The 55,731-nt window shown below is 72.1% G+C and carries 56 protein-coding genes (1 of these 56 only partly in view); 33 read left to right on the forward strand and 23 right to left on the reverse strand.

What is annotated here, in order from left to right; all coding sequences use genetic code 11:
* Nucleotides 1-2,174, forward strand: a 2,174-nt coding sequence (locus tag H295_RS0140235; RefSeq protein ID WP_020141025.1) for a tetratricopeptide repeat protein, incomplete at its 5' end; no start/stop codon positions are given.
* 107 nt (nucleotides 2,175-2,281) lie between these two features.
* On the opposite strand, the gene H295_RS0140240 is transcribed toward H295_RS0140235, so the two are convergent.
* Both H295_RS0140240 and H295_RS0140245 read right to left on the reverse strand, forming a co-directional pair.
* A complete protein-coding gene (locus tag H295_RS0140240; protein WP_020141026.1) occupies nucleotides 2,282-3,973 on the reverse strand; it encodes a bifunctional 3'-5' exonuclease/DNA polymerase in 1,692 nt (563 codons plus the stop codon).
* Nucleotides 3,974-4,119: 146 nt separating this feature from the next.
* Nucleotides 4,120-4,872: a Clp protease N-terminal domain-containing protein gene (locus tag H295_RS0140245; protein ID WP_020141027.1), complete on the reverse strand. Its 753-nt coding sequence runs from the start codon at nucleotides 4,870-4,872 to the stop codon at nucleotides 4,120-4,122.
* Nucleotides 4,873-4,952: 80 nt separating this feature from the next.
* Between H295_RS0140245 and H295_RS0140250 the strand changes: the two genes are divergently transcribed.
* Nucleotides 4,953-6,068, forward strand: a complete 1,116-nt coding sequence (locus tag H295_RS0140250) for a DUF2786 domain-containing protein (protein ID WP_020141028.1) — start codon at nucleotides 4,953-4,955, stop codon at nucleotides 6,066-6,068.
* A 64-nt stretch (nucleotides 6,069-6,132) separates the two neighbouring features.
* Here the strand turns inward: H295_RS0140250 and H295_RS0140255 are convergent, their stop codons facing one another.
* The 4 genes from H295_RS0140255 to rpmB all read right to left on the reverse strand — a co-directional run bounded on the left by H295_RS0140255 (nucleotide 6,133) and on the right by rpmB (nucleotide 7,874).
* Nucleotides 6,133-6,666 (reverse strand): DUF4232 domain-containing protein, encoded by a 534-nt coding sequence (locus tag H295_RS0140255; RefSeq protein ID WP_020141029.1) that lies wholly within the window; start codon nucleotides 6,664-6,666, stop codon nucleotides 6,133-6,135.
* A 95-nt stretch (nucleotides 6,667-6,761) separates the two neighbouring features.
* On the reverse strand, nucleotides 6,762-7,268 hold the full coding sequence (locus H295_RS0140260; RefSeq protein ID WP_028810192.1) for a hypothetical protein: 507 nt from the start codon (nucleotides 7,266-7,268) through the stop codon (nucleotides 6,762-6,764).
* Nucleotides 7,269-7,332: 64 nt separating this feature from the next.
* Nucleotides 7,333-7,638, reverse strand: a complete 306-nt coding sequence (rpsN, locus tag H295_RS0140265) for a 30S ribosomal protein S14 (protein ID WP_020141031.1) — start codon at nucleotides 7,636-7,638, stop codon at nucleotides 7,333-7,335.
* Nucleotides 7,638-7,874: a 50S ribosomal protein L28 gene (rpmB, locus tag H295_RS0140270; RefSeq protein ID WP_028810193.1), complete on the reverse strand. Its 237-nt coding sequence runs from the start codon at nucleotides 7,872-7,874 to the stop codon at nucleotides 7,638-7,640. Before rpmB ends, rpsN begins: the two co-directional genes overlap by 1 nt.
* 63 nt (nucleotides 7,875-7,937) lie before the next feature.
* On the opposite strand from rpmB, the gene rpmG reads away from it, so the two are divergent.
* The 5 genes from rpmG to H295_RS0140295 all read left to right on the forward strand — a co-directional run bounded on the left by rpmG (nucleotide 7,938) and on the right by H295_RS0140295 (nucleotide 10,548).
* Nucleotides 7,938-8,102 carry a 50S ribosomal protein L33 gene (gene rpmG, locus H295_RS0140275; protein WP_020141033.1) on the forward strand — a complete coding sequence of 55 codons (165 nt, stop codon included), beginning with the start codon at nucleotides 7,938-7,940 and terminating at the stop codon, nucleotides 8,100-8,102.
* A gap of 5 nt (nucleotides 8,103-8,107) precedes the next feature.
* The gene (locus tag H295_RS0140280) at nucleotides 8,108-8,356 is read left to right on the forward strand and encodes a type B 50S ribosomal protein L31 (RefSeq protein ID WP_020141034.1); all 249 of its coding nucleotides are present in this window, start codon (nucleotides 8,108-8,110) and stop codon (nucleotides 8,354-8,356) included.
* Entirely contained in the window at nucleotides 8,356-9,741 is a 1,386-nt protein-coding gene (locus H295_RS0140285; protein ID WP_020141035.1) for a GTP-binding protein, read from the forward strand. The genes H295_RS0140280 and H295_RS0140285 overlap by 1 nt, the downstream gene beginning before the upstream one ends.
* A 5-nt stretch (nucleotides 9,742-9,746) precedes the next feature.
* Nucleotides 9,747-9,989, forward strand: coding sequence for a 30S ribosomal protein S18 (rpsR, locus tag H295_RS0140290; protein ID WP_020141036.1), 243 nt, complete (start codon nucleotides 9,747-9,749; stop codon nucleotides 9,987-9,989).
* Between the two features lie 316 nt (nucleotides 9,990-10,305).
* Nucleotides 10,306-10,548: a DUF397 domain-containing protein gene (locus H295_RS0140295; protein ID WP_020141037.1), complete on the forward strand. Its 243-nt coding sequence runs from the start codon at nucleotides 10,306-10,308 to the stop codon at nucleotides 10,546-10,548.
* A 100-nt stretch (nucleotides 10,549-10,648) separates the two neighbouring features.
* Here the strand turns inward: H295_RS0140295 and H295_RS0140300 are convergent, their stop codons facing one another.
* Nucleotides 10,649-11,146 (reverse strand): ATP-binding protein, encoded by a 498-nt coding sequence (locus tag H295_RS0140300; protein WP_020141038.1) that lies wholly within the window; start codon nucleotides 11,144-11,146, stop codon nucleotides 10,649-10,651.
* A 365-nt stretch (nucleotides 11,147-11,511) separates the two neighbouring features.
* On the opposite strand from H295_RS0140300, the gene H295_RS0140305 reads away from it, so the two are divergent.
* From H295_RS0140305 to H295_RS0140330, 6 genes are all read left to right on the forward strand, one after another.
* The gene (locus H295_RS0140305; protein WP_020141039.1) at nucleotides 11,512-12,336 is read left to right on the forward strand and encodes a helix-turn-helix domain-containing protein; all 825 of its coding nucleotides are present in this window, start codon (nucleotides 11,512-11,514) and stop codon (nucleotides 12,334-12,336) included.
* 112 nt (nucleotides 12,337-12,448) lie between these two features.
* A complete protein-coding gene (locus tag H295_RS0140310; RefSeq protein ID WP_020141040.1) occupies nucleotides 12,449-13,909 on the forward strand; it encodes an aldehyde dehydrogenase family protein in 1,461 nt (486 codons plus the stop codon).
* Nucleotides 13,910-14,037: 128 nt separating this feature from the next.
* The gene (locus H295_RS0140315; RefSeq protein ID WP_020141041.1) at nucleotides 14,038-14,574 is read left to right on the forward strand and encodes a DinB family protein; all 537 of its coding nucleotides are present in this window, start codon (nucleotides 14,038-14,040) and stop codon (nucleotides 14,572-14,574) included.
* Between the two features lie 18 nt (nucleotides 14,575-14,592).
* Nucleotides 14,593-15,234: a PadR family transcriptional regulator gene (locus tag H295_RS0140320; protein WP_020141042.1), complete on the forward strand. Its 642-nt coding sequence runs from the start codon at nucleotides 14,593-14,595 to the stop codon at nucleotides 15,232-15,234.
* Nucleotides 15,235-15,316: 82 nt separating this feature from the next.
* Nucleotides 15,317-16,279 carry a daunorubicin resistance protein DrrA family ABC transporter ATP-binding protein gene (locus H295_RS0140325; protein WP_020141043.1) on the forward strand — a complete coding sequence of 321 codons (963 nt, stop codon included), beginning with the start codon at nucleotides 15,317-15,319 and terminating at the stop codon, nucleotides 16,277-16,279.
* Entirely contained in the window at nucleotides 16,276-17,037 is a 762-nt protein-coding gene (locus H295_RS0140330) for an ABC transporter permease (RefSeq protein ID WP_020141044.1), read from the forward strand. The genes H295_RS0140325 and H295_RS0140330 overlap by 4 nt, the downstream gene beginning before the upstream one ends.
* A gap of 336 nt (nucleotides 17,038-17,373) precedes the next feature.
* Here H295_RS0140330 and H295_RS0140335 read toward each other — a convergent pair whose 3' ends face one another.
* Nucleotides 17,374-18,783 (reverse strand): glutamate decarboxylase, encoded by a 1,410-nt coding sequence (locus H295_RS0140335; RefSeq protein WP_020141045.1) that lies wholly within the window; start codon nucleotides 18,781-18,783, stop codon nucleotides 17,374-17,376.
* A gap of 31 nt (nucleotides 18,784-18,814) precedes the next feature.
* On the reverse strand, nucleotides 18,815-20,098 hold the full coding sequence (locus H295_RS0140340) for an ion channel protein (protein WP_020141046.1): 1,284 nt from the start codon (nucleotides 20,096-20,098) through the stop codon (nucleotides 18,815-18,817).
* Nucleotides 20,099-20,215: 117 nt separating this feature from the next.
* Here H295_RS0140340 and H295_RS0140345 point away from each other — a divergent pair, with 117 nt between their 5' ends.
* A complete protein-coding gene (locus H295_RS0140345; protein ID WP_020141047.1) occupies nucleotides 20,216-20,977 on the forward strand; it encodes a MerR family transcriptional regulator in 762 nt (253 codons plus the stop codon).
* A 16-nt stretch (nucleotides 20,978-20,993) separates the two neighbouring features.
* On the opposite strand, the gene H295_RS0140350 is transcribed toward H295_RS0140345, so the two are convergent.
* Entirely contained in the window at nucleotides 20,994-21,359 is a 366-nt protein-coding gene (locus H295_RS0140350) for a YbjQ family protein (RefSeq protein WP_028810195.1), read from the reverse strand.
* 130 nt (nucleotides 21,360-21,489) lie between these two features.
* Between H295_RS0140350 and H295_RS0140355 the strand changes: the two genes are divergently transcribed.
* The gene (locus H295_RS0140355) at nucleotides 21,490-22,407 is read left to right on the forward strand and encodes a DedA family protein (RefSeq protein WP_020141049.1); all 918 of its coding nucleotides are present in this window, start codon (nucleotides 21,490-21,492) and stop codon (nucleotides 22,405-22,407) included.
* 8 nt (nucleotides 22,408-22,415) lie between these two features.
* Here H295_RS0140355 and H295_RS0140360 read toward each other — a convergent pair whose 3' ends face one another.
* Together H295_RS0140360 and H295_RS0140365 are read right to left on the reverse strand one after the other, a co-directional pair.
* Nucleotides 22,416-24,083, reverse strand: coding sequence for a threonine/serine ThrE exporter family protein (locus H295_RS0140360; protein ID WP_020141050.1), 1,668 nt, complete (start codon nucleotides 24,081-24,083; stop codon nucleotides 22,416-22,418).
* Nucleotides 24,084-24,184: 101 nt separating this feature from the next.
* The gene (locus tag H295_RS0140365) at nucleotides 24,185-24,676 is read right to left on the reverse strand and encodes an inorganic diphosphatase (RefSeq protein ID WP_007383738.1); all 492 of its coding nucleotides are present in this window, start codon (nucleotides 24,674-24,676) and stop codon (nucleotides 24,185-24,187) included.
* Between the two features lie 79 nt (nucleotides 24,677-24,755).
* Between H295_RS0140365 and dacB the strand changes: the two genes are divergently transcribed.
* The 6 genes from dacB (at nucleotide 24,756) to folE (ending at nucleotide 32,607) form a co-directional block, all read left to right on the forward strand.
* Nucleotides 24,756-26,396: a D-alanyl-D-alanine carboxypeptidase/D-alanyl-D-alanine-endopeptidase gene (gene dacB / locus H295_RS0140370; protein WP_199788682.1), complete on the forward strand. Its 1,641-nt coding sequence runs from the start codon at nucleotides 24,756-24,758 to the stop codon at nucleotides 26,394-26,396.
* A 293-nt stretch (nucleotides 26,397-26,689) separates the two neighbouring features.
* Nucleotides 26,690-27,817, forward strand: coding sequence for a zinc-dependent metalloprotease (locus H295_RS0140375; RefSeq protein ID WP_020141052.1), 1,128 nt, complete (start codon nucleotides 26,690-26,692; stop codon nucleotides 27,815-27,817).
* A gap of 192 nt (nucleotides 27,818-28,009) precedes the next feature.
* Nucleotides 28,010-29,047, forward strand: coding sequence for a tRNA lysidine(34) synthetase TilS (gene tilS / locus H295_RS0140380; RefSeq protein WP_020141053.1), 1,038 nt, complete (start codon nucleotides 28,010-28,012; stop codon nucleotides 29,045-29,047).
* A 54-nt stretch (nucleotides 29,048-29,101) separates the two neighbouring features.
* Nucleotides 29,102-29,662: a hypoxanthine phosphoribosyltransferase gene (gene hpt / locus H295_RS0140385; RefSeq protein ID WP_020122574.1), complete on the forward strand. Its 561-nt coding sequence runs from the start codon at nucleotides 29,102-29,104 to the stop codon at nucleotides 29,660-29,662.
* 194 nt (nucleotides 29,663-29,856) lie between these two features.
* Nucleotides 29,857-31,890 carry an ATP-dependent zinc metalloprotease FtsH gene (gene ftsH, locus H295_RS0140390; RefSeq protein ID WP_020141054.1) on the forward strand — a complete coding sequence of 678 codons (2,034 nt, stop codon included), beginning with the start codon at nucleotides 29,857-29,859 and terminating at the stop codon, nucleotides 31,888-31,890.
* A gap of 111 nt (nucleotides 31,891-32,001) precedes the next feature.
* Nucleotides 32,002-32,607, forward strand: coding sequence for a GTP cyclohydrolase I FolE (folE, locus tag H295_RS0140395; protein ID WP_020141055.1), 606 nt, complete (start codon nucleotides 32,002-32,004; stop codon nucleotides 32,605-32,607).
* Between the two features lie 40 nt (nucleotides 32,608-32,647).
* Here folE and H295_RS0140400 read toward each other — a convergent pair whose 3' ends face one another.
* From H295_RS0140400 to H295_RS0140425, 6 genes are all read right to left on the reverse strand, one after another.
* Complete coding sequence (locus H295_RS0140400; RefSeq protein ID WP_020141056.1) at nucleotides 32,648-33,133, reverse strand: DUF3180 domain-containing protein; 486 nt, start codon at nucleotides 33,131-33,133, stop codon at nucleotides 32,648-32,650.
* A 57-nt stretch (nucleotides 33,134-33,190) separates the two neighbouring features.
* A complete protein-coding gene (folK, locus tag H295_RS0140405) occupies nucleotides 33,191-33,802 on the reverse strand; it encodes a 2-amino-4-hydroxy-6-hydroxymethyldihydropteridine diphosphokinase (RefSeq protein ID WP_020141057.1) in 612 nt (203 codons plus the stop codon).
* On the reverse strand, nucleotides 33,799-34,158 hold the full coding sequence (gene folB, locus H295_RS0140410; RefSeq protein ID WP_020141058.1) for a dihydroneopterin aldolase: 360 nt from the start codon (nucleotides 34,156-34,158) through the stop codon (nucleotides 33,799-33,801). Before folB ends, folK begins: the two co-directional genes overlap by 4 nt.
* A 237-nt stretch (nucleotides 34,159-34,395) precedes the next feature.
* On the reverse strand, nucleotides 34,396-34,899 hold the full coding sequence (locus tag H295_RS0140415) for a nuclear transport factor 2 family protein (RefSeq protein ID WP_020141059.1): 504 nt from the start codon (nucleotides 34,897-34,899) through the stop codon (nucleotides 34,396-34,398).
* Complete coding sequence (folP, locus tag H295_RS0140420; protein ID WP_020141060.1) at nucleotides 34,896-35,801, reverse strand: dihydropteroate synthase; 906 nt, start codon at nucleotides 35,799-35,801, stop codon at nucleotides 34,896-34,898. Before folP ends, H295_RS0140415 begins: the two co-directional genes overlap by 4 nt.
* A 111-nt stretch (nucleotides 35,802-35,912) precedes the next feature.
* The gene (locus H295_RS0140425; RefSeq protein ID WP_020141061.1) at nucleotides 35,913-37,724 is read right to left on the reverse strand and encodes a phosphatidylglycerol lysyltransferase domain-containing protein; all 1,812 of its coding nucleotides are present in this window, start codon (nucleotides 37,722-37,724) and stop codon (nucleotides 35,913-35,915) included.
* Nucleotides 37,725-37,898: 174 nt separating this feature from the next.
* Here H295_RS0140425 and H295_RS0140430 point away from each other — a divergent pair, with 174 nt between their 5' ends.
* Together H295_RS0140430 and H295_RS0140435 are read left to right on the forward strand one after the other, a co-directional pair.
* The gene (locus H295_RS0140430; protein WP_020141062.1) at nucleotides 37,899-39,026 is read left to right on the forward strand and encodes an alpha/beta hydrolase; all 1,128 of its coding nucleotides are present in this window, start codon (nucleotides 37,899-37,901) and stop codon (nucleotides 39,024-39,026) included.
* A 110-nt stretch (nucleotides 39,027-39,136) separates the two neighbouring features.
* Nucleotides 39,137-40,474, forward strand: coding sequence for a hypothetical protein (locus H295_RS0140435; protein WP_199788683.1), 1,338 nt, complete (start codon nucleotides 39,137-39,139; stop codon nucleotides 40,472-40,474).
* A gap of 30 nt (nucleotides 40,475-40,504) precedes the next feature.
* Here H295_RS0140435 and H295_RS0140440 read toward each other — a convergent pair whose 3' ends face one another.
* Together H295_RS0140440 and H295_RS0140445 are read right to left on the reverse strand one after the other, a co-directional pair.
* Nucleotides 40,505-41,839 carry a PH domain-containing protein gene (locus H295_RS0140440; RefSeq protein ID WP_020141064.1) on the reverse strand — a complete coding sequence of 445 codons (1,335 nt, stop codon included), beginning with the start codon at nucleotides 41,837-41,839 and terminating at the stop codon, nucleotides 40,505-40,507.
* On the reverse strand, nucleotides 41,836-42,339 hold the full coding sequence (locus H295_RS0140445; protein WP_020141065.1) for a PH domain-containing protein: 504 nt from the start codon (nucleotides 42,337-42,339) through the stop codon (nucleotides 41,836-41,838). The genes H295_RS0140440 and H295_RS0140445 overlap by 4 nt, the downstream gene beginning before the upstream one ends.
* Nucleotides 42,340-42,370: 31 nt before the next feature.
* Here H295_RS0140445 and H295_RS0140450 point away from each other — a divergent pair, with 31 nt between their 5' ends.
* Nucleotides 42,371-43,522: an NADH-quinone oxidoreductase subunit D gene (locus tag H295_RS0140450; RefSeq protein WP_028810197.1), complete on the forward strand. Its 1,152-nt coding sequence runs from the start codon at nucleotides 42,371-42,373 to the stop codon at nucleotides 43,520-43,522.
* Here H295_RS0140450 and H295_RS0140455 read toward each other — a convergent pair.
* Nucleotides 43,487-44,533 carry an SAM-dependent methyltransferase gene (locus tag H295_RS0140455; RefSeq protein WP_020141067.1) on the reverse strand — a complete coding sequence of 349 codons (1,047 nt, stop codon included), beginning with the start codon at nucleotides 44,531-44,533 and terminating at the stop codon, nucleotides 43,487-43,489. The two genes, H295_RS0140450 and H295_RS0140455, sit on opposite strands and share 36 nt — an antisense overlap.
* A gap of 130 nt (nucleotides 44,534-44,663) precedes the next feature.
* Between H295_RS0140455 and H295_RS0140460 the strand changes: the two genes are divergently transcribed.
* On the forward strand, nucleotides 44,664-45,866 hold the full coding sequence (locus tag H295_RS0140460) for a sensor histidine kinase (protein ID WP_020141068.1): 1,203 nt from the start codon (nucleotides 44,664-44,666) through the stop codon (nucleotides 45,864-45,866).
* Between the two features lie 102 nt (nucleotides 45,867-45,968).
* A complete protein-coding gene (locus H295_RS0140465) occupies nucleotides 45,969-46,643 on the forward strand; it encodes a response regulator transcription factor (protein WP_020141069.1) in 675 nt (224 codons plus the stop codon).
* Between the two features lie 22 nt (nucleotides 46,644-46,665).
* Here the strand turns inward: H295_RS0140465 and H295_RS0140470 are convergent, their stop codons facing one another.
* Nucleotides 46,666-47,772 (reverse strand): DUF5937 family protein, encoded by a 1,107-nt coding sequence (locus H295_RS0140470; RefSeq protein ID WP_020141070.1) that lies wholly within the window; start codon nucleotides 47,770-47,772, stop codon nucleotides 46,666-46,668.
* A gap of 118 nt (nucleotides 47,773-47,890) precedes the next feature.
* A complete protein-coding gene (locus H295_RS0140475; protein ID WP_020141071.1) occupies nucleotides 47,891-49,102 on the reverse strand; it encodes a threonine aldolase family protein in 1,212 nt (403 codons plus the stop codon).
* A gap of 197 nt (nucleotides 49,103-49,299) precedes the next feature.
* On the opposite strand from H295_RS0140475, the gene H295_RS0140480 reads away from it, so the two are divergent.
* The 7 genes from H295_RS0140480 to H295_RS47705 form a co-directional block, all read left to right on the forward strand.
* Nucleotides 49,300-50,247, forward strand: a complete 948-nt coding sequence (locus H295_RS0140480; protein WP_028810198.1) for a Rossmann-like and DUF2520 domain-containing protein — start codon at nucleotides 49,300-49,302, stop codon at nucleotides 50,245-50,247.
* Complete coding sequence (gene panC, locus H295_RS0140485) at nucleotides 50,244-51,236, forward strand: pantoate--beta-alanine ligase (RefSeq protein ID WP_020141073.1); 993 nt, start codon at nucleotides 50,244-50,246, stop codon at nucleotides 51,234-51,236. The genes H295_RS0140480 and panC overlap by 4 nt, the downstream gene beginning before the upstream one ends.
* Nucleotides 51,233-52,948 carry an L-aspartate oxidase gene (locus H295_RS0140490; protein ID WP_020141074.1) on the forward strand — a complete coding sequence of 572 codons (1,716 nt, stop codon included), beginning with the start codon at nucleotides 51,233-51,235 and terminating at the stop codon, nucleotides 52,946-52,948. Before panC ends, H295_RS0140490 begins: the two co-directional genes overlap by 4 nt.
* 5 nt (nucleotides 52,949-52,953) lie before the next feature.
* Nucleotides 52,954-53,931, forward strand: coding sequence for a carboxylating nicotinate-nucleotide diphosphorylase (gene nadC, locus H295_RS0140495; RefSeq protein ID WP_020141075.1), 978 nt, complete (start codon nucleotides 52,954-52,956; stop codon nucleotides 53,929-53,931).
* Between the two features lie 5 nt (nucleotides 53,932-53,936).
* Nucleotides 53,937-54,734, forward strand: a complete 798-nt coding sequence (locus tag H295_RS0140500; protein ID WP_020141076.1) for a type III pantothenate kinase — start codon at nucleotides 53,937-53,939, stop codon at nucleotides 54,732-54,734.
* Between the two features lie 133 nt (nucleotides 54,735-54,867).
* Nucleotides 54,868-55,581, forward strand: coding sequence for a hypothetical protein (locus H295_RS0140505; RefSeq protein ID WP_020141077.1), 714 nt, complete (start codon nucleotides 54,868-54,870; stop codon nucleotides 55,579-55,581).
* 82 nt (nucleotides 55,582-55,663) lie between these two features.
* Nucleotides 55,664-55,731, forward strand: the 5' end (the start) of a protein-coding gene (locus H295_RS47705; RefSeq protein WP_020141078.1) for a hypothetical protein. 97 nt of this gene lie beyond the right edge of the window; the window shows 68 of its 165 coding nt (coding positions 1-68); the start codon lies at nucleotides 55,664-55,666; its stop codon lies off the right edge, out of view.

Below are 55,731 nucleotides of genomic sequence, written 5' to 3' on the forward strand. Positions count from 1 at the left end.
CCGGCCGGCTCGCCACCCGCCGTGACCTGCACCGCGCCCTCACCTCCGGCACCCGGCCCTCGCTGGGCGTCATCAGCGGCATGGCCGGCGTCGGCAAGAGCGCGCTCGCACTGCACGTGGCCCACGGCCTCCGGGACCGCTTCCCCGACGGGCAGCTCTACGTCAATCTCCAGGGCGCGACTCCGGGCATGACCCCCCTCACCCCGGCCCAGGCCCTCACCGCCCTGCTCCGCGATCTCGGTGCCGACCCGCGCAGCATCCCCGAACACCCGGACGCGGCAGCCGCGTTGCTGCGGTCGCTGCTCGCACCGACCCGCACGCTCATGGTCCTGGACGACGCCGCGAGCGCCGCGCAGGTACGCCCCCTGCTCCCGGCCGGCCACGGCTGCGCGGTCCTCGTCACCAGCCGTTCGCCCCTGACCGCCCTCGACGACGCCCACCGCTTCCCCCTCACGCCCCTCTCGGCCGAGGAGAGCGCCGAGCTGCTGCGCGCGGTATCGGGCAGGGACGGCCGCGACACGACCACCAGTCCCAGGACCACCACCACTGACGGCACCCCCTCACCCCCCATCGACGCCACCCACCCCCTCATAGAACTCACCGGCCGCCTCCCCCTGGCCCTCCGCGTCGTCGCCGCCCGTCTCGCCGCCCGGCACGCCCTCACCCCCGACGTCCTCGCCGACCAGCTCGCCGCCACCGAGGACCGGTTGCGGCACCTGGAGTACGACGACCTCTCCGTCCGCCGCTCCCTCGCCGTCGCCCACGACGCCCTCGCCGCCTCCGGACGACGGTCGGACCGCGACGCCGCTCTCGCCCTGTGCCGCATCGGCGCCCTCGACCTGCCCACCTACGGCGTCCCCCTGGTCGCCCGGCTCCTCGGCACCGACGGCACCGACGAGTCCCGCGCGGAGGACGCGCTCGACCGCCTCGTCGACGTGGCCCTCCTGGAGGAGACGGCGTACGGCCGCTACGCCCCGCACGGCCTGGTCCGCGACTTCGCGAGGGAACTCGCGGGCACCGCACACGCCCCCGACATCGCCCGCACCACCCTGCGCTGGTACGCGGCCGTCGCCGAGCGCGTCCTGACCGCCCTCGTCGAACCCGGGCTCGACCTCGACGACCGCCGCCGCCCGACCGCCGCGCAGCCGCCCGAGCACGCGGCGCACGTGCTGGCCATCGCCCCGTTCCCGTCGTCCGAGAAGGCCTTCGCCTGGGCCGAGTCGGAGCTGGAGAACATCGTCGCCCTGGTCGAACGGCACCAGGACACCCCCGACGACCGCGCCGCCGGCCATGTCTCCGCCCTGCTGCGCCTGCTCTCCCCCTTCCTCCAGCGCAGCGGCCGGGTCGCCGAGACGGAGTTCCTCGGCCGGGCCGCGCTCACGCTGGCACGGCGGCTCCGGGACCACGCGGCCGAGGCATGCGCCCTGGGCGATCTGGCCGGCCTGCACTTTTTCACCGGCCGGCACGGCGACGCCCTGGACCTCAACGACCAGGCCCTCGCGATCTGGCGGCGGCTCGGCGCGGACTCCTGGATCCGCCGCTGCCTCAACAACCGGGGCCTGCTGCTCGAAAGCCTCGGCCGGTACGCCGAGTCGGGCGAGACACTGCGCCGGAGCCTCGCCTACTCGCGGGGGCTGAACGACCCCTTCGGCGAGGCCGTGACCCACAGCAATCTCGGCAACCTCTACGAGCACACCGACCCGCGCGCCGCCATCGAGCAGCACCGCCGCTCGCTCGCCATCGGCGAGGAGACCGGCAGCGTGGTCGTACGGCACTCGGCGCACTGCAACATCGGCTACGCCCACCTCACCCTCGGTGAACCGGCCGCCGCCCTGGCCCACTTCGAGGAGAGCCTGCGCATCCTCGGCAGCCCCGGCGACTGGCACGGCGAGTCGCAGAGCCGCCTCGGCCTGGTCCGGGCGCTGCGCCTGATCGGCCACGGCGAGCGCGCCGCCGCCGAGTGCGCGGAGCTGCTGCGCCGTGCCGACGCCCGCGCCGATCGCTACACCGGTGCCCTCGCCCGCCACCAGTACGGACTCCTGCTGCGGGAGCGGGGGAGTGTCGAGGAGGCGCACGCGCAGTGGCGGGCCGCTCTCGGCGCGCTGGACGGCACGGACGAGAAGACGGTGCTCAGGGAACTCATCGCCCTCCTGGACGACTCGGGCTTACGCTGACGCCCCGGCGGCCCGCCGGCAGCTGACCCCCGCACGCTGACAGCTGGGCTCAACGACCACCTGGGAGCCCGCTGACGCTCACCGCTGACGACTCCGGCCCACGCACCTCACTTCGCGTCCGCATAGCACTCCACCACAGCCGTCGTGAACGGGAACCGCACCGGCGTCTCGCCGAACGTCAGCCGCCCGGCCAGCGCCGACGCCTCCCGGATCGCCGCGACGACCGCTTCGGCCTCATCCTCGGGACAGTGCACGATCACCTCGTCGTGCTGGAAGAAGACCAGTTCGGCCGCCATCTCCGCACAGGACCGCCGCAGCGCGGCGAGCAGCAGCAGGGCCCAGTCCGCGGCACTGCCCTGCACCACGAAGTTCCGTGCGAACCGGCCCCGGGCGCGGGTGTTGCCGGACGCGTACCCGGGCACCCAGCCGTCCTCGGCGGAAGCGGGTGGACCCGCCGGGTCGTCCTGGGGGATGCCCGCCTCCTCCGCGTCACCCGCCCCGGCCGCCGGCGGGCAGGTCCGGCCCAGCCAGGTCCGCACCAGCCGGCCCTCCTCGCCCGCGCGGGCCGCGTCGTCGACGTACGCCACCGCCTTGGGGAAGCGGCGTCTGAGCGCGGCGAGGTTCTTCAGGCCGTCGCCGGAGGTCTGGCCGTAGACCGCGCCGAGCACGGCGAGTTTGGCCTGGGCGCGGTCGCCGGAGAAGGCCCGGTCGGAGACGGACTGGTACAGGTCGCTCTCCCGGCCCGCCACCTCCATCAGCCCGGGGTCACGCGAGATGGCCGCCAGCACCCGCGGCTCCATCTGGTCGGCGTCGGCCACGACCAGCCGCCAGCCGGGGTCGGCGACCACGGCCCGCCGGATCACCTTGGGGATCTGGAGGGCACCCCCGCCGTTGGTGACCCAGCGGCCGGTGACGGTCCCGCCGGCCAGGAACTCGGGCCGGAAGCGGCCGTCGCGCACCCAGTCCTGGAGCCAGGACCAACCGTGGGCCACCCAGATGCGGTACAGCTTCTTGTACTCCACCAGCGGCTTCACGGCCGGATGGTCCAGGGACTCGATCTCCCAGCGGCGGGTGGACTTCACCTTGATGCCCGCCTGGGCGAACGCCTTGATGACGTCGGCGGCCAGATCGGGCCGCACCCGGCGCCCGAAGGCCTCGGACACCTCGTCGGCGAGTTCGGCGAGGCGCCGGGGTTCGCCGCCGCCCGCGTACCGGTCGCCGAGCAGTTCGTGCAGCACCCGGCGATGCGTCTCGGCGCTCCACGGCAGCCCCGCGCGGTTCATCTCCGCGGCCACCAGCATCCCCGCCGACTCGGCGGCGGTGAGCAGCCGCATGCGGTCGGGGTGCGCGGTGGCGTCATGGCGGCGCTGCTGGTCGGCGTAGATCTCGGCCAGGTCGGTGAGGGGCAGCCGGCTGCCCTGCGGCTCGAACAGGGGTGACTGCGCGCCCGGTTCGGCGGAGCGCTGGGGTGGGTCGGGAGGTACTGGGCCGCCGCGCAGCCGGGCCAGGGCGGCGGCCGCCGAGCGGGGTTCCCCGGACCGCCCGGCGTGGCCGAGCAGCAGGGTCTCGGCGTCCTCGATGTCGTAGCACCGCTCCACCCGCACCCCCGCGGCGAGCAGGCGCGGGTAGATCTCGGGGGTGGACCGCCACACCCAGCGCGCCACCTCCGGCCGCCGTCGTACGGCCTCGGCCGCATCCGCCTCCCGCAGGACCGGCCCGGCGAGCAGCCCGTCCGGACCGAGGGGGGCGAGCTCCACGCCACCGTCCTCGGCCGGGGCGAGAACCCAGCGGTCGGTCATGGTTGCGAGTGTGACACCAGGGTCTGACAACGGCCCCGACCGCGGCACGGCCCCGACCGCAGCACGGCAGCGGCCGCCGCGGCATGGCAGCCACCGACCGCAGCACGACGACGGCCCCGTGACCGCGGAGTGCGCGGAACGGCGGCTCAGGCGCCCGTGTCCGCGTCCGTGCCGTCCGCCTGCTGCTCCGTGATCCTGGCGAGCGCGGCGGCGATGTGCTCTTCCGTCGTCGGCTTGGTGATGCCGAGTGCCGACAGGACTCCCTCGCCGTTCTCGAACTCCAGGAGGGCGAGCAGGAGGTGCTCGGTGCCGACGTAGTTGTGGCCGAGGCGCAGGGCCTCGCGGAACGTGAGTTCCAGGACCTTCTTGGCGTCCGAGCCGTAGGGGACGAGCTGCGGGGGCTCCTCGACCCCGGCCGGCAGCGCGGCGACGGCGGCCTGCCGCACGCTGTCGAGGAGGACGCCCTGCGCCCGGATCGCCCGGGCGGCCAGGCCCTCGGGCTCGGCCAGCAGGCCCAGGACCAGGTGCTCGGGGCGGCCTTCGGCACTGCGGGCGGCGAGTGCCTCGTTGTGGGCGGCCATGACCACGTTGCGGGCCCGCGTGGTATAGCGGCTGAAGCCCTGGTCGGCGCCCAGGTCGGCGGACTCCTTCGGCACGAACCGCTTCTGCGCGGCCTGCCGGGTGACCCCCATGCTCCGGCCGATGTCCGTCCAGGAGGCACCGGAACGCCTGGCCTGGTCCACGAAGTGGCCGATCAGATGGTCGGCCACCTCCCCGAGGTGATCCGCGGCGATCACCGCGTCCTGAAGCTGGTCGAGGGGCTCGACATGGACCTTCTTGATCGCCGAGATCAGGTCGTCGAGACGCACGGATGACGTGATGGCGGAGTTCGATGTCATGGTGTCAACCTTAGGTTGACAGTGATGGGGTGTCAACCAAAGGTTGCCTCTACTTGGGGGTCGGGTGAGACGATCGCCCTGTGACCGTCGACCGCGCCTTTCGAACCGCCCTCTACTCCGACGACGACACCGCCCTGGACACCGGCGCCTCCCTCCTCGCCGCCGACCCCGCGGCGGACGCCGAACTGGCGCGGCGGGGAGTCGAGTTCGTGGCGCAGGCCTGGCGGCGCGGCTGGCAGCCGGCCGATGTCGTACGCCTGGTGCGGCGCGAGCTGGACGACACCCATGTACGGCTCGTCACGGCGCTGATCCGCGCGCAGGCCCCCGACGACCGCCCGCGCGGTCACCGCTGGGCCGCCCAGCTCGCCGAGCTCGGGGAGCCGGACCCGAACGCCCCCCGCCTCGACCGCTTCCCGCACGCCACGGCCGTACTGGAGCTGTACCGCCTGCTGCTGCGGCTGCCCGCTCTGGAGCCCCTGGAGGAGCCCCGGCAAGGGCACAAGGGAGACGGCCGCATGCTCGGCCGTATCCGCGCACTGCTCGCCAAGGCGGAGGCGACCGGATATTTGGAGGAGGCGGAGGCGCTCACCGCCAAGGCGCAGGAGCTGATGGCCCGGCACAGCGTCGACGAGGCGCTGCTGGACGCGCGGGCGCCCGCCAGGGACACGCCCGGCGCCTGCCGGATCGGGGTCGAGCCGCCGTACGAGCAGGCCAAGGCGGTGCTGCTGGACGCGGTGGCGACCGCCAACCACTGCCGGGCCGTGTGGAACGAGGCGCTCGCCTTCTCCACGGTCGTCGGCTTCGAGGCCGACCTGGAGGCGGTGGAACTCCTGCACACCTCGCTGCTCGTGCAGGCGCAGTCCGCGATGGCCAAGGCGGAGGCGGCCCAGCGGGCGGGGGGCCGCAAGCGCACCAAGACGTTCCGGCAGTCCTTCCTCGCGGCCTACGCCCACCGCGTCGGCGACCGGCTGCGGGCCGCCGCCGAGACCCCGGTGACCGAGGACCTGCTGCCGGTGCTGGCCTCCCGCGAGGTCGCCGTCACCGACCGCATGGACCGCATGTTCCCCGAGACCACCACGACCCGCCTGCGCGGGGTCACCGACGAGGCGGGCTGGACCGAGGGTGCCCAGGCGGCCGACCGGGCCCGGGTCGACCACCACCCCCGACTCGGTCACCGACCCGGAACGGGCAACTGACCACCCCGGCCTTCAGCCCCAGCCGTCAGTCCCGGCCTTCAGCCCCAGCCGTCAGCCCCAGCCGTCAGTCCCCCGCCTGCCCGAACGCGCTCACCGACGCGTTCAGGACGTCCGCCTTGCCGCTCTTGCCCTGGACCGGTCCGTACGACCACTTGTAGCTGTGCGGCGTCCCGTCACCCGGCAGGGCGATGTCCAGCGTCCGGGCGTCCAGGCTGTCCGCGGCGCCCGCCTTGCCGCGCACGTACGTGATCGTGAAGCTCGCGGTGTCCCCCTTGGCCAGCTTCAGCTTCTGGGGCTGCGCGGCCGTGTCCTTGGCGACGCTGACCGTGCTGCCCGACGCCTTCAGGCCGACGGCCGGGAAGCCGTCCAGCGTGCACGGCGCGCTCTGGTTGGTCAGCGTGACGGGGATGTTGCCGGTGTCGCCCGCGGAGGGGGCCGCGTTGGCGGGGCCGACCTCCAGGTCCACCGGGCCGACCACACAGGCCGAGCCGCCCTTCGGGCTCGCGGTGGCCTTGTCGTCGGAGTCGTCACCGCCGCCGCAGGCGGTCAGCAGCAGGGCCGCGGCGAGAGCGGTGACGGCGAGTGGTGCGGCGCGCATGTGGAAGTCCTCTGATGTGAGCGGTCCGGTGCATGGATCATCACGCATCACGGCGCACCCCGCTCGCCCACCCCCACCGACGGACACCGCGCCGGCTACGACCCGAGACCCGCCGTCGGGAAGTCGCTCGGCAGCTTGCCGCCCTCGGCCTTCATGAAGCTCTCGGTGCCGGGGGAGCCCTGCCACCTCACCTTGAGCGAGGTCTTGCCGACCGACTCCACCGTGCCCACCGTGCGCTCCTTGCTGCCGTCCGCGCACTTGAGGCGGATCGTCTCCGCGCTCGCCGTCCCGCTGCACACCGATCCACCCGTGGCGAAGAGCGCCGCCTGATCGCCGTTGACCACCAGCACCACGGCTTTGCCGTCGCCGGTGGTGAGCCAGCTGCCCGCGACCTTGCCGGACGCGGAGGACGACGTACCGCCGGAGCCGCCGGTGGTCCCGGAGGCGGACGCCGAGGGTGGAGCGGACGCGCTGGGCGAGGACCCGTCGTCCGAGCCCCCGCCCCCGCTGCACGCCGTCAGGACGAGCACGCCCGCCAGTCCCGCTGCCGCGAGCCCTGCCCGTCGGCGCGACCCGGGGCGCGAGAAGTTCGCCGTAGTCACTGGAGGCTCCCAAGCTGTAGCGGCCGCATGGATCGCAGCAAGCTACCAGCCTCACCCGAAAGAGTTACCAGGACGACTTGCGGACCCCTGGCAGATACCCCGCGTGCGCCTGCTCCCGCAGTCCGACCCGGGACAGTCCGAAGGCCCGGAAGTAGCCGCGCGGGCGGCCGTCCACCTGATCGCGGTTCCGCACGCGCGTGGCGCTCGCGTCCCGTGGCTGACGGCGCAACTCCTGCTGCGCGGCGAGCCGTTCGGCGTCACTGGAGGACGGCCTGCGGATGATCTCCTTCAGCTCGGCCCGCCGCCCGGCGTACCGCGCGACGATCTCCTGGCGCTTCTCGTTCTTCGCGATCTTGCTCTTCTTCGCCATCAGACCTTCACCCCCCGGGCCCGGATGCGGGCGACGGCCGCCTCGACGCCGATCGTGTCGACGGTCCTGATCCCCTTCACGCTCAGCCGCAGCCGCACGTACCGGCCCTCACTGGGCAGCCAGTACCGCTTGGACTGGATGTTGGGGTCGAAGCGGCGCGAGGTGCGCCGGTGGGAGAACGAGATGTGGTTGCCGAAGCCGGGCCGCGCTCCGGTCAGCATGCAGTGGGCGGACAAGGGTGACGCACCTCTCTCGGGGGCCGTGTCGTTAATGGAATTCATTTTCAGTAAGATAGCAGCATGGCACGCAACGAACTCCGCCCGGTCATCAGGCTGCGGTCCACCGCGGGGACCGGCTTCACCTATGTGACCCGCAAGAACCGCCGCAACGACCCGGACCGCATGACCCTGCGCAAGTACGACCCGGTCGCCGGCCGCCACGTCGACTTCCGAGAGGAGCGCTGACCCTCGTGCGCAACGGAATCCACCCCGCCTACGGTCCCGTCGTCTTCCGTGACCGTGCCGCGAACCACGCCTTCCTGACCCGCTCGACGATGACGAGCGAGAAGACGATCGAGTGGGAGGACGGCCACACCTACCCGGTCGTGGACGTCGAGATCTCGGACGTCAGCCACCCCTTCTACACCGGCACCGCGCGCGTGCTGGACACCGCAGGGCGCGTGGAGCGCTTCGAGCGCCGGTACGGAAAGCAGGGCTGATGCTCTCCGTCGTGATCGTCGGCGGGCTGCACGCCGACGCCCGCAAGGCCACCGTGGAACGGCTCCTCGCCGACGTACCCGGCAGTGTCGTGCTCCACCACGACCTGGCGACGGCCGCGGCCGGCACCGTCGTACGGACGATCCGCGACGCCGGCGGAGTCCTCTCCGCCGGCGAGACGCCCCTGGTCAACGACTGTGCCTGCTGCGCGCTGAGGGAGGACCTGGTCCCGGAGCTGCGCCGCCTCGACGCGGCAGGGACGCTCCGTCTCGCCGTCGTCGAGCTGTGGGACTCCGTCGAGCCCAAGGCGATGGCCGAGGTGGTCGCGGCCGGCGGCCTCACCGTCACCGGCGTGATCACCGCGGTCGACCCGGCACTCGTGCTGCCGTACCTCGGCAACGGCGACGACCTCGCCGACCGCGGCCTCGCCGCCGCGGCCACCGACCAGCGCACGGTCGCCGACACCTTCGCCCGCCAGCTGGAGTACGCCCCCGTCCTCGCCGTCCTCGACTCCCCGGAGGCCGACGAGGAGGACCGGGAACTCCTCGCCCAACTCCACCCGACAGCCCACCAGGTCCCGGTCACCACCGACCGCCCCACGGCCACCGACCACTCGCCGCGGCTCACGGACCCGACGGTCCCGGACCACTCGGCGTGGCCCACGGATCGGGCGGTCCCGGACCACTCGGCGTGGCCCACGGAACCGGCGGTTGCTGACCATCCCGCACGGCCGACGGATCCGGCCCCCACCGACCATCCCGCACGGCCGACGGATCCGGCCCAAACCGACCACCCCGCACGACCCACCGACGCGTCCGGCACCCTCTATCCCGTACGACCGTCCCCGCGTTCGGCGCTCGCCCGGGCCGCCCTCGCCGGATTCGACGTGGAGTCCGCCGCCGCGGCCCAGCACCCCGCGTGTGCCCGGCTGCCCGCCGAGGCCGATGCGCACGGGGTGTCCACGCTGGTGTGGCACCGGTGCCGGCCCTTCCATCCCGAGCGGCTCTACGAAGCGCTGGAGGACATCACCTGCGCGGCCGCCCGCAGCCGGGGCCGGTTCTGGCTCGCCGACAGGCCGGACGTGCTGCTGCACTGGGACGCGGCAGGCGGCGCCCTGTGCGTGGAGAGCGCCGGCCCCTGGCTCGCCTCGCTGCCGGACGCGGCGTGGGACATGGTCCCGCCGGTGCGCCGGGCGGCCGCCGCCCTCGACTGGCACCCCGAGCACGGCGACTGCTGCCAGCACCTCGTCTTCACCTCGCCGGGACTCGACCGCGACGGACTCGAACGGCTCCTGGAGTCCTGCCTGTTGACCGACGCCGAGTACGCCGCGGGCCGCGACGCCTGGAAACGGTTCCCGCCCGCCTTCGACACCCTCCTGGAGGTCTGACCCCCATGCCGCCCCGCAAGCTCGACCGCAAGCCCGCCAAGAACCGCCCCAACCCCCTGGACGTGGCCGGTATCACCTACATCGACTACAAGGACACCGACCTGCTGCGCAAGTTCCTCTCCGACCGCGGCAAGATCCGCAGCCGCCGGGTCACCCGGGTGACGGCCCAGCAGCAACGGCTGCTCGCCCGCGCGATCAAGAACGCCCGGGAGATGGCGCTGCTGCCGTACGGTTCCGGCCCACGCTGACCCCGTCACCCCCCCTGCGCCCCGCCCGCCCGTCTGCTGGTGCAGTGGCAGATGCAAGCCGACCGGACCGTGACGCGGAAGGGGGAACACCGCGGGCCCCGAATGCGTCTCATCCTGTGCACGAGGCATGCGAGCAAGGTCCCGGGGCACACGCGGGAACATACCGAGGGCCCCACACGTCACATCTGTAACCGCAGGAACACCCCTCGTGCACGTGCATCTGCTCATGCATCTGCACGTGAACAGAGCTATGATCCGGACCAGTTGACCACTGCATCACTGGCCACGTGGCCACCGCACCACCGGGGAGCGACCTGTGGACCTCGACGTGTACAACGGCATGGCGGCCACACATCTCCGCGATGTGGCCTGGCAGAAGAGTCGGCACAGCAACTCGCAGGGTTCCTGCGTGGAGTTCGCGCGCCTGCCGGACGGCGGTGTCGCGGTCCGCAACTCCCGCTTCCCCGACGGCCCCGCGCTCGTCTACACGCGCGCGGAGATCGAGGCGATGCTCCTGGGCATCAAGGACGGCGAGTTCGACCACCTGATAGCGGGCTGACTCCCGGCCGTCCGCGGGCGACCGGGGACGGCCGGGAGTGATCGGTCGAACGCTTCGCGTAACGCGCGTAGAACCGCGGCGTCGCAAAACGCCGCGGCTGTCAGTCGTTCGCGCCCTGGGGTCCGGTCGCCGGCTGGAGCCGGAACAGCGCCCAGACCACCTTGCCGCTCAGCGTCCCGGACATCGGGTGCCAGCCCCAGCTGTCGCTGAAGGAGTCGACCAGGAACAGCCCGCGTCCCGACTCCGCGGAGAAGTCCTCGGAGTCACGCGCTACCGGACTGTCCTGGCTGGGATCGCGCACCGCGCACACCAGGCGCCCGGTCCAGCGCATCAGGTGCAGCCGCACCGGCGGGTTGTGCTCGCCCGCGCTCACACTGCCGGTCGGCATCGCGTGCCGCAGCGCGTTGGTGACGAGTTCGGACACCACCAGGCAGACGTCGTCGAAGCGGTCGCCCAGCTCCCACTGGTCCAGCGTTCTGCGGGTGAACCTCCGTGCGTCACCGACCGCTTCGTAGCGGGCGGGAAGGGAACAGGAGGCGGCGTCGGACACGGCCGCGGGATCCAGCGGCGGAAGGCCCTGCCGTAACGGCTCGAGCATGGTCGATCCATTCGTCCCCATGCGAGGCACTCCCGGGAATTCGCGGTCGTTGCGATGCAGCGGTTGCGCGGGACCATGGTTTCGGAAGAGCGGTGCAGATGCAAGGTGCAGATGCACGTGCAGCTGACCGAATTGGACCCTCCCGTACCGCTTGTTGGCCATTTTTTCCGCCATCTTCTCTCCCGTTCCTTGCCTCTTCCTCCCCTCTTCCTGTCTCGGGTCTATGCAGAATCTTTGGCTTCTTGCCATATCTGTAATCGGACGAGTACTGCTCGGAGTGTTTTAGTGGCAGACTTCGGCCCCTGAAGACGTTGGGGAGGCTGGCGAACGTGAGCGCGGGAGAGCCCGGATCGGTGGTGCGGCGGATGCTGCTCGGCTCGCAACTCAGGCGGCTGCGTGAGGCACGGAACATCACGCGCGAAGCAGCGGGTTACTCGATCCGCGCGTCCGAGTCGAAGATCAGCCGGATGGAGTTGGGCCGGGTGAGCTTCAAAACACGTGACGTGGAAGACCTGTTGACGCTCTACGGCATCACGGACGAGCAGGAGCGCGCCTCGCTGCTGTCCCTTGCCCGCGAGGCCAACGTCGCGGGCTGGTGGCACAGTTACTCCGACGTCCTGCCGAGCTGGTTCCCCACCTACGTGGGCCTGGAGGGCGCGGCCTCCCTCATCCGTGCCTACGAGGTCCAGTTCATCCACGGTCTGCTGCAGACCGAGGCGTATGCACGTGCAGTCGTCCGGCGCGGCATGAAGGGCGCCAGCGAGGCGGACGTGGAGAAGCGCGTGGCGCTGCGCCTCGAGCGGCAGAAGCATCTCGCCGACCCGAACGGTCCCGAGTTCCACGTGGTGCTCGACGAGGCGTCCCTGCGCCGGCCCTACGGCGACCGCGCGGTGATGCGGGAGCAGCTCCAGCACCTCATCGACCTCTCCGAGCGCCCCAACGTGCGGTTGCAGATCATGCCGTTCGGCTTCGGCGGCCACTCCGGCGAGAGCGGCGCGTTCACCATCCTCAGTTTCACCGAGTCCGACCTGACCGACGTGGTCTATCTGGAGCAGCTCACCAGCGCGCTCTACCTGGACAAGCGCGAGGACGTGGCGCAGTACGAGAAGGCGCTCAAGGAGCTCCAGCAGGACAGCCCCGGTCCGGGCGAGAGCCGGGATCTGCTGCGAGGTCTTCTCCAGCTTTCCTAGGGTTATCCCCAGAAGGTCGCTCAGCGTGTCCAACTGGGGTGTCCCGCACGTACGATGACGTGTGATCAGACCGTCACGTTGATCGTGTGTCTGCTAGTGATTTGGGGATCACATGTCGTCGTACTTCTCCGAACTGGCCCAGCAGTACATCGACGGGGAGTGGCGCCCGGGCACCGGTTCCTGGGACATCATCGACTTCAACCCGTACGACAACGAGAAGCTGGCGTCGATCACCATAGCCACGGTCGAAGAGGTCGACGACGCGTACCGGGCCGCCGCCCGCGCGCAGAAGAAGTGGGCCGCGACCAGCCCCTACGCCCGCCGCGCGGTGTTCGAGAAGGCGCTCCGGCTGATCGAGGAGCGCGAGGCCGAGATCGCCGAGGCGATCATCGCGGAGCTCGGCGGCACCCGTCTGAAGGCCGGCTTCGAACTCCACCTGGCCAAGGAGTTCCTGCGCGAGGCGGTCAACCTGGCGCTGCGCCCCGAGGGCCGGATCATCCCCTCGCCGGTGGACGGCAAGGAGAACCGCGTCTACCGCGTCCCGGTCGGCGTCGTGGGTGTGATCAGCCCCTTCAACTTCCCCTTCCTGCTGTCGATCAAGTCGGTCGCCCCGGCGCTGGCGCTCGGCAACGCGGTCGTGCTCAAGCCGCACCAGGACACCCCGATCGTCGGCGGCTCCCTGGTCGCGAAGATCTTCGAGGACGCGGGCCTGCCCGGCGGTCTGCTCAACGTCGTCATCACCGACATCGCGGAGATCGGCGACGCCTTCCTGGAGCACCCCGTCCCGAAGGTCATCTCCTTCACCGGCTCCGACAAGGTCGGCCGCCATGTGGCCACCGTCTGCGCCTCGCACTTCAAGCGCTCGGTCCTCGAACTCGGCGGCAACAGCGCCCTGGTGGTCCTCGACGACGCGGACATCGACTACGCGGTCGACGCCGCCGTCTTCAGCCGCTACGTCCACCAGGGCCAGGTCTGCATGGCCGCCAACCGCGTCCTGGTCGACCGCTCGGTCGCCGAGGAGTTCACCGAGAAGTTCGTCGCCAAGGTGAGGAGCCTGAAGACCGGCGACCCGCGCGACCCCGAGACCGTCATCGGCCCGCTCATCAACTCCCGGCAGGCGGACGCCGTCTCGTCCGCCGTCGAGCACGCGATCGCCGACGGCGCGACGGCCCTGGTGCACGGCCGCACCACGGACAACCTGGTCGAGCCCTCGGTCCTGACCGACCTCCCCGCGAACTCGCCCCTCCTCAAGCAGGAGCTCTTCGGCCCGGTCGCCCTCCTCGTCCCCTTCGACGGCGAGGAGGAGGCCGTCCGCCTGGCCAACGACACCCCCTACGGCCTCAGCGGCGCGGTCCACACGGCGGACATCGAGCGCGGGGTCGCCTTCGCCAAGCGGATCGAGACCGGCATGTTCCACGTCAACGACGGCACCGTCCACGACGAGCCGATCGTCCCCTTCGGCGGCGAGAAGCACTCCGGAATCGGCCGGCTCAACGGCGACACCATGCTGGACTCCTTCACCACCACCAAGTGGATCTCGGTCCAGCACGGCCGCAGCGGCTTCCCGTTCTGACCTTCGGGCATTCAGGTGGAGGACCGCATCGGCCCGGCCCTCTAGGACCGAACCTGTCCTAGAGGGCCCGTAGCGTCATCGGTGCCAGGGGGAAGCCCTTGGCTCCACGAAGGCGAAAGGCGGCGGTCATGGTCACTCACGTTCCCGCGGAGGAGTACGGCGACGAGCGCGGGGCGCTCCTGGCGTTCCTGGAGGAGCAGCGCGGCGGGATCCGGCGCGCGGTGCTCGGTCTGACCGACGAGCAGGCGTCGAGCAGGCCCAGCGCGAGCGAGCTCAGCCTCGCCGGGCTGGTCAAGCATGCCGCCGAGGTCGAGCAGAGCTGGATCGCCCGGGCCAGGGGCGAGGAGCCGGCCGTGCAGCGGGATCCGTCGAACTGGCACGAGTGCTTCGCCCTGGTCGGTGACGAGACGGTGGCCTCGCAACTGGCCTACTGGGAGAAGGTCGCCGCCGCGACGGAGGAGTTCGCCCGGTCGGTGCCGAGTCTCGACGAGACCTTCGCGCTGCCGGACCAGCCCTGGTTCCCGCCGGAGGGCCGGGTCTCCGTGCGCTGGGTGCTCCTGCACCTGATCCGCGAGACGGCCCGGCACGCGGGCCACGCCGACATCATCCGGGAGTCCCTCGACGGGAAGACCGCGTTCGAGCTGGTGGCCCTCGCCCAGGAGTGAGGCCATAACCTGGACCGCATGTCAGCGATCCGTCTTCTCGTGCTGGGCGCCGTGCGCCAGCACGGGCGGGCCCATGGCTACCAGGTGCGCAACGACCTGGAGTACTGGGGCGCGCACGAGTGGTCCAACGCCAAGCCCGGCTCGATCTACCACGCCCTGAAGCAGATGGCGAAGCAGGGACTGCTGCACGCGCACGAGATCGCACCCTCCACGGCCGGTGGCCCGCCGCGTACCGAGTACGAGATCACGGACCCCGGCACCGAGGAGTTCCTGCGGCTGCTGCGCGAGGCGCTGACCTCCTACGACCAGAAGATGGACATCAAGTCGGCGGCCATCGGCTTCATGGTCGACCTGCCGCGCGCGGAGGCGGTGTCGCTGCTCAAGGAGCGCGTCCGGCGCATCGACGACTGGCGGGCCGCGGTCACCGAGCACTACGTGCCCGAGGCCGGCCCTGAACAGCTCGGTCACATCGGCGAGATCATGAACCTCTGGATCCACACCGCCGACGCCGAGTCGGAGTGGACCCAGGGGCTCATCGCCCGGATCGAGGGTGGGGCGTACACCTTCGCCGGGGAGGGCGAACCGTTCGTGGGCGTCCTCTCCGAGGGCGAGGAGAACCCGTACGCGACGGGGGAGCGGCACCCCGAGGACACCCATTAATCAAGTTTGACCAGAGAGGGAGCGGGCGTTACGTTGGCTGTGTAGTCAAGTTTGACTACGGGCTGATTCCGGAGGGAGCCCGATGACCGACGCGATCGTCACGGAAGGCCTGCGCAAGCGCTACGGCGACAAGGACGCCCTGGACGGGCTCGACCTGAGGGTCGCGCGCGGCAGCGTCCACGGCGTGCTCGGCCCGAACGGCGCCGGCAAGACGACCCTGGTCCGCGTCCTGGCCACACTGCTGCGTCCGGACGGCGGCCGTGCCGAGGTGGCGGGCCGTGACGTGGAGCGCGAGGCCTACGAGGTACGGCTGCGCATCGGCCTGCTCGGCCAGCACGCGGCCCTGGACGAGGAACTCGGCGGACGCCAGAACCTGGAGATGTTCGGCCGCCTCCACCACCTGGGCGCCCGCCCCGCGCGCGTACGGGCCGAGGAGCTCCTGGAGCGCTTCGGCCTCGCCGGGACCGGACGCAAGCCGGTCCGTGCCTACAGCGGCGGCATGCGGCGGCGACTGGACCTCGCCGCCTCCCTGATCCGCGACCCCGAGGTGCTGTTCCTGGACGAACCCACGACCGGCCTCGACCCGCGCGGCCGCGCCGAGGTGTGGGAAGCGGTCCGCACCCTGGCAGGCTCCGGCACGACGGTCCTGCTGACCACCCAGTACCTGGAGGAGGCGGACCAGCTCGCCGACCGCATCTGCCTCGTCGACGGCGGCCGGGTGGTCGCCGACGGCACGGCGGACGAACTCAAGGCGCGCACCGGCGGCGACCGCATCGACGTCGTCCTGCGCGACGCCGGTCAACTCGGGGCGGCCGTGGCCCTGTTGCCGCTCGACCCGGTCACGGTGTCCGTCGACGCCGACCGCCGGCTGCTCAGCGCCCCGGTCACCGACCGGATGGCGGCGCTCTCCGGTGTCGTACGGGCTCTGGAGGCGGCCGGGATCGAGGCGGAGGACGTGGTCCTGCGCCGGCCCACGCTGGACGAGGTGTTCCTGCATCTCACCGGTGACGCCGGTGACGAGCACCGAGTGAAGGAGACCGTGTGAGCACGTACGCGCTGACCGATTCCTGGACCATGACCCGGCGTGAACTCGCCCACTGGGCACGGCAGCCGGTGCGGGTCGTGGTCGGGCTGGTCTTCCCCGTGATGCTGCTGGTGATGTTCGGCTACCTCGTCGGCGGGGGCCGGGGTGTGCAGGGGGAGTACGTCGACTACCTGGTCCCCGGGATGCTGGCGCTGACCATGGCGTTCGGCCTTGAGGCGACCATGATCGCCGTCACCCAGGACCTGGAGAAGGGGGTGATCGACCGTTTCCGGTCCATGCCGATGGCCAACGGGGCTGTCCTGGTGGGGCGTTCGGCCGCGGACATGCTCCAGTCCGTGCTGAGCCTGGCCGTGATGATCGGCGTCGGTCATGCGATCGGCTGGCGGACCCACGGGGGCGTGACCGGACTCCTCGCGGCGGTGGGCCTGTTGCTGCTCTTCCGGTTCGCGATGCTGTGGATCGGCATCCACCTGGCCATGGTCGCCGGGAAGCCGGAGATGGTGCAGGCCGTGCAGATCCTGGTCTGGCCGGTCGGCTTCCTGTCCAACGCCTTCGCGACCCCCGACGCCATGCCCGGCTGGCTGGGCACGGCCGTCGACTGGAACCCCCTCTCCCACACGGCGACAGCCGTACGCGACCTGCTCGCCGGCCCAGGCGGCGAACCGGGCCATGTCTGGCCGGCCATCGCCTGGCCCCTGGTTCTCCTGGCGATCTTCTTCCCCCTGGCCGTAAGAAGGTTCACCCGCCTGAGCCACTAGCCCGGCGCGGCGGACCGGCCAACTGAAGAGCGGGGCCCCGGCTCGGGGTGCGGTTCCCCGGCGGCTTGGCGGCCCGCGGCCACCCGCGCTCTCGCGCCGCGTTGCCGCGGGCCGCGTGACCGGGCGGGCGGCCGGATGACCGACAGGCCGTCACGACACCGGCCACGACGAATCCCGCGGCCTGCCCGGCCCGCCGCGTCCCTGCACGCGCTCGACGCCCGCGCGCCCACCGCGGCCAGGCCAAGGCGCCGTACGCCGGCGGCCGCCCCCGGGCACCGGGGCCGGTCCGCCGGTGCAGGCCCGCGGGTCCGGCACGCCGATCCGCCACCCAGGGTCTCAGTGGTGGAAGCCGGTCGCCGCCCCCTTGTCATGCGTGAACGGGTGTGGCTGGCGGCGGAGTTCGGGGAGGAGTTGGGTCAGGTCGTCCACGAACATGTCGGCGAGGTCGGCCGAGAAGCCGTTGCGGCAGACCACTCTCAGGACGGACAGGTCCTCGCGGTTCGGCGGGAAGGTGTACGCCGGGACCAGCCAGCCCCGCTCACGCAGCCGCCGGGACACGTCGAAGACGTCGTACGCCTCGACGTCCGGTGCCGTGGTGAAGGCGAACACCGGGAGTTCGTCGCCCCGGGTCAGCAGCCGGAAGTCGCCGAGCGACTCCACCCCGTCGGCGACCCGCCGGGCCACCTCCCGCGTGGACTGCTGCACGGCCCGGTACCCCTCGCGGCCCAGCCGCAGAAACGTGTAGTACTGCGCGACCACCTGCGCCCCGGGCCGCGAGAAGTTCAGCGCGAAGGTGGGCATGTCGCCGCCCAGGTAGTTCACGCGGAACACGAGTTCCTCGGGCAGGGCCTCCTTGTCCCGCCACAACGCCCAGCCGACACCGGGGTAGACCAGCCCGTACTTGTGGCCGGAGGTGTTGATCGAGACAACCCTCGGCAGCCGGAAGTCCCACACCAGGTCCTCGTCGAGGAAGGGCGCGACCATGGCGCCGGACGCCCCGTCGACGTGGACCGGGACGTCCAGGCCGGTGCGCTCCTGGAGGGCGTCGAGAGCGGCGCACAGGTCCGCGATCGGCTCGTAGGAGCCGTCGAAGGTGGAGCCGAGGATGCCCACGACCCCGATGGTGTTCTCGTCGCACAGCTCGGCGGCGGCCTGCGGGTCGAGATGGAAGCGCTCGCCCTCCATGGGCACCAGCCGGGCCTCCACCTCCCAGAAGTTGCAGAACTTCTCCCAGCACACCTGGACGTTGACCCCCATGACCAGGTTGGGCCGGGCGGCCCCGGGGTACCGATCGGCGTTGCGGCGGGCCCAGCGCCGCTTCAGCGCCATCCCGGCGAGCATGCACGCCTCGCTGGACCCGGTCGTCGAACAGCCCACCGCGGACGACGGATCCGGCGCGTGCCACAGGTCCGCGAGCATCGCCACGCAGCGCCGCTCCAGTTCGGCGGTACGCGGGTACTCGTCCTTGTCGATCATGTTCTTGTCGCGGCACTCCGCCATCAGGAACCCGGCCTGCGGTTCCATCCAGGTGGTGACGAAGGTGGCCAGGTTCAGACGGGAGTTGCCGTCCAGCATCAGCTCGTCGCGGACCAGCTGGTGCGCGGTGGCCGGGGGCATCGGCGCGGTGGGCAGCCGGTGCTTGGGCGGGGCCTCGGTCATCCCGCCGACCGGATCGGCCGCGCCGTAGAAGGGGTTGACGGACATCGGACGCTCGTCGGGCTTCTCGGGCCCTTGGTGCAGTGGCATGGTCGTGCCTCCTAAATGGGATCAACGTCGGTCAGCGGACGGGGGTTCCGTCCGCGCGCAACTGCATCTGCGGTCGCCCGGTCACCAGCAACCAGGCCGTGAGGGAGCCGATGCACAGCAGGGCGAGGATCGCGGGCGAGGCCACCAGCACGGCGGCGGTGAACAGGCTCACCCAGGCCTGCCGGGTGACGGCGAGGAGCACACCGAGCACGCCGGCGGCCACCCCGAGGGCCGGGTGGACGGCGTCCACGAGCGCGTGGGCGCCGAGGCCGAAGGCGACCCCCACGAACACGGCCGGGAAGATCCGCCCGCCGCGGAAGCCGCAGGACGCCGCGACGAGCAGCGCGGCCAGCTTCACCACCGCCATCGTGGCGAACTCCCCGGCCGACCAGCCCTCAGGGTGGGCCGCCAGCTCACTGATCTCGTCCAGCCCCTTGAAGAGCGTCAGATGGCCGCCCACGGCCGCCAGCAGCCCCAGGACGAGCCCGCCCGCGGGGAGCGCCAGCATGGGGTGCCGCAGCCGCGCGAACGCGGCGTGGACGTACGGGAAGGCCAGCACGGCCGCCATGCCGAGCAGCGCCGCCGCGGACGCCACCACCAGTACCGCCAGCAGGTCGTCCCAGCCGGGCTGCCCGAACGCGGGCAGATGCAGGTCGAAACTCGGTTCGGCCACCAGGGTGGTGGTCAGCGCGCCGGCCGTGGCCGCCACCAGGGGCCCGAACACGTTGTCCCACAGCGCGCCCCTGACCTGCCGCCCGGCCAGCGCCTCGGAGATCACCAGCGCCGCCGCCACCGGCGTCCCGAACAGCGCGCCGATCGTGCCCGCCTCCGCCAGCGCCGGCCACAGCCCGCGCGGCATCCGCGGGACCAGCCGGCGCCCCGCCCAGAAGGCGAGCGCCACGTTCACCGCGATCAGCGGGTTCTCCGGGCCCAGGCTCGGACCGCCCGCGAGCATCAGCGCGGTCGCCAGGAGCAGCCCCGGCAGCACCGCGGGCGGCAGCACGGGCGCGTCCAGCCCCATGGTGGCCGGGTCCGGCCCGGCGTGTCCCGGCACCTTCCACACCACCAGCCCCACGGCCACCCCCGTCGCCGTGAGCATCACCAGCATCCAGAGCACGGAGTACCGGCCCACTCCCAGCGCGTCCGGCAGATTCCGCCACAGCACGTGCTGGAGCTGCTCGGCCGCCGCGCTCACCCCGATCAGCAGCAGGCTCGCGCCCGCGCCGACCGCGAGGGCGGGCAGGGTCAACGGCAGCAGGGCGTGCGCCGGGGTCGCCGGGGCGGCGGATGCCTGTCGCGCGGTGTCCTGGGCCACGGGCTCACGATAAGCGGACAAAACGGACCCGACATCTGGAGATGTTCCTGCCGGGCTTGCACCTCACGTGGCGTGAGGAGCCACCGTGGAGGGCGTACCGGGAAGGGAGCGGACGAGATGGGCTACTCGGTGGGACAGGTCGCGGGCTTCGCCGGCGTGACGGTGCGCACCCTGCACCACTACGACGACATCGGCCTGCTCGTGCCCGGCGAGCGCAGCCACGCGGGCCACCGGCGCTACGGCGACGAGGACCTCGACCGGCTTCAGCAGATCCTGTTCTACCGCGAGCTCGGCTTCCCGCTCGACGAGGTCGCCGCCCTGCTCGACGACCCGGAAGCGGACCCGCGCGCACACCTGCGCCGGCAGCACGAACTGCTGACCGCCCGGATCGAGAAGCTCCGGAAGATGGCGGCGGCCGTGGAACACGCCATGGAGGCACGCACGATGGGCATCAACCTGACGCCTGAGGAGAGGTTCGAGGTGTTCGGCGACAAGGACCCCGAGCGGTACGCCGAGGAGGCCGAACAGCGCTGGGGCGGCACCGAGGCCTACGCCGAGTCCCAGCGCCGCACCGCGCGCTACACCAAGGACGACTGGAAACGCATGCAGGACGAGGTCAGGGACTGGGGCGAGCGCTACGACGCCCTGATGGCCGCCGGTGACCCGCCGACCTCGCGGGCGGCCATGGACATGGCCGAGGAACACCGGCAGCACATCTGCGGATGGTTCTACGACTGCCCGTACGAGATGCACCTCGGCCTGGCCGAGATGTACGTCGCCGACGAACGCTTCAAGGCGTTCTACGACTCCATGCGTCCCGGCCTCGCCGAGCACCTGAGGGACGCGATCACGGCCAACGCGGCCCGGCGCACCTCCTAGGGGCCCTGGCCCGGGGCTACTCCCGGGCCAGGATCACCGCCGTGCCGTAGGCGCACACCTCCGTCCCCACGTCCGCCGCCTCCGTGACGTCGAACCGGAAGGCGAGCACCGCGTTCGCGCCACGCGCGCGTGCCTGCTCCACGAGCCGTTCCATCGCCTGGTTGCGGGTCTGCACCAGCGTCTTCGTGAGCCCCCTGAGCTCACCGCCGATCATCGACTTGAGCCCCGCGCCGATCTGGCTGCCGAGGTGCCGGGACCGCACGGTCAGCCCGAACACCTCGCCCAGCACCTCCTGGACCCGGTGGCCGGGCACGTCGTTGGTGGTCACCACGAGCACTTCGGGCTGGGGCCCCTGGCCGCCGCCGTATTCGTCAATTCCCATGGCTCACAGCTTTGTCCCGGACGGCCCACAGTGCATCCTGGGGTGCCCCATGGAACCTGGGTCACCACGGCTGCGTTGATACGTTTGGGCAGCCAGCCCCGCCCGCCCCACCAGCAGGAGCCACAATCCCGTGACCACGCTCGCGCTCGGCCCCGAGTGGATCAGTCCCGATTATCTGATCCAGACCTTCAGCCTGCCCGGCATCCTGCTGATCGTCTTCGCCGAGTCGGGCCTGTTCGCGTTCCTGCCGGGTGACTCCCTGCTGTTCACGGCGGGTCTGTTCGTGGCGCAGGGGCAGTACATCAGCCAGCCCCTGTGGCTGGTCTGCGCGCTCATCGTGGGTGCCGCCGTCCTCGGCGACCAGGTCGGCTACATGATCGGCAAGTTCTTCGGGCCCAGGCTCTTCAGCCGCCCCAACTCCAAGCTCTTCAAGCAGGAGAACCTCGACAAGGCCCACGAGTTCATGGAGAAGTTCGGCCCCAAGGCCATCGTGCTGGCCCGCTTCGTCCCGATCGTGCGCACCTTCGCCCCTATCGTGGCGGGCGCGGGCCGCATGAAGTACCGCACCTTCCTGACGTACAACGTCATCGGCGGCGTGGCCTGGGGCACGGGCGTCACCCTCGCCGGGTACTGGCTCGGCCAGATCGACGTCATCAAGAAGAACGTCGAGGCGATCCTCGTCCTGATCGTCCTGGTCTCGGTGGTCCCGATCCTCATCGAGTACCTGCGCGAGCGCGGAAAGAAGAAGCGGGCGGCGGCCCAGGGCCCGACGACCCCCGCCCAGCAGCCGTACCAGCCCCAGATGGACGACGCGACGACCCAGCTCCGCCGCATTCCCTCCCACGACCAGCAGCAGCCGCCCCAGCCCCCGCAGCAGCAGCACAACGGCTACGACCAGTACTACGGCCAGCAGCCGCAGCAGCAACAGCCGTACGGCCAGCAGCAGCCGCCGCAGCAGCCGTACGCCCAGCAGTACCCGCAGAACTACGGCAACCAGCAGCAGTACGGCGGGCAGAACCAGCAGGATCCCTACAACCAGGGGTACTGAAAGCCGGGTCAGAACCCCCGCGTCCGCTTCGCGGCCCTCCGCTTCCCCGCGGAGCCGACCCGCAGGAACAGCCGGGAGACCTCCGACCCCAGGTTGACCCCGATCGCGATCGCCATCGCGAGCGCCGCCGCCTTGGACAGCGACACCAGCCCTTCGTCGACGTGGTTCTGAGCGATCGACAGCAACCCGAAGTACGTCGCCGAACCCGGCAGCAGCGGCCCGATCGCCGCGGTCGTGTACGGCAGCGCGGAGGCGAAGCGGAACCGGGACAGCAGCTGCCCGAACAGCCCCACGAGCCCCGCCGCGACGGCCGTGGAGGCGACCGGGGAGAAATCGGCGGTGTAGTGCATCGCGCCGTACACACACCAGGCGACGCCGCCGTTCAGGGTCACCGCAAGGACAGTGGAACGTTCCTGCTGGAGCAGCACGGCGAAGGTCAGGGACAGCAGCATCGACGCGCCCGTCTGCCACAGCGGCCGCGGATCCGTGGACAGCGCCTCGTCGGGGTTCAGGTGCGCCCCCAGCTGCACCCCGACGTAGAGCATCACCAGTACGCCCACGACGATGCCCACGAAGAAGTACATGACCTCCAGCAGACGCGCCGACGCGGTGATGTAGAAGCCGGTCAGCCCGTCCTGGACGCCCGCCACCAGCGCCCGCCCGGGCAGCAGCGCGAACAGCCCACCGGTGATCACCGCGGACGCCTTCACGTCTACGTCGGCCAGGGTCAGCGCGATCCCGATCGCGGCCGGCGGCATCGCGGCCACCGTGAACTGGTAGAACTCCGGCAGCCCGCGCCCCGCGCACAGCCACGCCAGCCGGTCGCCGAGCATCGCGCCCAGCATGGCCGCGACGAACACCACCAGGTCACCGCCGACGAGCACCGAGGCGGCACCCGCAAGGAGCCCGCTCGCCGAGGTGAGCACCCAGGTCGGATACGGGTGCCGGTTGCGCCGGATCTCGGCGAGCCGCCGGTAGGCCTCCTCCAGCGTCATGGCCGCCTCGGGGTCGCTGAGGTCGTCCACGAGCCGGAAGACGGCCGCGAGGCGGGTGTAGTCGGTGCCGCGCCGCCGCACGGTCCTGGACGCCGTCACGGGGTCGTCCACGAGCGAGGGCTGGTACGAGATCGACAGCAGCGTGAAGGTGACGTTCGGCTCGCAGCGGTCCAGGCCGAAGGACCTGCACACGGCGAACATCGCCGCCTCCACGTCCTCGGCGCCCTCACCGCCGGCGAGCAGCAGCTCGCCGATCCTGAGGGTCAGGTCGAGCACGCGCGGCACGGCGGGACCGGACTCGTCCTCCGACTTGGCGGCCGGCTCCGGCGCGGGCCGCTCGGCGACCGGCATCCGCAGCATCGTGCGCATCCGGTCCTGCCAGGGCACGTCCTTGGTGAGGCTGACCACCGGTATGCCGGTCGGCGGGGTGAACGCGGGCGGCGCGTCCTTCGCGCTGTAGGTGCGGGGCGTGCTGAACGCCGACCCCTCCGGCTCCGCGGCCGGCGCCTGCGGGACGTCGAGCCCCTCGGGCAGCGCGAACTCGGAGGTCGTCTCCGGCTCGCCGCCGGCGGTTCTCGGCATCGCGAGCCCGTCGGGAAGGGCGAACTCGGACGTGATCTCGGAGTCGTAGAGACTCCTGGCCTCGTCCGACTGCGGCTTGCGGTACTCCGCCTCCGTCACTCCGTAACGCTCCCTGAACGACACATTCCGTAGGCCTCAGTATGCGCGGGCACGCGAACGGGCCGCACGCGTGCGCGTGCGGCCCGTCCGTGGCGCAGGGCTCAGTGGCCGCCCTGGTCCTTGAAGCGCTTGTAGGACCGCTCGATCTCGGCCTCGGCGTCGACACGGCCGACCCAGTCGGCGCCCTCGACGGACTTGCCGGGCTCCAGGTCCTTGTAGACCTCGAAGAAGTGCTGGATCTCCAGGCGGTCGAACTCGGAGACGTGGTGGATGTCGCGCAGGTGCTCGACACGCGGGTCCGTCGCCGGGACGCACAGCAGCTTGTCGTCGCCGCCGGCCTCGTCCGTCATCCGGAACATGCCGATCGCACGGCACTTGATGAGACAGCCCGGGAACGTCGGCTCGTCAAGAATGACCAGCGCGTCCAGCGGGTCGCCGTCCTCGCCGAGGGTGTTCTCGACGAAGCCGTAGTCGGTCGGGTAGGCGGTCGAGGTGAAGAGTCGACGGTCCAGGCGGATCCGACCGGTCTCGTGGTCCACCTCGTACTTGTTCCGCGAACCCTTCGGGATCTCGATCGTGACGTCGAACTCCACCGGTGGCTCCTCCATGATCAACACATAGTTCTGGTGGTTAAGTGTCCCTCACGCAGGTGTGTGATCGCGAAAGGGGCTGTTGGTCGTGCCTGAACTGAGGCCTTGGCGGACCGCGAGACCGCGTGTGGCGCGGGTCGCGAACGCCGTACGACCGCGTCTGGCACGCGCCGCGGGCGCCGTACGCCCAGGACTGACCCGGGCCGCGGACGCCGTACGGCCGTCTCTCGCACGCACCGCCGCCGTCGTGAAACCGCAGGTCACACGGCTGGCCGGGTTCTCCCGGCCGAAGACCGTCAAGACCTGGCAGTACACCGCGGGTGCCGCCGGCGCCGGTCTGGCGCTGGCCGCCACCGTGGTGACCGCAACCGGTCCCTGGGACTCCTCGGGTCAGCGTACGGCCGAGCGGGACCGGGCGGTCGCACTGGAGCGACCGGGTGGCACAGATCACGAAGGCGACACCGGTACGGCCGCCGCCGGGCCGCGTCCCGCCCCGAGCGCCCCGTCCGTCCTCGTCGGCCTGGGCGCCCAGGGCGTGACCGTGAAGTCCGCGCCGACCGGAAAAGCCCTCGCCGGCGTCCTCGGGCCGCTCCTCGGCAACCCGGCCCTCGGCGCCCGCCACACCGCCGTCGTCGTGGACGTGGCCAGCGGCAGACGGCTCTACGGCGCGGGCGCCGGGACCGCGCTGACGCCCGCCTCCACCACGAAGATCGCCACCGCCGTCGCCGCCCTGTCGGCCCTCGGCGCCGACCACCGCCTCACCACCCGCGCGGCCCTCGAACCCGACACCAAGGAGCTCGTCCTCGTCGGCGGCGGCGACCCCACGCTCACCGCCCGCCCGGACACCGGGGGAGGCTGGGCGAGCCTGCGCGAGCTGGCCGACGAGACCGCCGCCGCCCTCAAGAAGCGGCACATCGGCAAGGTCACGCTCTCCTACGACAAGACCCTCTACGCCGGTCCCGAGATCCACCCGATCGGGGTCAACGACAACCTCGCCCCCGTCAGCGCCCTGATGGCGGACGAGGCCCGCAACGACTCCACGACCAGCGGCCCGGCCCCGCGCGTGACGGACCCGGCGACGGACGCGACCCGTGCGTTCGCCCGGTTCCTCGCGGACCGCGGCGTCCAGACCACGGCCCCCGGCCCCTCCAAGGCCACCGGCCGCGCCGAGACCCTGGCCGAGGTCTCCTCACCGCCCCTGTCCGCCCTCGTCGAACGCATGCTGACCAACAGCGACAACGACATCGCCGAGGCCCTCGCCCGCCAGACCGCCGTGGCCGCGAAGCGGCGCGCCGACTTCGACGGCGGCGGCGAGGCGATCCACGACCGGCTGAAAAAGCTCGGACTCCCGCTCGCCGGCGCCCGGTTCCACGACGGCAGCGGACTCGACCGCGCCGACCGGCTCACCGCGAACCTGCTGACCGCCCTGCTGGTGAAGGCCGGCGACCCCGCCCACCCGGAGCTGCGCCCGGTTCTCACGGGCCTTCCCGTGGCCGGCTTCACCGGCACCCTGACCAGCCGTTACACCGACGGCGCGGCAGGCGTCGTACGGGCCAAGACGGGCACCCTCACCGGGGTCAACACGCTGGCCGGGACGGTCGTCGACCGGGACGGACGGCTGTTCGCCTTCGCGTTCCTGACCTCTGGCACCACCGACCCGGCGACCGCGCAGAGCGCCCTGGACCGCACGGCCACCGCGCTGGCCGCCTGCGGCTGCGGCTGACCGGGCGCCCGGGGCCGGCGCTCGACTCGCGGCCCAACTCGTTGCCGGACCATGCGTCCGACTCGCGCCCCGACTCGTTGCCGGACCAGGCGTCCGACTCGCGGTCCGACTCGCGTCCGGCCCGGTGCCCGATGCGCGGCCCAACTCGCCGCCCGGCCACGCGCCCGGCCCGCAGCCGACGAACCGCCCGACCGGTCGCCCTGCCCGCCTCCCGACCACGTGCCCGGCCCTGCGCCCGTCCTGTCCGCTCGCGCGGCCTGCCCCAAGCGGGAGCGCTCACGTACGGTTGACGCATGACGAGCATCGGTGGTGCCGAGTTGGTCGACTGGAATCTCGCGGTGGCGACCGCGACCCGGCTCGTGCGGCCGGGCCCCGACGTGAGCCGCGACGAGGCCCGGGCCGTCGTCGCGGAACTGCGCCGGCACGCCAAGGCCTCGGAGGAGCACGTCCGCGGCTTCACCCGGATGGCGACCGAGGACGTCCACGACACTCCCGTGCTCGTCGTCGACCGTCCCGGCTGGGTCCGGGCGAACGTCGCCGGGTTCCGGGAGATCCTCAAGCCGCTCCTGGAGAAGATGCAGGAACGCCGCGGCAACAGCCCCGGCGGCGCGGTGCTCGGCGCCGTCGGCGGCAAGGTGACCGGCGTCGAACTCGGCATGCTGCTGTCGTTCCTGTCGTCCCGCGTGCTCGGCCAGTACGAGACCTTCGCCCCGGCCACCCGCGAACTCCCGGCGGGGGAGAACGGCGGCGGCCGGCTCCTCCTCGTCGCCCCGAACATCGTGCACGTCGAACGCGAACTCGACGTCCAGCCCCACGACTTCCGCCTCTGGGTCTGCCTCCACGAGGAGACCCACCGCACCCAGTTCACCGCCGTGCCCTGGCTGCGTGACCACCTGGAGGGCGAGATCCAGTCGTTCCTGGGGGAGACCGAGGTCGACCCCATGACCGTGCTGGAACGCATCCGGGAGGCCGCCCAGACCCTCGCCGGCGGACGCCCGGACGGCGAGGAGGACGAGGACGGCGGCCGCTCCCTCGTGGAGATCGTGCAGACCCCCGCCCAGCGGGAGATCCTCGGCCGGCTCACCGCCGTGATGTCCCTGCTGGAGGGCCACGCCGACTTCGTCATGGACGGCGTCGGCCCCGCCGTCGTGCCGAGCGTCGCCGAGATCCGCGAGAAGTTCCAGCAACGGCGGGCCAAGGGCGCCTCCCGCCTGGACATGGCCCTGCGCAAACTCCTCGGCCTGGACGCCAAGCTCCGCCAGTACCGCGACGGCGAACGCTTCGTCAGCGCCGTCGTCGACCAGGTCGGCATGGACGGCTTCAACCGCGTGTGGACCTCCCCCAACACCCTCCCCACCAAAGCGGAGATCGCCAAACCGGCGGACTGGGTCGCGCGGGTGCACCGCAAAGCCGAGTCGTGAGCCGGGTGTTCACGACGTGAGAGGAATCCGGCCGACGGCAGGCGAACGCCCCTTCAATCACCCGTCCGAGGGACCGTGAGCCATGGGTAGGCGTGCAATGCTCGGGGAACGGCCCGGTTCTGTCACCATCTACACACTCTGAGTGACCGAACCTCGGGCTCACCCCCGAAAACTTCATGAAGGGAACCGGACATGGGTCCCCATCCTGCGGTCGCGGCGATACGCCTGGCGGTCCGCCGCGTCCTCCACGACCTCCTCAACGAACACCAGACCTCCGCCGAGCCCTCGGCGCGGCCCCCGCACCAGCCCTCGCCGCTCGTGCTCGTGGCCTGCTCCGGCGGGGCCGACTCCATGGCCCTCGCCTCCGCCCTCGCCTTCGAGGCCCCCAAACTCGGCATCCGCGCCGGCGGCGTCACCGTCGACCACGGCCTCCAGGCCGGCTCCGACCTGCGCGCCGAGGAAGTCGTCCTGCGCCTGCGCGAACTCGGCCTGGACCCCGTCGAGTCCACCGCCGTCAGCGTCGGCCGCGAAGGCGGGCCCGAAGCGGCCGCCCGCGACGCCCGCTACGCCGCCCTCGACGCCGCCGCCGAACACCACGGCGCCACCGCCGTCCTGCTCGGCCACACCCGCGACGACCAGGCCGAAACCGTCCTGCTCGGCCTCGCCCGCGGCTCCGGCATCCGCTCCCTGTCCGGCATGGCCGCCGTCACCGGAGGCCCGGGCGCCGCCCGCCGCTACCGCCGCCCCTTCCTGGAACTCGACCGGCAGACCGCCCGCAAGGCCTGCATGGTCCAGTCCCTGCCCGTCTGGGACGACCCGCACAACGCCGACCCCGCCTACACCCGCTCCCGGCTGCGCCACGAAGGCCTGCCCGCCCTGGAGAAGGCGCTCGGCAAAGGAGTCGTCGAGGCACTCGCCCGCACCGCCCAGCTCTCCCGCGACGACGCCGACGCCCTCGACACCTGGGCCCGCCAGGCCGAGGCCTCCGTACGCGACGCCGCCGGCCTCCTGGAGTGCGCCAAGCTCTACGCCCTCCCGCCCGCCGTACGCCGCCGCATCCTGCGCCAGGCGGCCATCGAGGCGGGCGCCCCGGCGGGCTCGCTGTTCGCCCGCCACATCGAGGAGATCGACCGGCTGATCACCGGCTGGCGCGGCCAGGGAGCCATCAATCTCCCCGGCAAGGTCGTCGCCCAGCGGCAGGGTGGCAGACTGGTGATTCGGCAAGGCTGAATCCCTGGCTCCCCTCCGGGGGAGAGTGGGCGGCCGGTAGGACGACCGAAAGTGATGCGGGTGGACGCGAAAGACATGGGTGCCGACCTCAAAGAGGTACTCATCACCAAGGAAGAGATCGACGCGAAGCTCGTGGAGCTCGCCGCGAAGATCGATGCTGAGTACGCGGGCAAGGACCTGCTCATCGTCGGCGTCCTCAAGGGCGCGGTGATGGTCATGGCGGACCTCGCCCGGGCGCTGTCCACCCCCGTCACCATGGACTGGATGGCCGTGTCCTCCTACGGCGCGGGCACCCAGTCCTCCGGCGTGGTGCGGATCCTCAAGGACCTCGACACCGACATCAAGGGCCGCCACGTCCTGATCGTCGAGGACATCATCGACTCCGGCCTGACACTGTCCTGGCTGCTGTCCAACCTCGGCTCCCGCGAGCCGGAGTCGCTCAAGGTGTGCACCCTGCTGCGCAAGCCGGACGCCGCCAAGGTCGCCATCGACGTCGAGTGGGTCGGTTTCGACATCCCCAACGAGTTCGTCGTCGGCTACGGTCTCGACTACGCCGAGAAGTACCGCAACCTCCCGTTCGTCGGTACGCTCGCGCCCCACGTCTACGGCGGCTGAGCCAGATGGCCCCAGCTAGCTGAGACGATCGGGAACTATCGGGAACCCCAGCCGGTCTCGCGCCGTTGGAGCATGCAGACGGCTCGTGAAGCCCGCCAGTGCGGCTTCGGCCCACAATGCTGGGGTACCGTCAGAAGAACTGTCTTATCAAACTCACTATGGCAGGAGGGACGGGGCGGCACCGCTCCGTATGGATGGACGTGAAGCGATACTTCCGTGGGCCGGTCATGTGGATCGTGCTGGCCGTCCTTGCCGTGGTCGTGTTGATGCAGGTCGTCGGCTCGTCCGGCGGCTACAAGACGGTGGACACCGGCCAGGTCGTCCAGGCGATCAATGACAACAAGGTCCAGCAGGCCAAACTGACCACCGGCGACGAGCAGACCGTCAAGGTCGAGCTCAAGGACGGCGAAAAGGTCGAGGGCAGCTCGAAGATCCAGGCGAGCTACATCGGCGACCAGGGCCGCGACCTCGCCAATGTGCTGCAGAACAAGTACCAGGACAAGCAGATCCCCGACGGTTACACCGTCTCGCCGACGAAGCAGAACGCCTTCGTCGGGATCCTGCTCTCCCTGCTCCCCTTCGTCCTCATCGTGGTCGTCTTCCTGTTCCTGATGAACCAGATGCAGGGCGGCGGCTCCCGGGTCATGAACTTCGGGAAGTCCAAGGCGAAGCTCATCACCAAGGACACCCCTAAGACGACGTTCTCGGACGTCGCCGGCTCGGACGAGGCCGTCGAGGAGCTCCAGGAGATCAAGGAGTTCCTCCAGGAACCCGCGAAGTTCCAGGCGGTCGGGGCCAAGATCCCCAAGGGCGTACTGCTGTACGGCCCCCCCGGCACCGGCAAGACCCTGCTCGCGCGCGCCGTCGCGGGCGAGGCCGGTGTCCCCTTCTACTCGATCTCCGGTTCCGACTTCGTCGAGATGTTCGTCGGTGTCGGTGCCTCCCGGGTCCGTGACCTGTTCGAGCAGGCCAAGGCGAACGCCCCGGCGATCGTCTTCGTCGACGAGATCGACGCGGTCGGCCGCCACCGCGGCGCCGGCCTCGGCGGCGGTCACGACGAGCGCGAGCAGACGCTGAACCAGCTGCTCGTCGAGATGGACGGCTTCGACGTCAAGGGCGGCGTGATCCTCATCGCCGCGACGAACCGGCCCGACATCCTCGACCCGGCCCTCCTGCGCCCCGGCCGCTTCGACCGCCAGATCGCGGTCGACCGCCCGGACATGCAGGGCCGTCTGGAGATCCTCAAGGTCCACCAGAAGGGCAAGCCGGTCGCCCCGGACGTCGACCTCGCGGCCGTCGCCCGCCGTACGCCGGGCTTCACGGGTGCCGATCTGTCCAACGTGCTGAACGAGGCGGCGCTCCTGACCGCCCGCTCGGACCGCAAGCTGATCGACAACCACATGCTCGACGAGGCCATCGACCGCGTCGTGGCGGGACCGCAGAAGCGGACCCGGATCATGTCGGACAAGGAGAAGAAGATCACCGCGTACCACGAGGGCGGACACGCCCTGGTCGCGGCGGCCTCCCCCAACTCCGACCCGGTCCACAAGATCACGATCCTCTCGCGGGGCCGTGCTCTGGGCTACACGATGGTCCTGCCGGACGAGGACAAGTACTCGACCACGCGCAACGAGATGCTCGACCAGCTCGCCTACATGCTGGGCGGGCGCGCCGCCGAGGAACTGGTCTTCCACGACCCGACCACCGGCGCCGCGAACGACATCGAGAAGGCCACCGCCACGGCCCGCGCGATGGTCACCCAGTACGGCATGACCGAGCGCCTGGGCGCCATCAAGTTCGGCGGCGACAACACCGAGCCGTTCCTCGGACGTGAGATGGCTCACCAGCGCGACTACTCGGAAGAGGTCGCCGCGCTGGTGGACGAAGAGGTCAAGAAGCTCATCGAGAACGCGCACAACGAGGCCTGGGAGATCCTGGTCGAGAACCGCGACGTCCTCGACAACCTGGTGCTTCAGCTCCTCGAGAAGGAGACGCTCGGCAAGGAGGAGATCGCCGAGATCTTCTCCGCCATCGTCAAGCGCCCGGCGCGACCGGCCTGGACCGGTTCCTCCCGGCGCACCCCCTCCACCCGTCCGCCGGTGCTCTCCCCCAAGGAGCTCGCACTGACGAACGGCGCCAACGGCGCGACCCCGGCGATCAGCACCGCCAAGGCCACCGCGTCGGAGCCGGCCACGGAGGCCGTACCCGAGGACCGCCCGGAGAGCTGACGCTCGCCCGGCGGCCCCACGGGCCCGGAATGGATGCCGTGCCCCCCAGGTTTTAGCCTGGGGGGCACGGCTTTTTTCGGCCGTGAGGGACTTCTAGGAACGAGGCACCAGATGACCGACCCCGTGACGCTGGACGGCGAGGGCCCCATCGGCGAGTTCGACGAGAAGCGCGCCGAGAACGCCGTCCGCGAACTCCTGATCGCGGTCGGCGAGAACCCGGACCGCGAGGGCCTCAGGGAGACTCCGGGGCGGGTGGCCCGGGCGTACAAGGAGATCTTCGCGGGACTGTGGCAGGAGCCCGAGGACGTGCTGACCACGACGTTCGACCTGGGGCACGACGAGATGGTGCTCGTGAAGGACATCGAGGTGTACTCGACCTGTGAGCATCATCTGGTCCCGTTCCGGGGGGTGGCTCACGTCGGGTACATCCCGTCCACCTCGGGAAAGATCACCGGGCTGTCGAAGCTGGCCCGTCTGGTGGACGTCTACGCCCGCCGGCCGCAGGTGCAGGAACGACTCACCACACAGATAGCCGACTCGCTGATGGAGATCCTGGAGCCGCGCGGGGTCATCGTCGTCGTGGAGTGCGAGCACATGTGCATGTCGATGCGGGGCATCCGCAAGCCCGGCGCCAAGACGCTCACCTCGGCCGTGCGGGGCCAGCTGCGGGACGCGGCGACGCGCAACGAGGCGATGAGCCTCATCATGGCGCGCTGATCCCTCCGCTGATCCCGTTGCCCGTGCTCGGCGGCGGGCCTCACGCCGCCGACGGAGCCCCCGTGTTGCGGTCGTCGTCCTCGGGGAGCTTGCAGACACGTTCCAGGAACAGGGCGGCCGCTATGACCGCGATGCCGGCGAGGACCGAGAAGCCGGCGTAGATGGCCTGGTCGCGGCGGGCGGGGATGTCGAGGGACTCCAGGAGGAAGACGCCGGTGCCGCCGTACATGCCGGAGACGAGGGCGGCCACCAGGGCGCTGGCCTGGCCGAAGACGACCGCGCGGGCCGCCATCAGGGGGTCGACGCCCTTGGCCTCCGGGGCCCGCTCGCGCTGGGCCTTCAGGCGGGCCCGGATGGACAGGGCCGTGGCCACCAGGACCACGGCGATCAGGGCCAGCACGACGGGCGCGGCCAGCGGGACGCTGGGCAGGGTGCCGACCGAGTTCCACAGGCGGGCGCCCGCCCAGGACAGGACCCCGGCGACGACGAAGACGCCGGCCAGCAGCCTGATGCGCAGCTCTTTCACAGTGTTCCTTCAGCTCCCCCGTCGTCCCACGAAGTGTGGCCGTCTTGACCTTAACGGCTATTCGGGCAGCCGGAGTTCCAGGTCCTTGCGGGCTTCCACGCCGTCCCGGGTGACGGTGCCGAGCAGGGTCGCGACCGGGCCGCGGCCGGGCAGCTGGGCCTCGGGCTCCACGTCGTGCCAGGGGGCGAGGACGAAGGCGCGCTCATGGGCGCGGGGGTGCGGCAGGGTGAGGACCGGGTCGTCGGAGACCACGTCCGCGTAGGCGACGATGTCGACATCGAGGGTGCGCGGGCCCCAGCGCTCGTCGCGGACCCGGTTGAAGGCCTCCTCGACCGCGTGGGCCCGCTCCAGCAGGGAGGCCGGGGGGAGGGTGGTCTTGAGGACGACGACCGCGTTGAAGTACGACGGCTGGCTGTCGGCGGCCACACCCCAGGGCTCGGTCTCGTAGACGGGGGAGACCGACTTCACCCGCACGCCGGGGGTGTCCTCCAGCGCGTCGACGGCGCCCTGGAGGGTCTCCAGGCGGTTGCCGAGGTTGGAACCGAGGGAGATCACGGCGCGCTTGGGGTTGTGCAGGGTGGTGTCGGCGGCGTCCACCTGCTGCACGACCGCTGCGGGCACCGGCTGTACGGTCGGGTCGCTCGGACCCGCGGCGAAGGACGCGGTCATACTCGGCTCCGGGTGATGGTGACGGTCACGTCGTCGAAGGGGACGGTGATCGGTGCGTCGGGTTTGTGGACCCTGACCTCGACCTCCTCTACCCCCTGGTGCTTCAGACAGGCCTGGGCGATGCGCTCGGCGAGGGTCTCGATGAGGTTGACGGGCTCGCCTTCCACGACGGCCACGACCTCCTCCGCCACGATGCCGTAGTGCACGGTCTTCGTCAGGTCGTCGTCGGCGGCGGCCGGGCGGGTGTCCAGTCCGAGGACGAGGTCCACGATGAAGGTCTGGCCCTCCTCGCGCTCCTTGGGGAACACCCCGTGGTGCCCGCGGGCCTTGAGGCCGCGCAGCGCGACACGATCCACGCGAATCACTCCTGCAAGTCGTCGGTACGGCCGGTCCGTGCCGGGTGCGGGCGGCACACCGGCCTCGGACGAATCTACCCGCGGGCACTGACAGCGCCGGGCCGTGCGGGCTCGGGCCGGTACCGGGTTCCAGGGGGTTTCACCGGGTGTTTTCCCCGGCGAACCCGGCGGCTCACGGGTTGGTAGCCGCCCCTACCCAGGGGTTCGTGATTCCAACCACTTCTTGGTCCTGACGGGCTACGAGGGAGTCTCGTCCTCGTCGTCCTCGTCGTTCTCGGCCAGCACCGGGGAGGCGTGGTGGGACCACATCTTCCAGCCGTCGGGGGTGCGGCGGAACACGTTGGTGGCGACGACCAGCTGGCCGACGAGCGGTCCGAGTTCCTCGCCGCCCTCGGGTGCGGGGCCGCCGCTGAGGATGTTCTCGGTGCAGGTCACCAGAGCGGTGTCGCCGGTGACGGAGACGTGCACGTCGGTGAGGAAGAACTGGATGTAGTCGGTGTTCGCCATGATCAGCGCATACGACCTGAGGACCTCGCCGCGGCCGGTCAGCACGGGCCAGCCGGGGTGCACGCACGAGACCACGCCGGTGTCGGCCGGGTCGTGGTACTCCTCGTCGACGCCGAGGTCGGCGGGGGTGAGCCAGAGCGAGGAGACCACTTCGAAGTCGCCGCGTTCCAGTGCCTCGTAGAAGGCCGTGTTGGCGGCCTCCACCTGTTCCACGTCGGTGTGGGGAGCGCTCACCGGGTTCCTTCCGCGCTGGTGTCCGCGGTGCGCGCGCTCTCGGTGCGCGCTCCTTCCACGGCGCGGGCGACCCGTACCGCGTCCGCCGTCGCGCGGACTTCGTGCACGCGCACGGCCCACGCGCCGGCGTGCGCCGCGAGGGCGGAGACCGCCGCCGTGGCGGCGTCGCGTTCGCGGGCGGGGGGCGGGGCGCCCTCGGGGCCGGCGAGGACACGGCCCAGGAAGCGCTTGCGGGAGGCGGCGACGAGGAGGGGGTGGCCGAGGCCGAGGAGGCGGTCGAGGTGGGAGAGCAGGACCAGGTCGTGCTCGGCGTCCTTGGAGAAGCCGAGGCCCGGGTCGACGACGACGCGGTCGGGGGAGATGCCGCCGCTGAGGACGGCGTCCACGCGCGCGTGGAGTTCGTCGACGACCTCGGCGACCACGTCGGCGTAGACGCCCCTGACGTTGCCGCCCTCCAGGAAGCCGCGCCAGTGCATGACGACGAAGGGGGCGCCCGCGGCGGCGACGACCGGGATCATCGCGGGGTCGGCGAGGCCGCCGCTGACGTCGTTGACGAGGGCCGCGCCCGCGCCGAGGGCTTCCTCGGCGACCCGGGCGCGCATGGTGTCCACGGAGACGGTGACGCCTTCGGCGGCGAGGCCGCGGACGACGGGGACGACCCTCCGGAGCTCCTCGGCCTCGTCGACACGGGTGGCGCCGGGGCGGGTGGACTCGCCGCCGACGTCCACGAGGTCGGCGCCCTCGGCGACGAGGGTGAGGCCGTGCTTGACGGCGGCCGTCGTGTCGAACCAGCGGCCGCCGTCGGAGAAGGAGTCGGGGGTGACGTTCACGACCCCCATGACCGCGCAGCGGTCCCATTCCGGAAGGCCGGCGACGCGCCCGCGTCCGCTCTGCTTGCTCATACGTTCAGCCTAGGCCCCGCGTGGGGCGGTGGGAGTGCGTGGCCCGGACGGAGGCCCCCGGGGCGTGAGGAGGGGCGGGGCTTCCGTCCGGGCCGGTCCCGGAGCGCGCGGTCAGGCCGCTCGTACGTCCCGCTCCGCGACCGCGTGCGCACACACGCGTGCGGCGCTCGAGCGGCGGCGCAGGAAGCGCGGCAGCGGCAGGGCCAGGTTGACGAAGCCCTCCGCCTGCATGGCGGCGAAGCCGATGCGCGGAAGGTCACCGGAGGCCCGGTAGACGACGAAGCGGGGCTCCCAGCGGGGCTGGAACTTCGCGTTGAACTTGTAGAGGGACTCGATCTGGAACCAGCGGGACAGGAAGACCAGCAGGCCGCGCCAGGCGCGCAGGACCGGGCCCGCGCCGATCTTCTCGCCGCGGGCGAGGGCCGAGCGGAACATGGCGAAGTTCAGCGACACGCGCGTGATGCCGAACTTCGGGGCCGCCTGGAGGGCGGCGACGATGAGCAGTTCGTTCATGCCGGGGTCGGCCGAGCGGTCCCGTCGCATCAGGTCCAGGGAGGCGCCGTCGGTGCCCCAGGGCACGAAGTGGAGGATCGCCTTGAGGTCGCCGTAGGGACCGGGCTGGTCGTCGGCCTTGTGGGCGGTGGCGATGAGGCAGTCGCCGTCGGCGAGGTCGCCGATGCGGCCGAGCGCCATCGAGAAGCCGCGCTCGGTGTCGGTGCCGCGCCAGTCGTCGGCGGCCTGCCGGATCCGCTGGAGTTCGGTCTCCCCGAGGTCACGGACGCGCCGGACCCGGGTCTCGTAACCGGCGCGCTCGATGCGCTTGACCATCTGGCGCACGTTGCGCATCGCGCGGCCGGCGAGCGAGAAATCCGCGACGTCCACCACCGCCTCGTCGCCCAGTTCGAGGGCGTCCAGGCCGGTCTCGCGGGTCCACACCTCACCGCCGGTCTCCGAGCAGCCCATGACGGCGGGCGTCCAGGAGTGGGCCTGTGCCTCGTCCATGAAGCGTTCGATGGCGCCCGGCCAGGCCTCGACGTCGCCGATCGGGTCGCCGCTGGCGAGCATCACGCCGGAGACGACGCGGTAGGTGACGGCCGCCTTGCCGCTGGGGGAGAAGACGACGGCCTTGTCGTGGCGCAGCGCGAAGTGCCCGAGGGAGTCACGGCCGCCGTGCTTGGCGAGCAGGGCCCTGAGGCGGGACTCGTCCTCCTCGGTGAGGCGGGCGGCGGGGTGCTCGGGGCGGAAGGCGAGGTAGATCGTCGTGATGGCCGTCAGCAGGCCGAGTGCGCCCAGGGAGACGCCGACCGTCCAGGAGGTGTCGCCCTGGTAGTCGACCGGGCCCTCGAAGCCGAACAGGCCGTACAGGACGTGGGTGAGACGGTCGGCCAGGCTCGGGTCGCCCACCATGCGGTTCGGGTGGACGCTGACGATGACCAGGCCCAGGACCAGCGAACCGGCGCCCATGAGGACGAAGTTGGCGAGCGCGCGCCACCGGCTGCGCGGGTCCGGCAGCGCCTTGAACTGGTCGCGGTGGCGCAGCAGCGGTGCGAGCAGGGCGAGCGAGATGACCGTGCCGAGCAGCGAGTGGCGGTAGGTGAACTGCGCCAGCGCGCCCGCCGGCAGCAGGGCCACCGCCGCCCGCCAGGCCCGGCGCTTGCGGCGCCTGAGGCCGTGGGCGAGCAGCAGCAACAGCACGCCGGTGCTGAGCGAGAGCGCGGCCGCGAACGGGCCGAGCGCGCCGGGCAGCACCTCGGCCAGGGTGTGCATACGGCTGTGCCGGAAGCGTGGGAAGACGCCGGCGGCGATGTCCAGAAGTCCTACGAGAGCGCAGGCTCTGGCGACGAGGACGGGGACGGCCTCGGGGCGCGGTCCGTGCAGTGCACGCCGCAGCCGTGTTGATCGGATCGGAACCCCGCCCGACATTTCCTCATCTGTCCTGACAGACATCGCATCCCGTGGTTCTGCGAGTGACTTTGGATCCGGAGCCCTGATTCGGGCATCCGGCGACATTGCGCCCTCTAGGACGGTGTCTCGTGAGGAGAGGTTCACTCATCTCCTCAAAGCCGTTTCAAAGGCCGAGGAAAGCGAAAGCAAGCAATGGGTCTCACGAGCAACAACACGCTGGTGCTGGCGGTCCTGGCCGCCATGGTGCTGTTCGCCGGCACGGTGTGGCTCTGGCCACGGCTGGCCCGCCGGGGCTGGCGTTCCGTCAGCGGCCGTGTGGGGCTGCTGCTGGCGGTGCAGCTCTCGCTCTTCGCGTCGGTGGGGCTCCTCGTCAACCAGAGTTTCGGGTTCTACGCGTCCTGGGCCGACCTGTTCGGCCGGGAGACCGACCAGGGGGTGGTCGTCGACCACACCTCGGGCGACCGGTCGGGTGCTCCCTTGCGGGTGACCGAGATCGGGTCGGTGCCCGGGAGGGTCGGCTTTCGGCCGTCGTCGGTCGGGCAGGTCCAGAAGGTCGACATAGTGGGCCGCAGCACGCACATCGCCTCACCGGCGTACGTCTATCTGCCGCCGGAGTATTTCCAGGAGCGCTATCGCGCCCGCAGCTTCCCCGCGGCCGTGGTCCTCACCGGTTATCCGGGCACCGCGAGGGCTCTGGTGGACAAGCTCCACTATCCGCGCACGGCTCAGGAACTCGTCAAGGACGGGCGTATGCGGCCGATGATCCTGGTGATGCTGCGGCCGACGGTGGCGCCGCCGCGCGACACCGAGTGCGTGGACATCCCCGGCGGCCCGCAGACCGAGTCCTTCTTCGCCGAGGACCTGCCGCGCGCGGTGGCGGAGCATTACAGGGTGGCCAAGGGGCCGCGGAGCTGGGGGATCGTCGGGGACTCCACGGGCGGCTACTGCGCGCTGAAGCTAGCCATGCACCACCCCGGGGTCTACGCGGCGGGGGCGGGCCTGTCCCCGTACTACAAGGCGCCGACCGACCCCACCACGGGCGACCTCTTCCAGGGCGTCAAGGCGCTGCGCGACCGCGCGAACCTGTGGTGGTGCCTCAAGCACCTGCCCGCCCCCGCCACCTCACTGCTCGTCAGCAGCAGCAAAGAGGGCGAGTCGAACTACAAGGACACGTTGAAGTTCATAGCGCGGGTGAAGGCGAAGGGAACGACACAGATGTCGTCGATCATCCTCGAAAGCGGCGGGCACAACTTCAACACCTGGCGGCGGGAGATCCCGGCGACCTTGGAGTGGATCAGTGGCCGACTCAGTGATCGATGAGCCGAATTCGCGACTCCTCTGATTCCTGATGTCGTGCGAAGGTCGCGGGATGGCTGCGTTTTTACGGGGCGGGGCACCATGCTTCGCCTACTCGCGGTAAGTTTCTGGCCATGCCACGTGGACGTCATCGCCATTCCCCGCCTCTGCACAGGCTGCTGCCTCCGTCGGCAATCGCAGGCGTCTCCCTCCTCTGCGCCTTCGGCCCCTGGCTGTTCTCCCAGCAGGCCGTGCTCCGCGTGATAGCCGCGTTCGCCGCGGCGGTCGCGATCGTGGGGGCGGCCGTGATGCGCCGTTGGGACGCGCAGGCGGGCAAGCAGGTCGCCGACCTCACGCGCGCGCGGGCGAGCGAGGAGTGGCGGCACGAGGAGCGGGTCGCCGAACTCGAGACCGACCTCGAGGAGTCGCGCGAGCTGCGCACCAAGCTGGAGCAGCGACTGCGGGCCAAGCGCGCGGAACTGGCCGGGCTGCGCAACGAACACGCGGCACTGCTGCGGCGGTACGCCACGGCGGAGACCGAGCGGGCGAGCGCCCTTGAGGGCCGCCGGCTGCTGGAGATAGAGGCCGCGCCGGAGCGTGAGCTGACTTCGGCGGACGGGGTGGACGAGGCGGACGCCGAAGCCGGGACCGAGGCGGCGGGGGCCACGGACGCGGAGGCATCCGGGACGGCGGACGAGAAGCCGGAGCGGCCCGCGGTCTTCTCGCCCGAAGGGTCGCGGCTGTGGCTGCGGGCGAACGCGGCGCTGAAGCGGCTCCATGAGGGCGGCGACGGGGACGGGGAGCCCGGGGCGGACGCGGAGGCGGACGCCGGGACGGGGGCTGAGACCGAGGCGGACGCCGAGACCGAAGCGGCGGTCGGCACCGGGACCAAGGCCGAGACACAGGCTCAGGTCGGCACCGAAACCGACGGCAAGGCAGGCTCCAAGGGCGAGGCGAAGCACCCCCCGGCGGCCGAGCCGAAGAACTCCCCTGCCGAGTCCGAGCCCGTGAAGGCCACCGCGCGCCCGGCGGACACCGCCGGCACCGAGGCGGAGGCCGCGCAGGAGGACGAGGCGCGGGGGAAGCCCGAGGCGGTCGACGGGCATGAGCACGCGGCCGCCACCACCCCGGCCAGAGCGGCCCAGCCGCCGCAGCGGCCCGCCGGGCACTTCATCGCGCCGACCGCGGTCGCCGTCGTGCCCACGGCTCCCGAGCGACGCCCGCGGGTCGAGGGCGGGTTCGACTTCTTCGGCACGAAGGGCGCCTCCAGCGAGGCCCTGGAGGCCGTGCAGAACGAGGACCTCGCCGATGTCGTCGGCCAGGAGGCGCTCGCGCTGCACAAGGCCGAGTCGGAGGCGGAGTTCAAGCCGGCCGACGAGGAGTCCCGGGGCATCGGCCAGGTCATCGACCTGACCGCCCACGACGAGACGGAACAGATCAACCTCAAGGGACTGCGCAGCGCGGTCTCCTGACGGTCGCACAGGTGTGTCCGAGGGGCACGGTCAGACCATCCACCGGTCGGGCCGTGCCCCTCTCCGTCCCGTACGCGACCGCTCCGCCTGCGCCCGGAGCAGCTCCGCGGCCTCCTGGGCGTCCCTCAGACGGGCCGTGACGGTCTTGTTGGCCCCCGTGTCCACGTGCACCTCGGCGATCCGCCACAGCCGCTCCCAGGGCCCCTGGACGAGCCGTACGCTCTGGACCTTCGCGTGCGGGACGAGCGCCAGGCTGCGGCGCAGCAGTCCCTGCCGTGACGCGAACACGGCGTCCGTGACGGCGAGTCCGTGGCCGCGCCACCAGACGGGCATGCAGCGTCCGGCCCGCCGCGGGGGCCGCACGAGGGCCGACGGCGACGGCACCACGACGCCGGGCAGCACGCGCGCGACGACCGCCTCGGCGACCTCGCGCGGAGCGACCGGCACCAGCACCGAGTTGGACGAACCGGCCACGTCCAGCTCCACCCGCACCCAGCCGCGCCGCCGCCACAGCAGCGGCTCCACGATCCGCACGGTCTGCACCCGCCCCGGCGGCACCGTCTCGTGCGAGCGGTCCAGCAGCCCGTGGTCGATGCGCAGCCCGTCCGGGGACTCGCTGACCGTCCAGTCGTACTCGGTGACGAACCGCCCCACGCTGCTCGCGCCCGCCGCGCCGAGCAGCGGCACGGCGGTCGCCAGGACCGTCCACAGGCTCTCGGTCGCCCACCACAGCAACGGCGGTACGACGAGGGCGGCGAGCAGGCTCATCCAGGTGGCGCCGGTCAGCACGACGGACAGCGCCAGATCGCGCGGGGGAGTGCGCATCAACTCGCGCGCGGGTGCCTCGCCGACCTCGTGCGCGGTCTCGGGGGCGAACCCGGCGGCGCGCGCGAGCAGTTCAGCGCGCAGCGCCCGCGCCTCGCGCTCCCCGAGGAAGGCCAGTTCGTCCTTCTTGTCGGTGCCGACGACATCGAGCCGCAGCTTCGCGACCCCCGCCACGCGCGCGAGGAGCGGCTGGGTCACGTCGATCGCCTGGATGCGCTCAAGGCGGATGTGCGCGGTGCGCCGGAACAACAGCCCGGTCCGTATGCGCAGTTCGGTGTCGGTGACCGCGAAGTGGGTGAACCACCAGGTGAGGAAGCCGTACAGGGCGGCGGCCGTGACGACGACGGCGAGCACGATCAGCAGGGTCGTGGTCGTCAGCCGGGTCAGCTGGCGCTGCGCCTGGTCCGGGTCGTGCACCGCCCACCCGATGACGACGGCCACCGGCGCCCACGCCCGCCTGAGCGGCGTTATGGGATGCAGCCGCCGCTCGGTGACGGCCTCCTTCTCGTGGACGGCGTCGTCGACGCCCGGCGTCGTCACAGGCCCGCCGATCGGGCCTCGCCGAGTTCGGTGAGCCGGTCACGCAGCCGTTCCGCCTCGGCCGGGTCCAGGCCCGGGATGGTGGCGTCGGTCGCCGCGGCCGCCGTGTGCAGCTGCACGCTGGCCAGCCCGAAGTGCCGCTCCACGGGCCCGGAGGTGACCTCCACCAGCTGCATGCGGCCGTACGGCACCACGGTCTCCTCGCGCCACAGCACGCCCCGGCTGATCAGCAGGTCGTCCGCGCGCTCGGCGTAGCGCCAGGAGCGCCAGTTGCGGCCGATCAGCACCCAGCCCCAGACGATGAGCGCGACCGGCAGCAGCGCGAACGCCGCCCACCCCGGCCCGCACAGCAGCCCGAGCAGCACCCCGAGACCCACGGCGAGCAGTCCCAGCCACACCACCAGCAACATCCGGCGCATCCGCAGCAGCCCCGGCGGCAGCCCGGTCCACACCGGCTCGGCCCCCGCGACCCCTGTGTCCTGCCCGCTCCCCGTCTCCATGAGGTCAGCGTACGTAGGTCAGACTGTGTTCATGACTCCTACGACGGAGACCACGGTCGGCATCGGCGGCGCCGCGGAGAGCACCGACATGGTGCTCAACATCGGACCGCAGCACCCGTCCACCCACGGCGTGCTGCGCCTGCGGCTGGTCCTGGACGGCGAGCGCATCGTGAGCGCCGAGCCGGTGATCGGCTACATGCACCGGGGCGCGGAGAAGCTGTTCGAGGCCCGCGACTACCGCCAGATCATCATGCTCGCCAACCGCCACGACTGGCTGTCGGCGTTCTCCAACGAGCTGGGCGTGGTCCTCGGTGTGGAGCGCATGCTCGGCATGGAGGTGCCCACGCGCGCGGTGTGGACCCGCACGCTGCTCGCCGAGCTGAACCGGGTGCTCAACCACCTGATGTTCCTGGGCTCGTACCCGCTGGAGCTGGGCGGGATCACCCCGGTCTTCTACGCGTTCCGGGAGCGGGAGGTCCTCCAGAACGTCATGGAGGAGGTCTCCGGCGGCCGCATGCACTACATGTTCAACCGGGTCGGCGGCCTCAAGGAGGACCTGCCGGCCGGCTGGGCCACGCGTGCGCGTGCCGCCGTCGCCGCCGTGCGCTCGCGCATGGACCGCTTCGACGACCTGGTGCTCGGCAACGAGATCTTCCGGGGGCGCACCCGGGACGTCGGTGTCCTCGCCCCGGAGACCGTGCACGCCTACGGCGTCAGCGGGCCCATCGCACGTGCCTCGGGCGTCGACTTCGACCTGCGCCGCGACGAGCCCTACCTCGCCTACGGCGAACTCCAGGACACCCTGAAGGTGGTGACCCGCCAGGAGGGCGACTGCCTCGCCCGCTTCGAGATCCTGCTGGAGCAGACGCACAACGCCCTCGACCTCGCCGACGCCTGCCTGGACCGGCTCGCGGACCTGCCGCCCGGCCCGATCAACCAGCGGCTCCCGAAGGTCCTGAAGGCGCCCGAGGGGCACACGTACGCGTGGACCGAGAACCCGCTCGGCATCAACGGCTACTACCTCGTCAGCAAGGGCGAGAAGACCCCGTACCGGCTGAAGCTGCGCTCGGCCTCGTACAACAACATCCAGGCGCTGGTCGAACTACTGCCGGGGACGCTGGTGGCGGACATGGTCGCGATCCTCGGGTCACTGTTCTTCGTGGTCGGGGACATCGACAAGTAGGGCGCTCCGGCCGACGGGCGAGTCCGGGATTCCCACCGGCTGGAGGAGCCAGCCGAAGTCGCCGAGCCCGCCCGCCGCGGTGAGTTCGGCGGCCTCTCCGGCGCGCGCGAGGGCGCGTACGTACGCGGCGGGGTCGGTGGAGGCGAGGGCGAGCGCGGGGCGTGCGCCCGTGATGCCGAGGGCGCGCAGGGCGTCGCGCTGGCGCAGGACGCGTCCGCCGGGCCGGGTGCAGGCGTCCAGCGCCACATGCGCCGTGAGATCGCACGACCCGTCCGGCACCGGTGCCGTCTCGCGGCCCTCGCGGAAGCCGGTGAGCGTCCCGAAAGGGGGCCGGGTGCCGGACGTGTGCGCGTAGTCGACGGCGACCGCGAGTCCCCGCTCGACGGTCGCGACCGCCGATGTCCACGCCTCGTCCCGGGGCAGGCCGATCTCGGCCCGCAGCCCCTCCTCGGGCGGCAGCGGCCACCACCTCTCCAGCCACCGGGCCTCCGCCCCGGCGACCGGTTCCCCGAGACGCTCGCGGCCGTCCCGGCGTACGAGAACCCGGCGCGGCACGCCCGAGGAGTCCGTCTCGGCGATCTCCAGGGGTACGTTGTCCAGCCATTCGTTGGCGAACAGCAGCCCGTGGACGCCGCTCGGGGGCTCGGGCAGCCACTCGATGCGGTGAGCGAGGTCCGCGGGGCGGTCGGCGATCTCGACGGCACACACGCGCGTGCGGGCGGCCACCTCGGCGGGCAGGGCGGCGAGGACGCCTGCGGCCAACTCCCCCCGGCCCGCGGCCATGTCGACGAAGTCGAGCCGGGCGGGCCGGCCCAGCGCGTCGTCCACACGGCACAGGAGCCCGGCCACGGCCACGGCGAACAACGGCGAGGCGTGCACGGACGTACGGAAGTGCCCGGCGGGTCCTTCCGGCCCGCGGTAGAAGCCGTCCGGCCCGTACAGGGCGGCCTCGGTGGCGGCCCGCCAGCCGGTCCAGCCGTCCGCGGGTGCTTTCCTCGTCGCATCGGTCATGACATCGCTCACGTCGCCAGGCTAGGCGGCCCGGGGAACGTGGCCTCCACCTTGGGGAGTACGCGCGCTCGGTACGGATCGGTCCTCCGGTTGACCCCCGCACACTGCACGCTTCCCTACGCTGGGTTACGTGCAGCGCCTCTATGACTTCCTCCGCAGGCATCCGACAGGTGTCGACGCCCTCTGGGCGGTCTTCCTGTTCGGGATTTCGCTCGCGAGCGAAACCGCCGGTGGGGGGTCCCAGGGGACCGGGTCCCCGTTCGCGATCATTCCGATCGTCCTGCTGTTGTGCCTGGTGATCGCGTTGCGCCGGCGGATGCCGGAGAAGATGCTGCTGCTGGCCATCGGGCTCGGGGTGGCGCAGCTCGTGCTGGACGTGGAGACCACGGCCGCCGACTTCGCCTTCCTGGTGATCGTTTACACGGTGGCCGCCACGGCCTCCCGCTGGGCCTCCCGGCTGGCCCTGACGACGGGCCTGTGCGCCGCCCCCCTGGCGCAGCTGCGCTGGCCCGAGCAGCACTCCAGCACCCTCGGCAATGTCGCGATCGTGATCTTCCAGACCGTGCCGTTCGCCCTGGCCTGGGTGCTCGGGGACTCGATCCGCACCCGCCGCGCGTACTTCGCGCAGCTGGAGGAGCGCAACGCCCGCCTGGAGAAGGAGCGCGAGGCGCAGGCCAAGGTCGCCGTCGCCGCCGAGCGCGCCCGGATCGCCCGCGAACTCCATGACGTCGTCGCGCACAACGTGTCCGTCATGGTGGTCCAGGCCGACGGCGCCGCCTATGTCCTCGACGCGGCACCGGACCAGGCCAAGAAGGCCCTGGAGACCATCTCCTCCACCGGCCGCCAGGCGCTCGCCGAGATGCGCCGCCTGCTGGGCGTGCTGCGCACCGGCGAGCACCAGGAGGGCGGCGAGTACGTGCCGCAGCCCGACGTCGAGCAGATCGAGGACCTCGTCGAGCAGTGCCGCGGCTCCGGGCTCCCCGTCGACTTCAAGATCGAGGGCACCCCGCGCCCGCTGCCCAGTGGCGTCGAGCTCACCGCGTACCGGATCGTCCAGGAGGCGCTCACCAACACGCGCAAGCACGGCGGCCCCCACGCGGGCGCGAGCGTGCGGCTGGTCTACTTCGACGACGGGCTCGGTCTGCTCGTCGAGGACGACGGCAAGGGCGCCCCGCACGAGCTGTACGAGGAGGGCGGTGCCGACGGCGCGGGACACGGCCTGATCGGCATGCGCGAGCGGGTCGGCATGGTCGGGGGCACCCTGGACGCGGGCCCCCGGCCCGGCGGAGGATTCCGCATCAGTGCGCTGCTGCCGCTCAAACCGGCGCATTGACGCCGACGCACGCCCCCTGTTGACACCTGTCACGCCCCCACGCCCCACGCCCATACGACCCCGCGACACGACTCAAGACCCCGAGAAGACGGAAGAGGACCGATGACGATCCGCGTGATGCTCGTCGACGATCAGGTGCTGCTGCGCACCGGGTTCCGGATGGTGCTCGCCGCCCAGCCGGACATGGATGTCGTCGCGGAGGCGGGGGACGGGGTGGAGGCCCTCCAGGTGCTCCGCTCGACCGCCGTCGACGTGGTCCTCATGGACGTCCGCATGCCGAAGCTCGACGGCGTGGAGACCACCCGCCGCATCTGCTCGGAGCCCGACCCGCCGAAGGTGCTGATCCTGACCACCTTCGACCTCGACGAGTACGCCTTCTCCGGGCTCAAGGCGGGCGCCTCCGGCTTCATGCTCAAGGACGTCCCGCCCGGCGAACTGCTCACCGCGATCCGCTCGGTGCACAGCGGCGACGCCGTGGTCGCCCCCTCGACCACCCGGCGCCTGCTCGACCGGTTCGCGCCGATGCTGCCGACCAGCGGCAAGGAGCCGCAGTACAAGGAGCTGGAGCGGCTCACCGACCGGGAGCGCGAGGTCATGGTCCTGGTCGCACAGGGGCTGTCCAACGGCGAGATCGCGGCCCGGCTGGTCCTGTCCGAGGCCACCGTGAAGACGCACGTCGGCCGCATCCTGACCAAGCTGGGCCTCAGGGACCGGGTGCAGGTGGTGGTCCTCGCCTACGAGACCGGGCTGGTGCGGGCGGGCGGCGGGCAGGGGTGAGTCACGGGGGTGCGGCCCGCGGCTAGCGCAGGATCCCTTCCAGGAAGTCGCTGCCCAGTCTCGCCACCACGGTGACGTCCAGCTGGTGCAGGACGTACCGGCCGCGGCGGCGGGTGGTGAGCAGGCCCGCCTTCTTCAGGACGCCCAGGTGCCGGGATATCTCCGGGGCGGTCATGCCGTGCACCTGGGCCAGCTCGCTGGTGGTGTAGGCGCTGCGGGCCAGATGACGGCACAGGCGCATGCGGACCGGGTGGGAGAGCGCGGTCATCCGCAGGGCCAGCTCCTCGACCGAGGGCGGGGAGGCGAGCTCGGCGGAGCCGACCGGGTAGTGCAGGACCGGCTGCCAGCCGTACCGGTGCAGGACGCTCAGGTGCGGCCAGCCCAGGCTCGTGGGCACCAGCAGCAGGCCGCCCTCCGCGGTCGCACTGTGGCCCGAGCCCAGCTTGTCGACCGTGATGCGGTCGGCGGCCTCGTCGAGGGTGACCGCCGACGACACCGCGGTCAGCGCCTCCGCGAGGCCCTTGCGGCGCAGCAGGTCCGTCTTGTGGCGGGCGTCGGCCGCGAGCTGGTGGCGCAGCCGGGACCAGGTGTCCGCGAAGAACGCCTCCTCGCAGTCCTCCACGAACTGCCGGAGCCAGGCCCGGGTCCGGGGCGGATCGGTCAGCAGCCGCTCGGCGAACCGCACCTGCCGCGGCCCGCGCGAGGCGGCCAGCTCCAGGGCACGGCGGTGCAGCGCGGCGTCGGAGAGCGCACTGGGGCCGTGCGAGCAGTACGGCATCGCGCAGGTGAACTCCAGGGCCGCGTCCACGAACTGCTCGTCCGTCAGTTTGTCGAGCAGGTCCAGGTCCTCGGCGATGGTCGCCCCCGGAAGCGTGGTCCGGCCCGGGACACCGGCGAACGGCAGGAACAGGTCCGAGAACGTCGTTCGCCACAGGAAGTCCGCCTCGCACATCCGGTCGGCCAGATGCGGGTCGAGGCGGGCCGTCACACCGGTCACCCAGCCCTGGAGCCCCGGGTGATGCCCCGGTTCGGCCAGCGCGTGCAGCGCCATGCCGAGCTCGGCCAGGGGAGAGGCCACCACGGCGACCCTCTCCGGCCGCAGCCCCGCGATGTCGATGCGCACGCTCATGGCCTCATGGTGCACCCCGCCACTGACAACGCCCCCCCGATTGACGGCGACCGTCAATCGGGGGGCGCCGGCTTCGCCGAGGGTCCCGCTCCAGGCGCCGGGTCCCGGCAACCAGGTTCTAGCCGCCGAGCCCCGGCAGCCGGGTCGCGAAGTCCGCGGCCGCTGCCCGCACGTCCTCCGCCGTCCATTCCAGCGCGGCGGCACGGACGTAGACCTCGGTCATGGACAGGCCCGGGCCCTTCTCGTCCCAGGGGTTGGTGAACAGGGCCCTCCCGGTCTCCTCGGACTGCCGGATCGCCGCCTCGGAGACCTCGTCGACGCCGTACGGCAGCCAGACCTGGAAGTCGAAGGTGTGCGGCACCTCGGGGAACACCCGCGCCCACGCCAACCCGGCCTGCGCGAACCCCTCGCGCAGCGCGGCGGCCACCGCGCGCGCGTGGGTGACGTACTCGGGCAGCCGGGGCAGTTCCCGCTCCAGGCCGGCCAGCGCCGACAGGACGGTCGGGAACTGCTGGAAGACCGCTCCTCCGTACCGGTGCCGCCAGGTCTTCGCCTCCTCGACCAGGGTCTTCGGGCCGGCGAGCGCGGCCCCGCCGAAGGCCTGGAGCGACTTGTAGAACGACACGTAGACGCTGTCCGCGAGGTCCGCTATCTCGTCCAGGGGGTGGCCGAAGTGGACGGTGGTGTCCCACAGCCGGGCGCCGTCGAAGTGCACGACCGCGTCGCGCTCGCGCGCCGCCGCCACGAGCTCGGTGAGCTCCTCCCAGGTGGGCAGCACGTACCCGGCGTCCCTGAGGGGCAGTTCCAGCATCAGCGCCCCGAAGGGCTCCGGGAAGCCGCGGACCTCGTCGGCGCTCGGCATCCGGGGCTCGCTCGTCACCTGGACGGGACGCAGACCGGAGACCTCACGGAAGGCGTCGCGCTCGTACACCTCGGGGTGGGCCAGGGCGTGCAGGGCGACGGTGGGGTTGCCGGTGCGGCCCGCCCAGCACCGCAGGGCCACCTGCTGGGCCATCGTGCCGGTCGGGAAGAACGCGGCGGCCTCCTTGCCGAGGAGAGCCGCGACCTTCTCCTCCAGGGCCTCGACGACGCCGTTCCCGTAGAGGTCGCCCGGCTCGTCCAGGTCGTAGAACTCCTCGACCCCGTCGAGCAGGGCGAGGCGCTCGCGCAGGGGGGCGAGCATCTCCAGGCGCGCCAGGGTGCGCTCCGCCTTCCGGTACGCGTCGATGCGCCGGGTGCGGCGGCGCAGCAGCCGTTCCTCCTCCGTGAGCGGTTCCGGCTGTTCCCCGTCCGCCGGCTGCCCGGCGCTGTGCTGCGCTGTGTCATGCATGCCCGGATCATCTCCCGCCGCCCCGGCGGAGGACACCGGATTTCCCGGCTCTCGCAAGACACCGGTCCTCCTGCTCCACCACCCCGCGGCAACCCACAGCCTGTGGACAACCGGACGCCCCCGGAACCGATAGCGTTAACATGACGAGAAATCGTCCGGTACCCAGATGCGGACTGGAACGGGAAGGCCGCCGTCGAGTGAGTACAGCCCAACAGCCAGACAGCAAGGACCGCCCTGCGCGGCTCACCGTGGGCGTCGTCGGCGCCGGCCGGGTGGGTCCCGCGCTCGCCGCGTCCCTCCAGCTCGCCGGGCACCGCCCGGTGGCCGTCTCCGGGGTCTCCGAGGCCTCCCGGCGGCGGGCCGAGCTGATGCTCCCGGACGTTCCGCTCGTCTCCCCCGCGGACGTCCTCCAGCGCTCCGACCTGGTCCTGCTGACCGTCCCCGACGACACCCTGCCCGGCCTCGTGGAGGGCCTGGCCGAGACCGGGGCGGTGCGGCCGGGACAGTTGCTCGTGCACACCTCGGGGCGGTACGGCGCCAAGGTCCTGGACCCCGCCCTGCGCGCGGGCGCCCTGCCGCTGGCCCTGCACCCGGCGATGACCTTCACCGGCACCCCGGTGGACGTCCAGCGCCTCGCCGGCTGCTCGTTCGGCGTCACCGCCCCCGAGGAGCTGCGGCTGGCCGCCGAGGCCCTCGTCATCGAGATGGGCGGCGAGCCCGAGTGGATCGAGGAGGCGAAGCGGCCGCTCTACCACGCGGCCCTCGCCCTCGGCGCCAACCACCTGGTCACCCTCGTCGCGCAGTCCATGGAGCTGCTGCGCTCGGCCGGTGTCGAGGCACCGGACCGGATGCTCGGCCCGCTGCTCGGCGCCGCCCTCGACAACGCCCTGCGCTCCGGCGACGCGGCCCTCACCGGCCCCGTCGCGCGCGGGGACGCCGGCACCGTCGCCGCCCATGTCACCGAGTTGCGCAAGCACGCCCCGCAGACCGTCTCCGGCTATCTGGCGATGGCCCGCGCGACCGCCGACCGCGCGCTCGCCCACGGACTGCTGAAGCCGGAGCTCGCCGAGGACCTGCTCGGGGTACTCGCCGGCCAGGCCGACGGCGCCGACGGGGCCCCCGGGCCGGAGGGAGACGCCCGATGAGCATCGCCGTGCTGCGCACCGCCGACGAACTGCACGCCCGCGCGCGTGCGGGCCGCCGGGCCGTCGTGATGACCATGGGCGCCCTGCACGAGGGCCACGCCACCCTGATCCGCACCGCGCGCGAGATCGCGGGGCCGGAGGGCGAGGTCGTCGTGACCGTCTTCGTGAACCCCCTCCAGTTCGGCGCGGGCGAGGACCTCGACCGCTATCCGCGCACCCTGGACGCCGACGTCAAGATCGCCGAGGCCGCCGGTGCCGACGCCGTCTTCGCGCCCTCCGTCGACGAGGTCTACCCGGGCGGCGAGCCCCAGGTGCGCATCAGCGCGGGCCCCATGGGGGAGCGCCTGGAGGGAGCCTCGCGCCCCGGCCACTTCGACGGCATGCTCACCGTCGTCGCCAAGCTGCTGCATCTCACCCGCCCCGACATCGCCCTGTACGGCCAGAAGGACGCCCAGCAGCTCGCCCTCATCCGCAGGATGGTGCGCGACCTGAACTTCGGTGTCGACATCGTCGGCGTGCCCACCGTGCGCGAGGACGACGGCCTGGCCATGTCCAGCCGCAACCGCTACCTCACCCCGCAGCAGCGCCGCACCGCGCTCGCGCTGTCCCGGGCCCTGTTCGCGGGCCGCGACCGGCACGCGGCCCAGGAGGCGCTGCGCGCGCGGGCCCGCGAGGTGCCCGCCACGCACGCGCGTGCCGAGGCCCTGAGCGCCCTCGGCGAGTCCCGCGCGGCCGCCGACGCGCACGCCGTCGCCAAGGCCCTCCCCGGCGCCCCCTCGGCCGTCCGCGCGGCGGCCCGGCTGGTCCTCGACGACGCCGCCCGCCAGGACCCGCCGCTCGCCCTGGACTACCTCGCGCTCGTCGACCCGTCCGACTTCGGCGAGATCGACGACGACTTCACCGGCGAGGCCGTCCTCGCCGTCGCCGCCCGGGTAGGGACCACCCGGTTGATCGACAACATCCCCCTGACCTTCGGAGCCGCCTCGTGACCAGCACAGGCATACGACTGCACGCACCCGCCCCGGGGTGGTCCATCGACGCGGACGTCGTGGTCGTCGGCTCCGGCGTCGCCGGTCTCACCGCGGCCCTGCGCTGCGAGGCCGCGGGGCTGAGGACCGTCGTCGTCACCAAGGCCCGCCTCGACGACGGCTCCACCCGCTGGGCGCAGGGCGGCATCGCCGCGGCCCTCGGCGAGGGCGACACCCCCGAACAGCACCTGGACGACACCCTGGTCGCGGGCGCGGGCCTGTGCGACGAGGAGGCCGTGCGGATTCTCGTCACCGAGGGCCCCGACGCCGTACGACGGCTCATCGCGACCGGCGCCCACTTCGACGAGTCCGAGGCCGGCGACCTAGAGCTCACCCGCGAGGGCGGCCACCACCGGCGCCGGATCGCGCACGCGGGCGGTGACGCCACCGGCGCGGAGATCTCCCGGGCGCTCGTCGAGGCGGTACGCGCGCGTGGCCTGCGCACCATCGAGAACGCGCTCGTGCTCGACCTGCTGACCGACGCCGAGGGCCGCACGGCGGGCGTCACCCTGCACGTGATGGGCGAGGGCCAGCACGACGGCGTGGGTGCCGTGCACGCCCCCACGGTGGTCCTCGCGACCGGCGGCATGGGCCAGGTCTTCTCCGCCACCACCAACCCGTCCGTGTCCACCGGCGACGGCGTGGCGCTCGCCCTGCGCGCGGGCGCCGAGGTCAGCGACCTGGAGTTCGTGCAGTTCCACCCCACCGTGCTGTTCCTCGGCGCGGACGCGGAGGGCCAGCAGCCGCTCGTCTCCGAGGCCGTGCGCGGTGAGGGCGCCCACCTGGTCGACGCCGACGGGGTGCGCTTCATGGTCGGGCAGCACGAACTGGCCGAGCTCGCGCCCCGGGACATCGTCGCCAAGGGCATCACCCGCCGTATGCAGGAGCGGGACACCGAGCACATGTTCCTCGACGCCCGGCACTTCGGCGCCGACATGTGGGAGCACCGCTTCCCGACGATCCTCGCCGCCTGCCGCGCCCACGGCATCGACCCGGTCGCCGAGCCCATCCCGATCGCACCGGCCGCCCACTACGCCTCCGGCGGCGTGCGCACCGACTCCCGGGGCCGTACGACCGTCCCCGGCCTGTACGCGTGCGGAGAGGTCGCCTGCACCGGCGTGCACGGCGCGAACCGGCTCGCCTCCAACTCCCTCCTGGAGGGACTGGTCTACGCCGAGCGCATCGTCACCGACATCCTGGCGGCCCGCGGTGACGACGGCCTCCACGCGCGCGTGCCCGCCCCCGTCGAGCAGCCCGAGCGACCCGCGCACCCGCTGCTCGCGCCCGAGGCCCGGTTCGCGATCCAGCGGATCATGACCCAGGGCGCGGGTGTGCTGCGCTCCGCGGACTCCCTCGCGAAGGCCGCCGACCGGTTGCAGCAGCTGCACACCGACGCCCGCGACGCCCTCGCCGAGAACGGCAAGACGGCCGAGCCCGGCGTCGACACCTGGGAGGCCACCAACCTCCTGTGCGTGGCCCGCGTCCTGGTCGCCGCAGCCCTCCAGCGGGACGAGACCCGGGGCTGCCACTGGCGCGAGGACCGGCCCGACCGCGACGACACGGCATGGCGCCGCCACATCGTCGTACGGCTCAATCCCGACCGGACCCTCGCCCTGCGCACCACCGATACCGCAGACTTCCCCCCGACCCGGCAGCACCTTCAGGAGCAGTGACACCAGTGAGCACCGACGACCTTCCCCTCGCCTCCTCCGGCGGCTGCGGCGACGGCTGCGCCTGCGGCGCCGACGGCGACGCGGAGTACCTGGAGTGCGGGCTCGACCCCGCGCTCGCCCAGCTCCTGGCCGACGCCGGGCTCGACCCCGTCGAGGTCGAGGACATCGCCAATGTCGCCATCCAGGAGGACCTCGACCACGGCGTGGACGTGACGACCGTCGCGACCATCTCCGAGGAGGCCGTCGCCACCGCCGACTTCGTCGCGCGCGAGGCGGGCGTCGTGGCCGGCCTCCGGGTCGCCGAAGCGGTCTTCTCGGTGGTGTGCGAGGCCGAGTTCGAGGTGGAGCGGCACGTCGAGGACGGCGAGCGGGTCGAGGCCGGGCAGAAGCTGCTGTCGGTCACCACGCGCACCCGTGACCTGCTCACCGCCGAGCGCAGCGCGCTGAACCTGCTGTGCCGGCTGTCCGGCATCGCGACCGCCACACGCGCGTGGGCGGACGCCCTGGAGGGCACCAAGGCCCGCGTGCGGGACACCCGCAAGACGACCCCCGGGCTCAGGTCGCTGGAGAAGTTCGCGGTCCGCTGCGGGGGCGGGGTCAACCACCGCATGTCGCTCTCCGACGCGGCCCTCGTCAAGGACAACCACGTGGTCGCCGCCGGCGGCGTCGCACAGGCCTTCAAGGCCGTACGGGAGGCCTTCCCGGACGTGCCGATCGAGGTCGAGGTCGACACCCTGCACCAGCTGCGCGAGGTCGTGGACGCGGGCGCCGACCTGATCCTGCTGGACAACTTCACGCCCGGGGAGTGCGAGGAAGCGGTCGCGCTCGTGCACGGGCGGGCCGCGCTGGAGGCCTCCGGCCGGCTGACGCTGGCCAACGCGCGCGCGTACGCCGACACCGGCGTCGACTATCTCGCGGTGGGGGCGCTCACGCACTCCTCGCCGATCCTGGACATCGGTCTCGACCTGCGCGAGGCGGAGTAGTCGCCATGCTCCTCACCATCGACGTGGGCAACACGCACACCGTCCTCGGCCTGTTCGACGGCGAGGACATCGTCGAGCACTGGCGGATCTCCACGGACGCGCGCCGGACGGCGGACGAGCTGGCGGTGCTGCTCCAGGGCCTCATGGGCATGCACCCCCTCCTCGGGGACGAGCTGGGCGACGGCATCGACGGCATCGCGATCTGCGCGACCGTGCCCTCGGTGCTGCACGAGCTGCGTGAGGTGACGCGCCGGTACTACGGAGACGTGCCGGCCGTCCTGGTCGAGCCCGGGGTGAAGACGGGGGTGCCGATCCTCACCGACCACCCCAAGGAGGTCGGCGCCGACCGGATCATCAACTCGGTGGCGGCGGTGGAGCTGTACGGCGGGCCCGCGATCGTCGTGGACTTCGGCACGGCCACCACCTTCGACGCGGTGTCCGCGCGCGGGGAGTACGTCGGCGGGGTCATCGCGCCCGGCATCGAGATCTCCGTCGAGGCCCTCGGTGTCCGGGGCGCGCAGCTGCGGAAGATCGAAGTGGCCCGGCCGCGCAGCGTCATCGGCAAGAACACCGTCGAGGCGATGCAGTCCGGCATCATCTACGGCTTCGCCGGACAGGTCGACGGCGTGGTGAGCCGGATGGCCCGGGAGCTCGCGGACGACCCGGACGACGTGACGGTGATCGCCACGGGCGGCCTGGCACCGATGGTGCTGGGCGAGTCCTCGGTGATCGACGAGCACGAGCCGTGGCTGACCCTGGTGGGACTCCGACTGGTGTACGAACGGAACGTCTCGCGGATGTGAGCGGCGGGGCGACGACGCCGAGCGGACCGGCATTGGGGTGGCCCGGCCGCGCCACACCCATCCCCTATGTCGAATTTGTCTGATTAGCGCGTACTGTCGCCGCATGCCCACGCCATACGGATCCCGCGGCGGCATGGCGTTCGGCGCGGAGGAGCTGCGTGTGCTCCGCCGTGCTCTCGCCCTCGCCCTTCACCCCGCCCCCGCCTCGGCCGAGGACATCAAGGACTGCCACCGCCTCGCCGAGTCCCTCGACGAGGCCGTGCACGAGGGTGCCCGGCTGCGCGCCTTCCTGGTCGCCGACCTCGGCCGGTACCGCGCCGCGCTGCCCGGCACCGCGGCCGGCTATCTCGCGCTCCTGGAGGAGGCGCTGGGCGCCGGCTACCGGCCAGGGCCCGACGATCTCGCCGCCCTCCGCGCGCTGCGCGGCAGCCCGGTCGCGGCGGCGCTGCTGAGCCGCTGCCAGGTGCTGGCCGAACGGGACGTAAGGGCCCGTCTCGCGGGCGCGGCGGGCGCCACGGCCGCCCGGCGTGCCCCGGCGGCTCCCGTGGTCCCCGCCTCCCGCACCCGCCTCCTCGCGCTCCCCGGAGGCCTTTCCCGGGGCGGCTCCGGAGTGCTTGCCGGTGCTCCCGCCGGAGCCGTCCGGAGCGGTCTCGCCGAGCAGGACGCCAAGGAGCCGCGGCGGGAGCCGGGCAAGGACCCGGCCAAGCCCCCGGTGAAGCCGGCGGAGAAACCCGCCCCCGCCGCCCCGAAGCCCTCCCGCCCCATCCCCACCCCGGGCGAGGTCTTCCCGCGCCGCAAGCCGACCCCGCCCTCGGCGAACCCGCCGCAGCAGCTGGCCGCCGGCTGAGCCTCCGGGCGGGGTCCGCCGCGCAGGCGTTCCAGGCGGACCCCGCCCGAGTTGTCCGACTGTCCGTGGCTACTCTGGACGCATGGACTACGTTGCCGCGCTCGTGCCCCCGGTCGTCATGGCCGCGTTCTTCATCGGCCTGATCCGAGT

Origin of the sequence: Streptomyces sp. 351MFTsu5.1 (assembly GCF_000383655.1) — a bacterium.
GTDB classification, from domain to species: Bacteria; Actinomycetota; Actinomycetes; order Streptomycetales; family Streptomycetaceae; genus Streptomyces; species Streptomyces griseorubiginosus.

Coding starts and splice junctions, on each gene's coding strand:
- folE (WP_020141055.1), top strand. CDS start 32,002: ATGACCGACCCCGTGACGCTGGACGGCGAGGGCCCCATCGGCGAGTTC.
- H295_RS0140475 (WP_020141071.1), bottom strand. CDS start 49,102: ATGCATGACACAGCGCAGCACAGCGCCGGGCAGCCGGCGGACGGGGAA.
- H295_RS0140310 (WP_020141040.1), top strand. CDS start 12,449: ATGTCGTCGTACTTCTCCGAACTGGCCCAGCAGTACATCGACGGGGAG.
- H295_RS0140505 (WP_020141077.1), top strand. CDS start 54,868: ATGGCGTTCGGCGCGGAGGAGCTGCGTGTGCTCCGCCGTGCTCTCGCC.
- rpsN (WP_020141031.1), bottom strand. CDS start 7,638: ATGGCGAAGAAGAGCAAGATCGCGAAGAACGAGAAGCGCCAGGAGATC.
- H295_RS0140320 (WP_020141042.1), top strand. CDS start 14,593: ATGTCAGCGATCCGTCTTCTCGTGCTGGGCGCCGTGCGCCAGCACGGG.
- H295_RS0140325 (WP_020141043.1), top strand. CDS start 15,317: ATGACCGACGCGATCGTCACGGAAGGCCTGCGCAAGCGCTACGGCGAC.
- H295_RS0140255 (WP_020141029.1), bottom strand. CDS start 6,666: ATGCGCGCCGCACCACTCGCCGTCACCGCTCTCGCCGCGGCCCTGCTG.
- tilS (WP_020141053.1), top strand. CDS start 28,010: ATGGGTCCCCATCCTGCGGTCGCGGCGATACGCCTGGCGGTCCGCCGC.
- H295_RS0140465 (WP_020141069.1), top strand. CDS start 45,969: ATGACGATCCGCGTGATGCTCGTCGACGATCAGGTGCTGCTGCGCACC.
- H295_RS0140450 (WP_028810197.1), top strand. CDS start 42,371: ATGACTCCTACGACGGAGACCACGGTCGGCATCGGCGGCGCCGCGGAG.
- H295_RS0140445 (WP_020141065.1), bottom strand. CDS start 42,339: ATGGAGACGGGGAGCGGGCAGGACACAGGGGTCGCGGGGGCCGAGCCG.
- H295_RS0140500 (WP_020141076.1), top strand. CDS start 53,937: ATGCTCCTCACCATCGACGTGGGCAACACGCACACCGTCCTCGGCCTG.
- H295_RS0140335 (WP_020141045.1), bottom strand. CDS start 18,783: ATGCCACTGCACCAAGGGCCCGAGAAGCCCGACGAGCGTCCGATGTCC.
- ftsH (WP_020141054.1), top strand. CDS start 29,857: ATGGACGTGAAGCGATACTTCCGTGGGCCGGTCATGTGGATCGTGCTG.
- H295_RS0140240 (WP_020141026.1), bottom strand. CDS start 3,973: ATGACCGACCGCTGGGTTCTCGCCCCGGCCGAGGACGGTGGCGTGGAG.
- hpt (WP_020122574.1), top strand. CDS start 29,102: ATGCGGGTGGACGCGAAAGACATGGGTGCCGACCTCAAAGAGGTACTC.
- H295_RS0140345 (WP_020141047.1), top strand. CDS start 20,216: ATGGGCTACTCGGTGGGACAGGTCGCGGGCTTCGCCGGCGTGACGGTG.
- H295_RS0140470 (WP_020141070.1), bottom strand. CDS start 47,772: ATGAGCGTGCGCATCGACATCGCGGGGCTGCGGCCGGAGAGGGTCGCC.
- H295_RS0140425 (WP_020141061.1), bottom strand. CDS start 37,724: ATGTCGGGCGGGGTTCCGATCCGATCAACACGGCTGCGGCGTGCACTG.
- H295_RS0140285 (WP_020141035.1), top strand. CDS start 8,356: ATGCTCTCCGTCGTGATCGTCGGCGGGCTGCACGCCGACGCCCGCAAG.
- folK (WP_020141057.1), bottom strand. CDS start 33,802: ATGACCGCGTCCTTCGCCGCGGGTCCGAGCGACCCGACCGTACAGCCG.
- H295_RS0140300 (WP_020141038.1), bottom strand. CDS start 11,146: ATGCTCGAGCCGTTACGGCAGGGCCTTCCGCCGCTGGATCCCGCGGCC.
- H295_RS0140435 (WP_199788683.1), top strand. CDS start 39,137: ATGCCACGTGGACGTCATCGCCATTCCCCGCCTCTGCACAGGCTGCTG.
- H295_RS0140375 (WP_020141052.1), top strand. CDS start 26,690: ATGACGAGCATCGGTGGTGCCGAGTTGGTCGACTGGAATCTCGCGGTG.
- H295_RS0140245 (WP_020141027.1), bottom strand. CDS start 4,872: ATGACATCGAACTCCGCCATCACGTCATCCGTGCGTCTCGACGACCTG.
- rpmG (WP_020141033.1), top strand. CDS start 7,938: ATGGCACGCAACGAACTCCGCCCGGTCATCAGGCTGCGGTCCACCGCG.
- H295_RS0140305 (WP_020141039.1), top strand. CDS start 11,512: ATGCTGCTCGGCTCGCAACTCAGGCGGCTGCGTGAGGCACGGAACATC.
- rpsR (WP_020141036.1), top strand. CDS start 9,747: ATGCCGCCCCGCAAGCTCGACCGCAAGCCCGCCAAGAACCGCCCCAAC.
- panC (WP_020141073.1), top strand. CDS start 50,244: ATGAGCATCGCCGTGCTGCGCACCGCCGACGAACTGCACGCCCGCGCG.
- H295_RS0140430 (WP_020141062.1), top strand. CDS start 37,899: ATGGGTCTCACGAGCAACAACACGCTGGTGCTGGCGGTCCTGGCCGCC.
- H295_RS0140455 (WP_020141067.1), bottom strand. CDS start 44,533: ATGACCGATGCGACGAGGAAAGCACCCGCGGACGGCTGGACCGGCTGG.
- H295_RS0140315 (WP_020141041.1), top strand. CDS start 14,038: ATGGTCACTCACGTTCCCGCGGAGGAGTACGGCGACGAGCGCGGGGCG.
- folP (WP_020141060.1), bottom strand. CDS start 35,801: ATGAGCAAGCAGAGCGGACGCGGGCGCGTCGCCGGCCTTCCGGAATGG.
- H295_RS0140350 (WP_028810195.1), bottom strand. CDS start 21,359: ATGGGAATTGACGAATACGGCGGCGGCCAGGGGCCCCAGCCCGAAGTG.